The 56,798-nt window shown below is 68.8% G+C and carries 45 protein-coding genes, 4 tRNA genes, 2 pseudogenes and 1 riboswitch (2 of these 52 only partly in view); of the genes and pseudogenes, 16 read left to right on the top strand and 35 right to left on the bottom strand.

The features are described from left to right. The 3 genes and pseudogenes from QWY76_RS05980 to QWY76_RS05970 form a co-directional block, all read right to left on the bottom strand. Positions 1-355: the 5' portion of a hypothetical protein gene (locus QWY76_RS05980; RefSeq protein WP_290310195.1), read on the bottom strand. The gene continues 56 nt to the left of window position 1, outside the view; the window shows 355 of its 411 coding nt (coding positions 1-355); the start codon lies at positions 353-355; the stop codon falls past the left edge of the window. Between the two features lie 583 nt (positions 356-938). Then, the gene (locus tag QWY76_RS05975; RefSeq protein ID WP_290310194.1) at positions 939-2,432 is read right to left on the bottom strand and encodes a glycoside hydrolase family 32 protein; all 1,494 of its coding nucleotides are present in this window, start codon (positions 2,430-2,432) and stop codon (positions 939-941) included. A gap of 155 nt (positions 2,433-2,587) precedes the next feature. Continuing rightward, positions 2,588-2,813 (bottom strand): annotated as a pseudogene (locus QWY76_RS05970) (IS1380 family transposase); the annotation flags it as partial. Positions 2,814-3,031: 218 nt separating this feature from the next. On the opposite strand from QWY76_RS05970, the gene QWY76_RS05965 reads away from it, so the two are divergent. After that, positions 3,032-3,952 (top strand): GGDEF domain-containing protein, encoded by a 921-nt coding sequence (locus tag QWY76_RS05965; RefSeq protein ID WP_290310193.1) that lies wholly within the window; start codon positions 3,032-3,034, stop codon positions 3,950-3,952. Positions 3,953-4,061: 109 nt separating this feature from the next. Here QWY76_RS05965 and QWY76_RS05960 read toward each other — a convergent pair. The 6 genes and pseudogenes from QWY76_RS05960 to QWY76_RS05935 all read right to left on the bottom strand — a co-directional run. Continuing rightward, positions 4,062-4,400: pseudogene (locus QWY76_RS05960) on the bottom strand (transposase); the annotation flags it as partial. Between the two features lie 575 nt (positions 4,401-4,975). After that, positions 4,976-5,051 (bottom strand) — tRNA-Asn (locus QWY76_RS05955). A gap of 46 nt (positions 5,052-5,097) precedes the next feature. Continuing rightward, positions 5,098-5,173 (bottom strand) — tRNA-Asn (locus QWY76_RS05950). A 41-nt stretch (positions 5,174-5,214) separates the two neighbouring features. Continuing rightward, a tRNA-Asn gene (locus tag QWY76_RS05945) sits at positions 5,215-5,290 on the bottom strand. Positions 5,291-5,421: 131 nt separating this feature from the next. Further along, positions 5,422-5,498 (bottom strand) — tRNA-Met (locus QWY76_RS05940). A gap of 121 nt (positions 5,499-5,619) precedes the next feature. After that, on the bottom strand, positions 5,620-6,570 hold the full coding sequence (locus tag QWY76_RS05935; protein ID WP_290310192.1) for a choline ABC transporter substrate-binding protein: 951 nt from the start codon (positions 6,568-6,570) through the stop codon (positions 5,620-5,622). Positions 6,571-6,740: 170 nt separating this feature from the next. Here QWY76_RS05935 and betI point away from each other — a divergent pair, with 170 nt between their 5' ends. The 6 genes from betI to QWY76_RS05905 all read left to right on the top strand — a co-directional run bounded on the left by betI (position 6,741) and on the right by QWY76_RS05905 (position 14,800). Next, complete coding sequence (gene betI, locus QWY76_RS05930) at positions 6,741-7,376, top strand: transcriptional regulator BetI (protein ID WP_290310191.1); 636 nt, start codon at positions 6,741-6,743, stop codon at positions 7,374-7,376. 11 nt (positions 7,377-7,387) lie between these two features. Continuing rightward, positions 7,388-8,872 carry a betaine-aldehyde dehydrogenase gene (gene betB / locus QWY76_RS05925; RefSeq protein WP_290310190.1) on the top strand — a complete coding sequence of 495 codons (1,485 nt, stop codon included), beginning with the start codon at positions 7,388-7,390 and terminating at the stop codon, positions 8,870-8,872. 90 nt (positions 8,873-8,962) lie between these two features. Beyond that, a complete protein-coding gene (betA, locus tag QWY76_RS05920; RefSeq protein ID WP_290310189.1) occupies positions 8,963-10,654 on the top strand; it encodes a choline dehydrogenase in 1,692 nt (563 codons plus the stop codon). Positions 10,655-10,796: 142 nt separating this feature from the next. Next, positions 10,797-13,244: an acyl-CoA dehydrogenase gene (locus QWY76_RS05915; protein ID WP_290310188.1), complete on the top strand. Its 2,448-nt coding sequence runs from the start codon at positions 10,797-10,799 to the stop codon at positions 13,242-13,244. A 148-nt stretch (positions 13,245-13,392) separates the two neighbouring features. After that, on the top strand, positions 13,393-14,559 hold the full coding sequence (locus QWY76_RS05910; protein WP_290310187.1) for a Na/Pi symporter: 1,167 nt from the start codon (positions 13,393-13,395) through the stop codon (positions 14,557-14,559). A 13-nt stretch (positions 14,560-14,572) separates the two neighbouring features. Then, positions 14,573-14,800, top strand: a complete 228-nt coding sequence (locus QWY76_RS05905; protein ID WP_290310186.1) for a hypothetical protein — start codon at positions 14,573-14,575, stop codon at positions 14,798-14,800. Positions 14,801-14,899: 99 nt separating this feature from the next. Here the strand turns inward: QWY76_RS05905 and QWY76_RS05900 are convergent, their stop codons facing one another. The 4 genes from QWY76_RS05900 to QWY76_RS05885 form a co-directional block, all read right to left on the bottom strand. After that, positions 14,900-16,753: an SLC13 family permease gene (locus QWY76_RS05900; protein ID WP_290310185.1), complete on the bottom strand. Its 1,854-nt coding sequence runs from the start codon at positions 16,751-16,753 to the stop codon at positions 14,900-14,902. 137 nt (positions 16,754-16,890) lie between these two features. After that, positions 16,891-17,697 carry an enoyl-CoA hydratase-related protein gene (locus QWY76_RS05895; RefSeq protein ID WP_290310184.1) on the bottom strand — a complete coding sequence of 269 codons (807 nt, stop codon included), beginning with the start codon at positions 17,695-17,697 and terminating at the stop codon, positions 16,891-16,893. Further along, positions 17,694-19,886 carry an acetate--CoA ligase family protein gene (locus tag QWY76_RS05890; RefSeq protein ID WP_290310183.1) on the bottom strand — a complete coding sequence of 731 codons (2,193 nt, stop codon included), beginning with the start codon at positions 19,884-19,886 and terminating at the stop codon, positions 17,694-17,696. The genes QWY76_RS05895 and QWY76_RS05890 overlap by 4 nt, the downstream gene beginning before the upstream one ends. Before the next feature lie 56 nt (positions 19,887-19,942). Beyond that, positions 19,943-20,749: an enoyl-CoA hydratase/isomerase family protein gene (locus tag QWY76_RS05885; protein ID WP_290310182.1), complete on the bottom strand. Its 807-nt coding sequence runs from the start codon at positions 20,747-20,749 to the stop codon at positions 19,943-19,945. A gap of 232 nt (positions 20,750-20,981) precedes the next feature. Between QWY76_RS05885 and QWY76_RS05880 the strand changes: the two genes are divergently transcribed. Further along, positions 20,982-21,899, top strand: a complete 918-nt coding sequence (locus QWY76_RS05880) for a MurR/RpiR family transcriptional regulator (protein ID WP_290310181.1) — start codon at positions 20,982-20,984, stop codon at positions 21,897-21,899. 165 nt (positions 21,900-22,064) lie between these two features. Here QWY76_RS05880 and QWY76_RS05875 read toward each other — a convergent pair whose 3' ends face one another. After that, complete coding sequence (locus QWY76_RS05875; RefSeq protein WP_290310180.1) at positions 22,065-23,042, bottom strand: NADPH:quinone reductase; 978 nt, start codon at positions 23,040-23,042, stop codon at positions 22,065-22,067. A 180-nt stretch (positions 23,043-23,222) separates the two neighbouring features. Between QWY76_RS05875 and azu the strand changes: the two genes are divergently transcribed. Next, entirely contained in the window at positions 23,223-23,687 is a 465-nt protein-coding gene (azu, locus tag QWY76_RS05870; protein ID WP_290310179.1) for an azurin, read from the top strand. Positions 23,688-23,713: 26 nt separating this feature from the next. Here the strand turns inward: azu and QWY76_RS05865 are convergent, their stop codons facing one another. Then, positions 23,714-24,286 (bottom strand): hypothetical protein, encoded by a 573-nt coding sequence (locus QWY76_RS05865; protein WP_290310178.1) that lies wholly within the window; start codon positions 24,284-24,286, stop codon positions 23,714-23,716. Between the two features lie 338 nt (positions 24,287-24,624). Between QWY76_RS05865 and QWY76_RS05860 the strand changes: the two genes are divergently transcribed. Continuing rightward, positions 24,625-25,380 carry a glycerophosphoryl diester phosphodiesterase gene (locus QWY76_RS05860; RefSeq protein WP_290310177.1) on the top strand — a complete coding sequence of 252 codons (756 nt, stop codon included), beginning with the start codon at positions 24,625-24,627 and terminating at the stop codon, positions 25,378-25,380. 150 nt (positions 25,381-25,530) lie between these two features. Here QWY76_RS05860 and panP read toward each other — a convergent pair whose 3' ends face one another. Together panP and QWY76_RS05850 are read right to left on the bottom strand one after the other, a co-directional pair. Continuing rightward, the gene (gene panP / locus QWY76_RS05855; protein ID WP_290310176.1) at positions 25,531-27,204 is read right to left on the bottom strand and encodes a pyridoxal-dependent aspartate 1-decarboxylase PanP; all 1,674 of its coding nucleotides are present in this window, start codon (positions 27,202-27,204) and stop codon (positions 25,531-25,533) included. Positions 27,205-27,643: 439 nt separating this feature from the next. Then, complete coding sequence (locus QWY76_RS05850) at positions 27,644-29,095, bottom strand: cobyric acid synthase (RefSeq protein ID WP_290310175.1); 1,452 nt, start codon at positions 29,093-29,095, stop codon at positions 27,644-27,646. A 152-nt stretch (positions 29,096-29,247) separates the two neighbouring features. Between QWY76_RS05850 and QWY76_RS05845 the strand changes: the two genes are divergently transcribed. Together QWY76_RS05845 and QWY76_RS05840 are read left to right on the top strand one after the other, a co-directional pair. Further along, positions 29,248-29,658 (top strand): hypothetical protein, encoded by a 411-nt coding sequence (locus QWY76_RS05845; protein WP_290310174.1) that lies wholly within the window; start codon positions 29,248-29,250, stop codon positions 29,656-29,658. A 19-nt stretch (positions 29,659-29,677) separates the two neighbouring features. After that, positions 29,678-30,016: a VOC family protein gene (locus QWY76_RS05840; RefSeq protein ID WP_290310173.1), complete on the top strand. Its 339-nt coding sequence runs from the start codon at positions 29,678-29,680 to the stop codon at positions 30,014-30,016. A 495-nt stretch (positions 30,017-30,511) separates the two neighbouring features. Here QWY76_RS05840 and QWY76_RS05835 read toward each other — a convergent pair whose 3' ends face one another. The 7 genes from QWY76_RS05835 to cbiE all read right to left on the bottom strand — a co-directional run bounded on the left by QWY76_RS05835 (position 30,512) and on the right by cbiE (position 38,077). Next, positions 30,512-32,638: a putative bifunctional diguanylate cyclase/phosphodiesterase gene (locus QWY76_RS05835; protein ID WP_290310172.1), complete on the bottom strand. Its 2,127-nt coding sequence runs from the start codon at positions 32,636-32,638 to the stop codon at positions 30,512-30,514. Between the two features lie 524 nt (positions 32,639-33,162). Then, complete coding sequence (gene bluB, locus QWY76_RS05830) at positions 33,163-33,876, bottom strand: 5,6-dimethylbenzimidazole synthase (RefSeq protein WP_290310171.1); 714 nt, start codon at positions 33,874-33,876, stop codon at positions 33,163-33,165. Positions 33,877-34,145: 269 nt separating this feature from the next. After that, a complete protein-coding gene (gene cobO, locus QWY76_RS05825) occupies positions 34,146-34,751 on the bottom strand; it encodes a cob(I)yrinic acid a,c-diamide adenosyltransferase (RefSeq protein WP_290310170.1) in 606 nt (201 codons plus the stop codon). Then, positions 34,748-35,584 carry a precorrin-6A synthase (deacetylating) gene (cobF, locus tag QWY76_RS05820; protein ID WP_290310169.1) on the bottom strand — a complete coding sequence of 279 codons (837 nt, stop codon included), beginning with the start codon at positions 35,582-35,584 and terminating at the stop codon, positions 34,748-34,750. Before cobF ends, cobO begins: the two co-directional genes overlap by 4 nt. Beyond that, entirely contained in the window at positions 35,581-36,393 is an 813-nt protein-coding gene (gene cobM, locus QWY76_RS05815; RefSeq protein WP_290310168.1) for a precorrin-4 C(11)-methyltransferase, read from the bottom strand. The genes cobF and cobM overlap by 4 nt, the downstream gene beginning before the upstream one ends. Next, positions 36,390-36,782, bottom strand: coding sequence for a cobalamin biosynthesis protein (locus QWY76_RS05810; RefSeq protein WP_290310167.1), 393 nt, complete (start codon positions 36,780-36,782; stop codon positions 36,390-36,392). The genes cobM and QWY76_RS05810 overlap by 4 nt, the downstream gene beginning before the upstream one ends. 47 nt (positions 36,783-36,829) lie before the next feature. Continuing rightward, positions 36,830-38,077, bottom strand: coding sequence for a precorrin-6y C5,15-methyltransferase (decarboxylating) subunit CbiE (gene cbiE, locus QWY76_RS05805; protein ID WP_435388955.1), 1,248 nt, complete (start codon positions 38,075-38,077; stop codon positions 36,830-36,832). Between the two features lie 254 nt (positions 38,078-38,331). Between cbiE and QWY76_RS05800 the strand changes: the two genes are divergently transcribed. Further along, positions 38,332-39,075 (top strand): cobalt-precorrin-6A reductase, encoded by a 744-nt coding sequence (locus QWY76_RS05800; RefSeq protein ID WP_290310165.1) that lies wholly within the window; start codon positions 38,332-38,334, stop codon positions 39,073-39,075. Positions 39,076-39,284: 209 nt separating this feature from the next. Here the strand turns inward: QWY76_RS05800 and cobJ are convergent, their stop codons facing one another. From cobJ to QWY76_RS05750, 10 genes are read right to left on the bottom strand one after another with little or no spacing between them, the layout of a single operon-like run. Then, positions 39,285-40,067 (bottom strand): precorrin-3B C(17)-methyltransferase, encoded by a 783-nt coding sequence (cobJ, locus tag QWY76_RS05795; protein WP_290310164.1) that lies wholly within the window; start codon positions 40,065-40,067, stop codon positions 39,285-39,287. Then, positions 40,064-40,816 (bottom strand): precorrin-2 C(20)-methyltransferase, encoded by a 753-nt coding sequence (cobI, locus tag QWY76_RS05790; RefSeq protein WP_290310163.1) that lies wholly within the window; start codon positions 40,814-40,816, stop codon positions 40,064-40,066. Before cobI ends, cobJ begins: the two co-directional genes overlap by 4 nt. Then, positions 40,813-41,442, bottom strand: a complete 630-nt coding sequence (locus tag QWY76_RS05785; protein WP_290310162.1) for a precorrin-8X methylmutase — start codon at positions 41,440-41,442, stop codon at positions 40,813-40,815. Before QWY76_RS05785 ends, cobI begins: the two co-directional genes overlap by 4 nt. A 2-nt stretch (positions 41,443-41,444) precedes the next feature. Next, positions 41,445-42,677, bottom strand: coding sequence for a ferredoxin-like domain-containing protein (locus QWY76_RS05780; protein ID WP_353960394.1), 1,233 nt, complete (start codon positions 42,675-42,677; stop codon positions 41,445-41,447). After that, on the bottom strand, positions 42,674-46,621 hold the full coding sequence (cobN, locus tag QWY76_RS05775) for a cobaltochelatase subunit CobN (RefSeq protein ID WP_290310161.1): 3,948 nt from the start codon (positions 46,619-46,621) through the stop codon (positions 42,674-42,676). The genes QWY76_RS05780 and cobN overlap by 4 nt, the downstream gene beginning before the upstream one ends. Beyond that, entirely contained in the window at positions 46,621-47,721 is a 1,101-nt protein-coding gene (gene cobW / locus QWY76_RS05770; RefSeq protein WP_290310160.1) for a cobalamin biosynthesis protein CobW, read from the bottom strand. Before cobW ends, cobN begins: the two co-directional genes overlap by 1 nt. Beyond that, positions 47,718-49,121 (bottom strand): cobyrinic acid a,c-diamide synthase CobB, encoded by a 1,404-nt coding sequence (locus QWY76_RS05765; protein ID WP_290310159.1) that lies wholly within the window; start codon positions 49,119-49,121, stop codon positions 47,718-47,720. The genes cobW and QWY76_RS05765 overlap by 4 nt, the downstream gene beginning before the upstream one ends. Further along, positions 49,118-50,923 carry an AAA family ATPase gene (locus QWY76_RS05760; protein WP_290310158.1) on the bottom strand — a complete coding sequence of 602 codons (1,806 nt, stop codon included), beginning with the start codon at positions 50,921-50,923 and terminating at the stop codon, positions 49,118-49,120. Before QWY76_RS05760 ends, QWY76_RS05765 begins: the two co-directional genes overlap by 4 nt. Positions 50,924-50,930: 7 nt before the next feature. Further along, positions 50,931-51,692 carry a CbtA family protein gene (locus tag QWY76_RS05755; RefSeq protein ID WP_290310157.1) on the bottom strand — a complete coding sequence of 254 codons (762 nt, stop codon included), beginning with the start codon at positions 51,690-51,692 and terminating at the stop codon, positions 50,931-50,933. Between the two features lie 20 nt (positions 51,693-51,712). Beyond that, complete coding sequence (locus QWY76_RS05750; RefSeq protein ID WP_290310156.1) at positions 51,713-51,904, bottom strand: CbtB domain-containing protein; 192 nt, start codon at positions 51,902-51,904, stop codon at positions 51,713-51,715. Between the two features lie 35 nt (positions 51,905-51,939). Continuing rightward, positions 51,940-52,152: riboswitch (cobalamin riboswitch) on the bottom strand. A gap of 218 nt (positions 52,153-52,370) precedes the next feature. Here QWY76_RS05750 and QWY76_RS05745 point away from each other — a divergent pair. Genes QWY76_RS05745 through QWY76_RS05735 form a run of 3 tightly spaced genes read left to right on the top strand, consistent with a single transcriptional unit; the run spans position 52,371 to position 55,251 of the window. Next, positions 52,371-53,387, top strand: coding sequence for an ABC transporter substrate-binding protein (locus QWY76_RS05745; protein ID WP_290310155.1), 1,017 nt, complete (start codon positions 52,371-52,373; stop codon positions 53,385-53,387). Positions 53,388-53,404: 17 nt separating this feature from the next. Further along, the gene (locus tag QWY76_RS05740; protein ID WP_290310154.1) at positions 53,405-54,487 is read left to right on the top strand and encodes a FecCD family ABC transporter permease; all 1,083 of its coding nucleotides are present in this window, start codon (positions 53,405-53,407) and stop codon (positions 54,485-54,487) included. Then, entirely contained in the window at positions 54,487-55,251 is a 765-nt protein-coding gene (locus tag QWY76_RS05735) for an ABC transporter ATP-binding protein (protein WP_290310153.1), read from the top strand. The genes QWY76_RS05740 and QWY76_RS05735 overlap by 1 nt, the downstream gene beginning before the upstream one ends. 19 nt (positions 55,252-55,270) lie before the next feature. On the opposite strand, the gene QWY76_RS05730 is transcribed toward QWY76_RS05735, so the two are convergent. Beyond that, a protein-coding gene (locus tag QWY76_RS05730; protein WP_290310152.1) for a PTS fructose transporter subunit IIABC crosses the window boundary here: on the bottom strand, positions 55,271-56,798 show its 3' portion. Its footprint extends 377 nt past the window's final position; only the last 1,528 of its 1,905 coding nucleotides appear in the window; its start codon lies off the right edge, out of view; it ends in the stop codon at positions 55,271-55,273.

Genomic DNA, 56,798 nt, shown 5'->3' with positions numbered 1-56,798 from the left:
GAAGAGCAGCCTGTATTGCCCGCTCATCAGCCACCAGAGGATTTTCCGCAGAATCATGCGGAAAGTCCTGCGGCTGTGGCAAGTAGTTCTTGATGTTTTCCTGCTGGTTGTCCCAGTCATCAAGCAGAGCCTGTGCGTGCTCGCCCACCACTTCAAGTGCACCGTTCAAGCCAGCCCAGGGATCAACGGAGTCCGTGTCGCCGGACAGGTCAGTATCGTCAGCGGTATACGGGATCTTCGGTGCGCCAGGTAGCCGAACTGCGTTGGCGACGGTCTTGAGGCCGTTGACGATGTCACCGAACGAGATGTTCTCGACACTACCCATTTCGTCGGTGATTGAGGAATCGTTGCTCATGAATTCTTCCTCCTTTAAAAAAACCTTATATAAAGATCGCCAAGTTATTGAAAAAACAACCTAAAATGCGACGAAATGCTAATCTAAATGAGAAGTAGCAGTATTCTCACCAGACATGGATCATGCTGCACGTCACACCTCTACCCTAACTGCTGCGCTTCCCACCTGGTATGCGACATCGCGGCGTCCCGCTGTAGGAAATCGCCTACCCTAGGCGTCGGCCGGCTCGATCAGAGCGGGGTCGACAAGGGTAGGTCGCTTGACACGCGGGCTCACCGTCCCGTGCCTCAACACCTCGGCATCCCAGTGCCGCACCACCTGGCACCGCCTCGCGATCGGTCAGGTGCGAATCGAGCCAGGACCCCAGGCTATCGGCATTCGGGGTCAGCGGCATGCGTGGGTGGATCTCCTTCGCCACCCCTCGCGCCGGCTCGATAAGGTTCGCACAGCCCGGCTTCCCATCCACTCGCTCGGCCCAGATCCCGCTCACCACAACGGCTCGCCACCGGTGCGGGTGATGAGAAGCGGCGGGACATCCCCGCAGCTGAGTCAACGATCCGCTCGCGAACCGGGACTCGGATCCTCAAAGACGGTGGTAGCGAGCGTCGATAACGCGGCAGGCGCCGGCCTCCACGCGCAGCACCACCGGCCGCTGGTCCGGGTCGGCGAAGCTGAGGTGCGTCAGCGACAGGCGCCCGCCGTCGAGGAACAGCTCGAGGGAGCCGTGATCGATCAACCACTCCAGCGTGACGGCACCGCCGGTCGGCAGCTCGCGGCCGAGGCGATGGGGATAATGCCGATCGAAGGCCGCGTCGCCGTTCCGGCCATCACGCCGGTGTTCGAGATGCAGGCGGGCACCGTCGTGGCTCAGTCGCAGCGAAAACTGTCGGCCCTGTTGCAGGTCCAGTGCGATGACAGTGTCCGGCCGCAGCTCGAGGGCGAGTCGCCCGTGAGCCGTGGCACTGCCCGCCTCGACCAACCGATGTTCCCCGGGACCGAACTCGCTCGGGACGGTCGCTACCGGCACCGACCGGCGCTCGCTCGAACCCAGGAGTTCGACGGCGAAGGTCTGGCGCATTCGGATACCCTCCGGTGTCCCCACCAGCGACAGCTCCCGGGGGAAGCTCATGGCCCCCCGCCAGCCGGACTCCGGAATCTGGTTGGCGTAGAGCCAGTTGTTCAGCCAGGCGATGGCCAGCCGCCGGCCATCCTCGGCGGGCAGGTCCGACCAGCTCTGCACGGCATAGAAGTCGCGCCCTTCGTCCATCAGCAGCACGCGCTCGGCGGGATTCTCGTTGTGGAAGCGTTCGCCGTCGAAGTCACCGACGAAGTACTGGGTGAAGGAGCCAAAATCGTCCTGTTCGCCGGCGCAGACGCCCACCACCAGCACCCAGCGCGTTGCCGGCGCATCTTCCGCCGCGCCCTCCACGGGCAGTTCGAAGAGATCGGGGCACTCCCAGGGGCCGTCGGTATGCGCCCCCTGCCCCTCGCCGAAGGTGCTGGCCAGCCGCCAGCTCAGCAGGTCGTCGGAAACATGCAACTGGATCGCCTGACCACAGGCCAGCGCCATCACCCAGCGCCGGCTGGGGGCATGCCAGATCACCTTGGGGTCGCGGAAGTCCTTGAACCCGGGCGAAGCGATGACGGGGTTGCCGGCATACTTCTGCCAGCTGCGTCCACGATCTTGGCTGTAGGCCAGGCACTGCTCCTGAACATAGTCCGCGGGATCGTCCTCCGCCTGGCGATGCACGGTATAGAAGGCCAGCAGGCCCGGCCGGCCGCCGAACAGGCCGCTGGTATCGTGCCAGTCGACGATGGCGCTGCCCGAGAAGCACATGCCGGCCTCGTCCGGGATCAGCGCCAGCGGCAGGTGTTCCCAGTGCACCAGGTCGCGGCTCACCGCATGCCCCCAGTGCATGGGTCCCCAGACCCGGTCATGCGGGTAGTACTGGTAGAAGAGGTGATACTCGCCGGCGAAGCAGACGAGACCGTTGGGGTCGTTCATCCAGCCCTCGGGCGGGGTGAAGTGCAGAACCGGTCGCTGGGCCCGCAAGGGCTCGGCATTCGTGGCGGTCATAATCCGTCCTTTTGTCACTAAGCTAGATGAGCCCCCTGGCCATGCGGACCGGGAGGCGTGGGGCGACGCAGGCGGAAGCGATAGACAACGTTTCATTCGTCTGCGGGCCCTGCCCCAGGGTCTTGAGCCGTGATCAGATGCCGGCGGCCAGGCCCTGCCCGCTGCATCACCACGGTGCGGAGCTGACTGGCCAGCGAGTGGCGCACGCGAAGCGAATTGCGTGAATCGACCAGGTGTGCCTCGAGGGCGGGCATGACGCCGCTGTTGTCGAGGGCTTCACGCAGCAGCAGCACCGCTGTCATTGGAGCTGCGATGGCCGCTCAGCTCGACCCGGACAGATCCGTTGCAGGACGGAATCCAGGGAGATACGCTTTCATCCATGGCGGATGGTCCTCTGGAATCAGGTTCTTGGCGGGACTCACTGATTTCTCAAGAGAACATCATCCGCTATCTTCGTTTCAGACAGGCCTCATTAATGTGCAGGGTTTTCCAGTAATTGTCGTCAATGAGCTCGGCCGATATGTCGCATCGATCAACTTGAGAAACAGCTCTTCCGGCGATTAAAATTTTCTCGAAGGTGAGACACTCTACATTTAATCATGAACGACATCCACCATAGTCTGTTTCAGTTGTTCGAGTCTTCGCCCGTTCTTGTCGCGGCCTATGATGACTTTGACAGACTTCGATACGCCAATAAGGCGTTTCGATCAGCCTACTTCATCGAGCCGTGCGAGACACCTTTTTGGCCTGATCTGATGAGGCGAAACCACCACGCCAAACGAGGCACCGTCATTCGCGCTGCGGACTTCGAAGAGTGGCTGATCTCCACACAGTCGCGCAGAGGAAAGATCGGCTTCAAAGCCTTCGAAACCGATCTTTTCGACGGCCGATGGCTCTGGATGACAGAGACGGTTAGAGAAGACGGCTGGATGCTTTGCATTGCCACCGACGTTACGGACCTGAAGGCCAGTGCACGTGAGATTCGGCAGGACCGGGACCTGGCGATCAAGGCTTCATACACCGATGTACTGACCGGGGTTGCCAACCGCCGGTTTGTGACTGCCCGAATCGAGGACATGCTGCAGCGGCAAGTATCCGATGAATTGTCATCACTCGGGTGCCTGTGCGTACTCGATATCGACCATTTCAAGAGCATCAACGACCAGTTTGGCCATCACAACGGCGATCTCGTCCTGAAAGACTTGGCAAAGCGCATTCACCGGCTCGTGAGGCGCACCGACTGCTTTGGTCGCGTCGGGGGGGAGGAGTTCGTCCTGACTCTTCCAGCCACTTCCATTGAGCAGGCTAGGCGCATCGTCGAGAGAATGCTCGTCAGTGTGCGACAATCGCGACCTCTAAAGGATAGGCCTGACTTCAAATATACCTTCTCAGTGGGCGTTGCGGCTGCGAAGCCTGGAGACACTTCGATCAGCCTTTTCTCTCGCGCAGATCGAGCCCTTTACGTGGCCAAGCTTGCGGGTAGAGATCAGATACACATAGACGATTCCTCGTCCGATTGATCGGCTACCTGCTCCCCGTTCTGGAACTTGACGTTGCTGACGACCAGCTCCGACTTCTGGAAGTGCTTGATCCGCTCCAGCGTTTCTGGGCGGACTGGAGCAGTTTGAAGACCATCGCCAGAGTCGTGCGAGCCCGCTTCAGATAGGGCGGCAACAGGGGGCTGTTGAAGCAGGCCTTGCCGCCACTCCGATCCCGCACCTTGGGAACCTTGACGGTGACGTCACCGATGCCGGTCTGCACGGTGCGCTCCTGCAAATAGCCATTGCGCACCACCGACTGTCGACCGTCCGCCAGGGGCGTGCCGGCATACTGGGCCAGGAACCTTGCCAGCTCGGCCTCCACCGCCTCGGCGATCAGGTCTCGAGCCCCTTGGCGCAGCAACTCGTGCAACGGGTCGGTGACCCCGGGATCTGGCTGTGACAGGGTTCGGGGGGTAGAGTCGGTCATGGTGTATCCGCTCGTGTTGATTGAGATCTTGGTCGTGATCAATCAACAGGATACGCCACCCTTCCTACCTCCTCCCGTACACCAGAAATCACCATAGCTATTGGCCGAGACGGCGAGGTTCATGCTTCGTGGGTACGGAATGGCGAGGCGGCTGTCGCTGCCAGCGGCCGGCTTTTCCGGTATTAGTCGTCCCCTGCATCAGGCCAGGGGTAAGATGAATCCAGCGGCTTCACTAGCCAAGCGTGCTGGCGGTATGCCGCAGCCGGCCGTTTCCGGAAAATTGGCGCAAGGCGGATGCACGTGGTGGGGCTTGGCCGTTAGCAGGCTTGCGTCGCAGACAGCATCCGTCAGGCGATGGCCGCCAGACATCGTCTAACCCATTGCTCGGGGAACCATGCCCCACAGACCCAGTCGACAGACCAGTTCAGACGTCAAACTGTCTTGCCAACGCCCCCCTTGGTGGAGAGCACCGCTAGGAGACGCATGCCAGATCCCCGTTCCTGGTGGATGGAACAGGTGATGACTCATGGCACTATGCCATTGAAAGCGTTAGCAAAAAAGCCTAAGGTGCGGCTTGGCTCCCCGAGCAGGACTCGAACCTGCGACCCAGTGATTAACAGTCACTTGCTCTACCAACTGAGCTATCGGGGAATGGCGTGCTGGCCCGTAACAGGCGAGGAATATCCGGCAGGAAAGGTGGCTCCCCGAGCAGGACTCGAACCTGCGACCCAATGATTAACAGTCATTTGCTCTACCAACTGAGCTATCGGGGAATGACCTGATTACCTCTGTGCTCGACGCTCTGGGACGAAGCTGGCTCCCCGAGCAGGACTCGAACCTGCGACCCAATGATTAACAGTCATTTGCTCTACCAACTGAGCTATCGGGGAATGGCCTCGAGCACGGGGCGTAGTATACGGATCGGCTTGTAAACGTCAAGTGCCTCCGCCTTCCGCCTGGCCCGCGCCACAACGCAAGACGCCCGCTCGACCAGGGGCCAAGCGGGCGTCTCGTGGTGTCCTGGTGGCTACGCCCTGATTCGAACAGGGGACCCCATCATTATGAGTGATGTGCTCTAACCAGCTGAGCTACGTAGCCATTTTTGCCTCGCGGACCTTGGCCCGAGCGACGGGTGGGGATTATGCACGGCGGCCCGCCCCTTGGCAAGCCCGACATGGCCCCCACCCCGGGACGCGCAACGGCCTGTCGCCGGCAACCCTTATCCCTCGATGGACAGCGCCTCCTTGACCGCCGGCAGGCCCGGCTCGCCGTCGCGGGTGGTGACGCCCTCGAGCCAGCCCTCGAGCACCTGCGGATGGGCCTGGAGATACTCCCGGGCGGCATCGCGGGGATCGGCGCCCTGCTCCATGATCTCGCCCATCAGCTGGTTTTCCATTTCCAGGGTGAAGGAGAGGTTGCCCAGCAGCTCACCGACATTGGGACACTCCTCGGCGAAGCCGGCGCGGGTATTGGTGTAGACGGTGGCCCCGCCGAGGTCGGGGCCGAAGTAGTCGTCGGCGCCCTCGAGGTAGGCGATGTCGAAGTTGGTGTTCATGGGGTGCGGCTCCCAGCCGAGGAACACCATCCATGTCTCGTCCGGGGTGCGGGCACGCAGCTCGGCGAGCATGCCGGCCTCGCTGGAATCGACCAGCTGCCAGTCGCCCAGGCCGAAGGCGTCGTCGTCGATCATGTCCTCGATCAGCTGGTTGCCGTCGTTGCCGGCCTCGATGCCATGCAACGTGGCATCGAACTTCTCGGCATGCTCGTCGAGGTCGGCCACCGAGGTCACCCCGGCGTCATGCACGTACTGCGGCACCGCCAGGGTGTACTTGGCCCCCTCCAGGTTGGCCCCCAACCGATCCACCTGACCCTGCTCCACATAGGGATCGCTGATCGAGGCCATGGACGGCATCCAGTTGCCGAGGAAGACATCGAAGTCGCCGTTCTTCATGCCCGAGTAGGCGATCGGTACCGAGACGGTATCGATCCGGGTCTCGTAGCCCAGCGCCTCGAGCACCTCGGTGGTCAGGGCGGTGGTCGCGGTGATGTCCGTCCAGCCGACCTCGGCGAAGTGCACGCTCTGGCAGCTCGAGTCCTCGGCGGCCATCAGCAGTGGCGAAGCGGTCAGCGAAAGCGCGGCGGTGGCCAGGCCCATGGTCTTCTTGTTCATTGGCATGTCTCCCTTGGGTTGGACGTTGAGTATAGGCAGGGCTCGCCTCCCTGCCGGCTGCCGATTACTTTTATTGATTGAACGTTCAATAAAAAAATGGCAAGCTGTGGCCAGATAACCATGCCCCCGGGCATGGAAGCAAGACGCACGCCGAGAGAGGAGTCCGCGAGGTGCCCAAGGTCGGAATGGAACCCATCCGTCGCCAGCAGCTGATCAAGGCCACCATGGCGGCGATCGACGAGGTCGGCCTGGCCGATGCCACCGTGATGCGCATCGCCCGTCATGCCGGCGTCTCCGCCGGCATCATCAGCCACTACTTCGGCGGCAAGGACGGCCTGCTGGAGGCCACGATGCGCCAGATCCTCAGCGACCTGGGCGAGGCCGTCACCGCCCGACGCCGGGCCCTGGCGACGAACGCCCCCGAGGCGCACCTGGCGGCGATCATCGATGGCAACTTCGATCGCTCCCAGGTCACCGGCCCGGTGGCCAAGACCTGGCTGGCCTTCTGGGCCAGCAGCATGCACCAGCCGCAGCTGCAGCGCCTGCAGCAGGTCAACGACCGGCGCCTGTATGCCAATCTCTGCCACCAGCTGCGTCGCCTGCTGCCCCGCGAGGAGGCCCGCGATGCCGCCCGGGCGCTGGCCGCGATGATCGACGGCCTGTGGCTGCGCGGCGCCCTGACCCCCGAGGGGCTGGACACCGATCGTGCCCGGCGCCTGGCCCGGGAATACCTCGACCAGCTGCTCCACGCCCACGGCGTGGTCACGACACCGACCGCCCCCCACCCCGTTTCTACCGAGTCCTGACTGGAGGTCCCATGACCCACCACGCTATCGAAACCCTCTACATCGACGGCCGCCGGGTCGACGCCACCTCCGGCGAGAGCTTCCCGGTCGTCAATCCCTTCGACGGCAGCACCCTGGCCGAGGTCCAGCAGGCCAGCGAGGCGGACGTGGACGCCGCCGTCGCCGCGGCGCGCCGTGGCCAGCAGGCCTGGGCGGCCATGAGCGGCATGGAGCGCGGGCGCATCCTGCAGCGCGCCGTGGCGCTGCTCCGCGAGCGCAACGACGCCATCGCCGAACTCGAGAGCCGCAACACCGGCAAGCCGATCAGCGAGACCGCTGCAGTGGACATCGTCACCGGCGCCGACGTGCTGGAGTATTACGCCGGCCTGGCCGCGGCGATCGAGGGCAGCCAGATCCCGCTGCGCGAGTCCTCCTTCGTCTATACCCGTCGCGAGCCGCTGGGGGTGATCGGCGCCATCGGCGCCTGGAACTACCCGATCCAGATCGCCTGCTGGAAGTCGGCTCCGGCGCTGGCCGCCGGCAACGCCGTGGTCTTCAAGCCCAGCGAGGTCACCCCGCTGACCGTGATGGCGCTGGCCGAGATCTTCACCGAGGCCGGGCTGCCCGACGGCGTCTTCAACGTGGTGCATGGCGACGGCCGCGTCGGCCAGCTGATCACCGGCCACGCCGGCATCGACAAGGTGTCCTTCACCGGCGAGGTAGGCACCGGCAAGAAGGTGATGTCCGCCTCCGCGGCCTCCTCCCTCAAGGACGTGACCATGGAGCTCGGCGGCAAGTCGCCGCTGATCGTCTTCGACGACGCCGACCTGGACCGTGCCGCGGACGCCGCCATGATGGCCAACTTCTACTCCAGCGGGCAGATCTGCACCAACGGCACCCGCGTCTTCGTCGCTCGCGGCATCAAGGACGCCTTCGAGGGCAAGATCGCCGAGCGCGTGGCGCGCATCAAGGCCGGCGACCCGCTCGACCCGGCGGTCAACTTCGGCCCGCTGGTCAGCTTCGAGCACCAGGAGAAGGTGCTGTCCTACATCGCCGTGGGCAAGCAGGAAGGCGCCCGCGTGCTGGCCGGCGGCGAGGCCTGGGACCAGGGCGACGACTCCGGTATCGACTGGGCCGCCGGGGCCTGGGCCGCGCCCACGGTGTTCACCGACTGCCGCGACGAGATGCGTATCGTGCGCGAGGAGATCTTCGGCCCGGTGATGGCGATCCTCGCCTTCGACGACGAGGACGAGGTGATCCGCCGCGCCAACGACACCGTCTACGGCCTGGCCGCCGGCGTCTTCACCGAGGGCCTGAACCGCGCCCACCGGGTCATCCAGCGCCTGGAGGCCGGCATCTGCTGGATCAACACCTGGGGCGAGTCCCCGGCCGAGATGCCGGTGGGCGGCTACAAGCAGTCCGGGGTGGGCCGCGAGAACGGCGTCGAGACCCTCGCCCACTACACCCAGACCAAGTCGGTACAGGTCGAGATGGGGCCCTTCGAGTCGGTGTTCTAGGCCGACGCCCCGCCCACGGTCACGGGGGCTCCCCCGTGACCGGCCGTCTTCTGTCCCCGTTCCATCTTGCTGCTTGAGGAGGGCTTGTCGATGTCACAGGCTCGCGAGTTCGATTACATCATCATCGGCGCCGGTTCCGCCGGCAACGTCCTGGCCACCCGCCTCACCGAGGATCCGGATGTCAGCGTGCTGCTGCTCGAGGCCGGCGGCCCCGACCATCGCTTCGATTTCCGCACCCAGATGCCGGCGGCCCTGGCCTACCCGCTGCAGGGCAAGCGCTACAACTGGGCCTTCGAGACCGACCCGGAGCCGCACATGGACGGCCGGCGCATGGAGTGCGGCCGCGGCAAGGGCCTGGGCGGCTCCTCGCTGATCAACGGCATGTGCTACATCCGCGGCAATGCCCTGGACTACGACGGCTGGGCCAAGCGAGCCGGCCTCGAGGACTGGACCTACGCCGACTGCCTGCCCTACTTCCGCAAGGCCGAGACCCGCGACATCGGGCCCGATGACTACCACGGCGGTGACGGCCCGGTCAGCGTGACCACGCCGAAGGCGGGCAACAACCCGCTCTACCATGCCTTCATCGAGGCCGGACAGCAGGCCGGCTACCCGGCCACCGAGGACGTCAACGGCTACCAGCAGGAAGGCTTCGGCCCCATGGACCGCTTCGTCACCCCGAAAGGGCGGCGCGCCTCCACGGCCCGCGGCTACCTGGACCAGGCCAAGCCGCGCCCCAACCTGACCATCGAGACCCGCGCCACCACCGACGTCATCACCTTCGAGGGCAAGCGGGCCACCGGCGTGCGCTACGAGCGTGGCGGCCAGCGCCAGGAGGTCCACGCCCGTCGCGAGGTGCTGCTGTGCGCCGGCGCCATCGCCTCGCCGCAGATCCTGCAGCGCTCCGGCATCGGCCCCAGGGACGTGCTGCACGAGTTCGGCATCGCCCCGGTGCAGATCAACGAGAACGTCGGCCAACATCTCCAGGATCACCTGGAGATGTACATCCAGTACGAGTGCAAGCAGCCGATCTCGCTGTACCCGGCGCTGAAGTGGTACAACCAGCCGAAGATCGGCGCCGAATGGATGCTGTTCGGCACCGGCGTGGGCGCCAGCAACCAGTTCGAGGCGGCCGGCTTCATCCGCAGCCGCGACGAGGAGGAGTGGCCGAACCTGCAGTACCACTTCCTGCCCATCGCCATCAGCTACAACGGCAAGAGCGCGGTGCAGGCCCATGGCTTCCAGGCCCACGTCGGCTCGATGCGCTCCGAGAGCGAGGGCCGGGTGCGCCTGACCTCCCTCGACCCCAAGGCCGCGCCCTCGATCCTGTTCAACTACATGTCCACCGAGAAGGACTGGCAGGAATTCCGCGACGCCATCCGCCTGACCCGCGAGATCATCGCCCAGCCGGCCTTCGACGCCTACCGCGGCCGGGAGATCTCGCCGGGGCCGGACATCCAGACCGACGCCGAGCTCGACGCCTTCGTCCGCGAGCACGCCGAGACCGCCTATCACCCCTGCGGCAGCTGCCGCATGGGCGAGGGAGACGACGCCGTGGTCGACGGCGCCGGGCGGGTCCACGGCGTGGAGGCCCTGCGGGTGGTCGACGCCTCGCTGTTCCCGGTGATTCCCACCGGCAACCTCAACGCGCCGACCATCATGCTGGCCGAGAAGATGGCCGACAAGATCCGTGGCCGCGAGCCGCTGCCGAGAAGCGACGCCCCCTACTATGTGGCCGGCGACGTCCCCGCCCAGCGCGAGCCGATGCGCCGCCTGGGCTGACCCGCCCGGTCTTCTCCCTACGCCCCGCCTCGCGCGGGGCGTTTTCGTTGGTGGTCGCGCAGGATTCGATGGTGGTCAGGCGGCGTGTCTTGCGCTAGGCTGAAGGGATTCAAACAAGTGTTCGAATACCACGGAGCCCTCCATGCTGACCCTGATCCTGCTCGTGCTGGCCGTCACCGGCCTGCTCATCGTGATGCGCCGGGAGGCGGGCGCCCTGCCCGCGCTGGCCGTGACCGCGGGGCTCGGCCTCGTCGGCCTGGTCGCCGGCGCGGCGCTTTTCGGCACGCTGCTGCTGATCGCCGCGGCGGCCATCGCCGCCTGTGGCCTGCCCGCCCTGCGTCGACGCTGGCTGAGCCCCCGGCTGTTCGCGCTGTTCAAGCGCGTCGCGCCGAGGGTCTCGGACACCGAGCGCACCGCGCTGGAGGCCGGCAGCGTGGCCTGGGACCGCGAGCTGTTCAGCGGCCGGCCCGACTGGGATCGCCTGCTGGCGTTCGGCGACGACGGCCTCACCGACGAGGAGCGCGCCTTCGTCGACCACCAGTGCGGCGTGGCCGCCGGCATGTGCAACGCCTGGGACATCGCCCGGGAGCGCGCCGACCTGCCCCAGGAGCTGTGGGACTACCTCAAGCGGGAACGCTTCTTCGGCATGATCATCCCCAGGGAATACGGCGGCCTGGGCTTCTCGGCCAAGGCCCAGTCCACGGTGCTGCAGAAGCTGTCGATCAGCGAGATGCTGATGGTCACCGTGGGCGTGCCCAATTCCCTGGGACCGGGGGAGCTGCTGCTCAAGTACGGCACCCAGGCGCAGAAGGACCACTACCTGCCGCGCCTGGCCGATGGCCGCGAGATCCCCTGCTTCGGCCTGACCGGGCCCCGGGCGGGGTCAGACGCCACCGCCCTGCCGGACACCGGCGTGGTGTGCAAGCAGCTCATCGACGGCGAGGAGGTCCTCGGGCTCAGGCTGAACTTCGAGAAGCGCTGGATCACCCTGGCGCCCATCGCCACCGTGGTGGGCCTGGCCTTCCGGCTGTTCGACCCGGATCGGCTGCTCGGCGACGAGGCCGACCGCGGCATCACCCTGGCGCTGATCCCCCGGGACACCGCGGGCATGGAGATCGGCCGTCGTCACCATCCCATCGGCAGCCCCTTCCTCAATGGCCCGATCAAGGGTCGGGACGTCTTCGTGCCGCTGTCCACCATCATCGGCGGCGAGGAGATGATCGGCCAGGGCTGGCGGATGCTGGTGGAGTGCCTGTCCATCGGCCGCTGCATCACCCTGCCCTCCGGCGCCACCGGCACCGCCCGCTACGCCCTGGGCTGGACCGGCGGCTTCGCCCGGATCCGCCGCCAGTTCAACGTGCCGGTGGCCGAGATGGAGGGCGTCCAGGAACCGCTGGCCCGGATGACCGCGCTGACCTATATCGCCCAGGCCGCCGTCTACCAGACCGCCAACACCATCGACCATGGCGAAAAGCCGGCGGTGCCCTCGGCGATCCTCAAGAGCCAGCTCACCGAGTTCCAGCGGGTGATCCTGGCCGACGCCATGGACATCCACGGCGGCAAGGCGGTCACCCTGGGGCCGCGCAACTACCTCGGCATCGGCTACAGCGCCAACCCGGTGGCCATCACCGTCGAGGGCGCCAACATCATGACCCGCAACCTGATGATCTTCGGTCAGGGAGCCATCCGCTGCCATCCCTACGTGCTCGAGGAGCTGGCCGCCAAGGACGCCGATGACCCGGCGGCCTTCGACCGCGCCTTCTTCGCTCATGCCGGGCTGATCTTCGGCAATGCCGCCCGCGCCCTGACCCGTGGCCTGGGGCTCGGCCCGGCCGCGGTGCCCTTCGACTCGGTGGCCGCCCCCTATGCCCGCGAGATCGCCCGGCTTTCCGCCGGCTTCGGCCTCGCCGCCGACGCCGCCATGGCGAGCCTGGGCTCGCAGCTCAAGCTGCGCGAGATGCTCTCGGCGCGCCTCGGCGACGTGCTCTCCAACCTGTACCTGGCCAGCATGCTGCTCAAGCAGTGGCAGGAGGGCGACCAGGTGGAGGACGAGGACGCCGTGCTGGACTATGCCGCCCGCTTCCTGCTGCAGCGCACCGAGCAGGCCTTCGACGAGCTCTTCGACAACCTGCCGAACCGCGCCCTGGGCCGGGGACTGCGCCTGCTGGTGATGCCGCGGGGCCGCCGCTGGTCGCGCCCCCACGATGACCTGACCCGCCGCATCGCCCAGGCCATCTCCCGGGACACCGCCCTGCGCCACAAGCTGCTGGCCAACACCTGGGACGTCGACGACGGGCCCCAGGACAATCCGCTGGCCCGCTACAACGCCCTGCTGGCCACCCAGGAGCGCGCCGAGGCCCTCTACCGTCGCGTCGACAAGGCCTACGCCCAGGGCACGCTGCCGCCGCAGGCCCTGCATCCCGAGCAGCGCGTGGAGGCGGCGCTGGAGGCGGGCGTGATCGAGGCGGACGACGCCGCCTTCATGCGCCAGCGCGAGGCCGAGGTGCTGGACATGCTGACCGTGGACGACTTCGAGTACGACGCCTTCGTCACCGACAAGTCCAAGGTGCTGCGCCACCACCCCGCCTGACCCCGCCCTGGAGCCGCAGCGATCGCGACGATGCCCCGGCCACCCGCCGGGGCATCGTCGTTCCGGGACCGAAAGCGACACGGCAGCGCCACACAAGGTTCACATGGCCCCCCTATCCTGCGCGCACACTCCCCGCCAGGACATGCCCATGACACCCTCCGCTCCACCCTCCGCGTCCACCCCCGGTACGCGTCCCGACTGGCTCAAGTGGCTGGCGATCGCCGGCCTCGTCTACCTGCTGCTGGTGGCCGTGACCATGATCGGCTCGGGGTTCAAGGCCGCCGCCGGCGACCAGGCCAGGACCCTCTTCGACTTCGCCTCCAACCCCTTCGCCGGCCTGGTCATCGGCACCCTGGCCACCGCCCTGATCCAGTCGTCGAGCACCGTGACCTCGATCATCGTCGGCCTGGTCGCCGGCGGCATGCCGGTGGCGATCGCCGTGCCCATGGTGATGGGCGCCAACATCGGCACCAGCATCACCAACACCCTGGTCAGCCTCGGCCACGTCAAGGACAAGGAAGAATTCCGCCGCGCCTTCTCCGCCGCCACGGTGCATGACTTCTTCAACCTGCTCAGCGTGGTGATCTTCCTGCCGCTGGAGATCATGTTCGGCTTCCTCGAGAAGATCGGTGGCTGGATGGCCGGCCTGTTCGTCGACGCCGACTCGATGAGCATGGGCGGGCTCAACTTCGTCAAGCCGCTCACCAAGCCGGTCGCCAACGCCTTCGCCGATACCTTCGCGGCCATCCAGAGCGGGCTCGGCTTGCCCGAGTGGACATCCGGCGCCCTGCTGATCCTTGCCGGCATCGGCCTGATCTTCCTCGCCGTGACCTACATCGGCCGCCTGATGAAGACGCTGATGGTCGGCAAGGCCCGCGAGATCCTCCACGGCACCATCGGCCGCGGCCCGCTCAGCGGCATCTTCTCCGGCACCCTGATCACCGTGCTGGTGCAGTCCTCCTCCACCACCACCAGCCTGATGGTGCCGCTGGCCGGCTCCGGCGTGTTCCGGGTCAAGGACATCTACCCCTTCACCCTGGGTGCCAACATCGGCACCTGCATCACCGCCCTGCTGGCCGCCACCGCCGTCAGCGGTGAAGCCGGCTATGTCGCGTTGCAGATCGCCTTCGTGCACCTGGTCTACAACGTGCTCGGCGTGGTGCTGATCTATGGCGTGCCCTTCCTGCGGCGGATTCCGCTGGTGCTCTGCGAAGGACTGGCGACGTTGTCGGCGGAGCGCAAGGTCTACGGCCTGAGCTATATCCTCGCCGTGTTCTTCGTCGTCCCCGGCGGCCTGATCGTGTTCACTCACTGAAGGAATCGCTGACATGACGGATCAACAGAAACTCGAAGCGCTCGAACGCAGGATCGACGAGACCCGGACCCTGCTCGACGAGCTGCAGCAGACCGCGCGCCAGCTGCGTGAAAAGCAGCAGCACGAGGCCATCGACCAGCTCGAGGAACTCTTCCCGGACAGCGACCTGCTGGGCCCGATCAAGGAAGAGCTGGCCACCCAGTGTCGCGAGCTGATCACCCGACTCAAGCGGCTGATCTAGTCGCGTGGGTGGCCGATGCTGCCCCTTGCCCCGCCACGCGGCGGGGCAAGGGACGTCCGGGCGCCATTGGCCTGCACGCCTCCCTGGCGGGTCCGGCGCCTACAGCGGCCAGACGATCAGGATCAACGGGATCGCCACCGCCATCACCACCAGTGACAGCGGCAGCCCCAGCTTCCAGTAGTCGCCGAAGCGATAGCCCCCCGGCCCCATCACCAGGGTGTTGGACTGGTGACCGATGGGGGTGAGGAAGGCACAGGAGGCGCTGATCGCCACCACCATCAGGAAGGGATCCAGGGAGGCCTCGAAGCCCTGGGCGAGGCTCGCCGCGATGGGCGCCATCAGCAGCGCCGCCGCGGCGTTGTTGACCACGTTGGAGAGCAGCGTGCAGATCACGAACAGCCCCACCAGGGAGGCCACCATCGGCCACTCGCTGCCCAGCGCCAGCAGCGCCTCGGCGATCAGGGTGGCCCCGCCGCTGGTCTCCAGCGCCTGGCCCACCGGGATCATGGCCCCCAGCAGCACGATCACCGGGCCGTCGATGGCCTGGTAGGCCTCGCGCAGCGACAGCACGCCGACCATCATCGACACCAGGGCGGCGCCGGTGAGCGCCACCGCCGAGGGCAGCAGGTCCAGCACCATGGCGATGACCGCCACGGCGAAGATGGCCACCGAGACCACCAGCATGCGGGGCTGGCCCAGGGTCAGGTTGCGGCTGGCCAGCGGCAGGCAGCCCAGGGTGGTGAGGCTCTCGCCGATCTCGCCCTCGCCGCCCTGCAGCAGCAGCACATCGCCGGCCCGGAAACGGATATCGCGCAGGCGCTGGTTGAGTCGACCGCCGTCCCGGGCCACCGCCACCAGGTGCAGGCCGAACTGGTTGTGCAGGCGCAGCTGGGTGACGGTGCGATGGATCATCATGGAATCGGTGCGCACCACCGCCTCCACCAGCTGCAGGCCCTCGGTATCCACGGTGGCGGGGCGCTCCGCGCCCTCGCTGGCGCCCTGCCCCGCCTCGGCCTCGCCTGGCGAGGCCGTTTCCTCGCTCGGGTCCGCCTCGTCGTCCGACGGCGGCTCGGGACCGACCACCAGCCCCGCCTTGTCCTCGATCAGCTTCATCTCCTCGGGCCCGGCCTCCACCAGCAGGATATCGTCCTCGCGCAGCGTGCCGTGGAAGGCATGGCCGGCGTGGCGCTTGTCGCCGCGCACCACCGCCAGCACCGGGATGGTCTCCTCCAGGGCCTGGTGCAGGTCGCGCAGCGACCAGCCCACCGCCTTGCCGTCCTCGGGGACACGCAGCTCCACCAGGTAGTGAGCGGTGTCGAACATCGCATCCAGGGAGGCCTTGCCGGCCCGCTGGGGCACCAGGCGCCAGCCCACCAGCACGATGAACACCAGGCCGGCCAGGGCCACGCTGGCGCCGACGGGAAAGAAGGCGAACATGCCGAAGGGCTCGCCGCCGACGCTGCCGCGATAGCTGGAGATGATGATATTGGGCGGGGTGCCGATCAGCGTCGTCAGCCCGCCTAGCAACGACCCGAAGGCCAGCGGCATCAGCAGCAGCGACGGCGGGCTGTCGTGTTCCCGGGCCATGCGGATCGCCACCGGCAACATCAGCGCCAGGGCGCCGACGTTGTTCATCACCCCGGAGAGCACCAGCACGGTACCGGTGAGCACCAGCATCTGCAGGATCAGCCGGTCGCCGACCTTGAGGGCCTGCTCGGCGATCAGGTCGACGAGCCCCGAGCGCTCGAAGCCGCGGCTGAGCACCAGCACCGCGGCGACGGTGATCACGGCGGGATGGCCGAAGCCGTGGAAGGCCTCGCCGGTGGGCACCAGACCCAGCAGCACCGCCGCCAGCAGCGCGGCCAGCGCCACCAGGTCGTAGCGGAAGCGCCCCCAGACGAAGGCCGCGAGCGTCGCTGCGAGGAGCAGGAACACCTGGGTGCTGTCGGCCATGTGGCGTACTCCCTGTACCGGCACGAGGCCTCCAGCACACCAGCCGCCGGCCGGAAAATCCAGTCTTTTCCTGCCTGCCGCAACGGCGACACCCGGCGCCTGGCCGGGTGTCGCGGGATGTCCCTACCCGGTGGGGCTCACTTCCTGGCCATCGTCTCCAGCATGGCGTTGACGGCGTCCAGGTGCTCGGGCTCGCTGTGGCACATGCCCTGGAAGGTCGCACAGAGGTCGAGGAAGTCGGGCAGCGCCATGCGGCCGCCCATCTTCATCAGCCGCTTGGTCAGGCGGGTCGCCCTGGGCGGCTGGGCGGCGATCTGCCCGGCCAGCTCGCCGACCCGCGCCATCAGGGCCTCGGGCTCGGTCACCTCGAGCACGATGCCGTACTCGCGGGCCTGCTCGGCGTCGATCACCCGCCCGGAGAGCGTCAGCTCGAAGGCGCGCTGGTAGCCGATCAGGCGCTGCAGGAACCAGGCGCCGCCGTCCCCGGGGATGATCCCCAGATTGAGGAAGGTCTCGCCGAACTTGGCCTTGCGCGAGGCGATCCGCAGGTCCGCCATGTTGGCCAGGTCGAAGCCGGCGCCGATGGCCGGCCCGTTGACCGCGGCGATGATCGGCACCTCCACGCCCTGCAGGGCCAGCGGGATGCGCTGGATGCCACGGCGGTAGCGCTCGGCCACCTCGGCGACGTCGCCGGCGAAGTCACCGCCGCGCTGGGCCATGTCCTTGACGTTGCCGCCGGCGGAGAACGCCGATCCCGCGCCGGTGATCACCAGCACCGAGACCGCATCGCAGGCATTCACCCAGTCGGCCACGGCGACGATGTCGTCGACCAGGGCGGTCCCGGTCAGGGCGTTGCGGACGTCATGGCGGTCCAGGGTCAGGGTCGCCACCCGTCCGGCCAGGGTGAGACGGGCATCGGTGAGTTGCGGTTGGGTCAGGCTCATCGGTGGGCTTCCTTGTCGGAGGGATCGCTATCGCGGTCGACGATGACACGGGCATCGACCACCGCATAGCCGTCGGCATTGACGATCACCGGGTTGAGGTCGAGCTCCTTGAGGTCGGGATAGGCCGCGACGATGCGCGAGACCCGAAGCAGCAGGTCGACCAGCGCCTCCTTGTCGATGGCCGACTCGCCGCGCGCGCCCTCGAGGACCTTCCGGGCCTTGAGCTGGTCGACCATGCTGCGGGCGTCGTGGCGGGACAGCGGGATGGCGCGAAAGACCACGTCCTCGAGGATCTCGACGAAGACGCCGCCCAGGCCGAACATCAGTACCGGGCCGAAGATCGGGTCGCGGATCACGCCGATGATCACCTCCACCCCCTTCCCGGCCATGGGCGTGACCAGCACGCCCTCGATCTCGGCGGCGGGGTCGTAGGCCCGGCAGGCGGCCAGGATCGCCTCGCGGCCCCGGTGCAGCGCCGCTTCGCCCACCAGGTCGAGCCTGACGCCCCCGGCGTCGGACTTGTGCAGGATATCCCGGGAGACGACCTTCATGGCCAGCGGCGCGTCGCCGAAGTGTTCCGCCGCCGCGGCGAGCTCGGCCTCGCTGCGCACCACCAGTTCCGGGGGCACCGCCACCCCGTGGTCGCGCAACAGCCGCTTGGCCTCGTACTCGAACAGGTCGCGCCCCTCGGCCCTGGCCTGGCGGAACATGGCGTCGAGTGCCGGCAGGGGCTCGACCGCCGCCGCCCGGGCGTGGCTGTGGTACTGGGCAAGGTGCTGGCCGCGGTCGCCCAGCGCCGCGAGCACCCGCACCGAGTGCTCGATGGAGGCATAGACCGGCAGGCCCGCCTCGTGCAGCCGCCGCAGCGCCGGCGGCTTGATCGGCGTATAGAGGCTGTAGACCACCAGCGGTTTCTCGGTGGCGTTGGCCAGGTCCACCATCGCCTCGGCGCCGCGCATCTCGTCGCCCAGCAGCGATTCGGCGAAGCGGATGCTGTAGCCCCCGAACATCCCCACCAGGAAGACGCTGTCGACGTTGTCGTCGGCGGCGACGATCTCCATGCAGGTGGCGAGCAGCGAGGGGTGGGCATCGGTGGAGCCGGCGACGTCCACCGGGTTGACGGTGGAGGCCTGGGGAAAGAGCACCTCGCGCAGCCGCGCCCGGGTGGCCTCGGAGAGCTCGGCGAGTGCCAGGCCGGCCTCGGCCAGGCGGTCGGAGGCGATGGTCGCCTGGCCCCCCCCGTCGGAGATCACCGCCACCCGCTTGCCACGCGCCTTCTGCAGCAGGCCCAGGCCCTCGGCCACCGGCAGGATCTCGTCGGAGTACTGCACCACGCTGACGCCGGACTGGCGCAGCAGGTCGACGGTCATCGCATAGCTGCCGGCCAGGGCCCCGGTGTGGGAGCTGGCCGCCTTCTGGCCAAGCTCGGTGGAGCCGGACTTGTAGACCACCACCGGCTTCATGGCGGTGACCTCCCGGGCCACCTCGAGGAACTTGCGCCCGTCGCGGAAGCCTTCCACGTAGAGGGTGGCGACCCGGGTGTGCTCGTCCTCGCCCAGGTAGCGCAGGTAGTCGTTGAAGCCGATGTCGCTCTGGTTGCCGGGCCCGACATAGGTGGAGAAGCCCACGTGGCCGTTGTGCTGGGCCTCCAGGGCCAGGGAGAGCAGCATGTTGCCCGACTGGGAGATGATGCCGACGCCCCCGGGCCTGACGTCGTCCAGGGCCAGCAGGTTGAGCCGGTGGTGCAGGTTGAACACGCCCGAGGTATTGGGGCCGATGATCCGTACCCCGTGGGCCTCGGCCTTGGCCATCATCTCACGCTCGAGATCGGCCCCCTCGCCGCCGACCTCGGCGAAGCCGCTGGCCAGGATCACCGCGCCCCTGATCCCGCGACGGCCGCACTCGGCGACCAGCCCCGGCACCGTGGCCGCCGGCGTGCAGATCAGCGCCAGCTGCGGATTGCCGGGAATCGAGGTCACCGAGGGCCAGGCCTTGACCCCGAGGATCATGTCGGCCTTGGGATTCACGGGATAGATCTCGCCGCGGTAGCCGTCCTTGATCAGGCCCACCATCGCCTTGTAGCCGCGCTTGGTGGGCTCCGAGGAGGCGCCGATCACGGCGATGCCGGTGGGCGCCAGGATGTCATGCAGCGGGCTGCGGGTGGGAAGGTGTCCTTCGATGGGATTCATGGAGCGGACCTTGACCTCTGGGTGGTCGTTGACGGGGAGAACGCCCGGTACGGGGCTCAGTGGCCCTGGAACTGCGGTGCGCGCTTCTCGGCGAAGGCATCCACGCCCTCCTGCCAGTCGGCGGTGGTGGAGCAGGTGAAGACGGCATCGAGCTCCTGCTGCAACTGGCCCTCGAGGTCGGTGTTGGCCCCCTGGTTGACCAGCCGCTTGAGCATGGCCAGCGAGACCGGGGCCTGCCCGGCCAGGGTCGCGGCCAGGCGACGGGCCTCCCCGAGCAGCGCATCCTGGGTCCAGCTGGCGGTGGCCAGGCCGATGCGGGCGGCCTCCTCGCCGTCGATGCGCTGGCCGAGGTAGAGCAGCTGGCGGGCCATCCCGAGCCCCACCAGCTGGGGCAGGAGCTTGGAGACGCCACCGCCCACGCAGGTCCCGATGCTGGTCTCGGGGAAGCCGATCTGCGCCTCCTCGGCCATCAGCATGAAGTCGCAGGCCACCGCCATCTCGGCCCCCGCCCCCAGGGCATAGCCGTTCACCGCGGCGATCACCGGCCGCGGGTGACGCAGGATCGCCTCGCAGACGTCATTGCCCAGTTGCAGGTACTGGCGGCGCTGGTAGAGGGAGCGCTTGGCACCGCCATGCTCCTTCATGTCGGCCCCGACGCAGAAGGCCCGCCCCTCGCCGGTGAGAATGACGGCCCTGACGTCCTCGTCGGCCTCGGCCTCGGCCAGGGCCTGGAGCAGCTCGGTGTAGAGCGCCTCGACCACGGCATTGAGCCGGTGGGGACGGTTGAAGCGAATCTCCAACACCTGGCCGTGGCGTTCGGTGATCAGGGTCTCGAAGCGGGGGGGCTCGGCGGCATGGCTCATGGGGTCGAGGGTTCCTGGTGGAAGGGTGGACGACGCTTTAGCAACAAACGTGTCGAACAAGGAGATGCATGACACGTCTGTGTTATGGGCGCCATGCTAGGGGACGGCCGCACCGGCGGTCAACACGTTCGTGTCGCTTTTCTGAAAGCGGGACACATTCGTTTCACCCCCGACGGCCGAGGCTGGGGTACAATGCGCCCGTCGTTCGCGGGGAACCGATAAGGAGTACAGCGTGGTGGAGCAGGACACCCTGAACCCGGTGGGCGCACGGCCGGCGCCCGAGGGCCTGGATGCCGTGAACCAGCAACTGGCGGCGATCTATCCGGAGCTGAGCCCCCAGCTCAAGGTGGCCGCCGGCTATGTGCTGGAACACGCGGTGGAGATCGCCCTGCAGTCGATCCGCAAGACCGCCGCCGCCGCCGAGGTGACGCCCTCGACACTGATGCGGCTGGCCAAGCGCCTGGGCTTCGAGAGCTACGAGCAGTTCCGCGAGGTGTTCCAGGCCGCCGTCCAGGCCGGCCCGGTGGAACTCTCCGGACGGGCCAGCCAATTGCGCACCCTGGCCAGCCAGACCGACGACCAGGTGTTCCTGGATGTCGGCGATGCCGCCTTCGACAACATCGGCCGGTTGTTCACCGCCGACAACCAGGCTCGGGTGCGCGACGCGGCCCGGCGCATCCTGGCCGCCGAGAAGGTCGCGGTGGTGGGCTTTCGCGACACCTTCGCCTGCGCCTACCACTTCGCCTACGTGGGCCGCATCGCCATGCCCAATGTCCACCTGGTGCGCGGCCTGGAGGGCGGCCTGCTCACCGAGCTGGCGCCCTTCGGCGCGGGCGACGCGGTGGTGCTGTTCGGCTTCGAGCCCTACTGCGCCGAGACCATGCGGGCCCTCGAGATCACCCGGGCCGCCGGGGTCTCGCCCATCGTCATCACCGACACCATGCGCTCGCCCCTGGTGCCCGGCGCGGACATCACCTTCACCGTGGCCAACGCCACGCCGCACTTCTTCCCCTCGATCCTCTCGGCGATCACCCTGATCGAGGCCATCCTCGCGGAATGCGTGGCCTTCGGCCCGGACGACCTGGTCGACAACGTGGCCCGCTTCGAGTCGCGGATGCGCGATATGGGCGCCTATGTGGAGTACGACTAGCTGGAAGCTGGAAGCTGGAAGCTGGAAGCTGGAAGCTGGAAGCTGGAAGCTGGAAGCTGGAAGGCAGCCTGAATTCGCCACTCTGGGCTCAAGCGCTGTCTTCCAGCTTCACGCTTAGGTCCGCGAAGCGGACGATCTTCCAGCTCCCGACCCGGCGCAGCCGGGTCAGGGCAAGAGGATGGTCGACCCCGTGGTCCGGCGGCCCTGCAGGGCGTCCTGGGCCTCGCCGGCCTCGGCGAGCGAGTAGCGCTGGGCGATATCGATGGTGACCTGGCCGCTCTCGAGCATGTCGAAGAGTTCGCCGGCCATCCACTCCAGCTGCTCGCGGGTGTCGGCATAGCCGTTCAGACTCGGGCGGGTGACGTACAGCGAGCCCTTCTGGTTGAGGATGCCGATGTTGACTCCCTCCACCGGTCCCGAGGCATTGCCGAAACTGACCATCAGGCCGCGCTTCTTCAGGCAGTCCAGCGACAGCTCCCAGGTGTCCTTGCCCACCGAGTCGTAGACCACGTCACACATCTCGCCGCCGGTCAGCTCGCGGACCCGCTCGACCACGTCCTCCCGGGTGTAGTCGATGGTCGCCCAGGCGCCGTTCTTCTCGGCCAGGGCCGCCTTCTCTGGCGAGCTCACGGTCCCGATCAGCTTGACGCCCAGCGCCCTGGCCCACTGGCAGGCGATGGAGCCGACGCCCCCGGCGGCGGCGTGCCAGAGGATGGTCTCGCCGCCCTGCAGGGGATAGGTCTGGCGCAACAAATAGTGGACCGTCAGGCCCTTGAGCAAGCAGGCCGCGGCGGTCTCGCAGTCGATGGCGTCGGGCAGGGCCACCACCTTCTCCGCCGGCAGGGTGTGCCGCTCGGCGTAGGCCCCCAGGGGGCCCTGGGCGTAGGCGACGCGGTCGCCCACCGCCAGGTGCTCGACGCCCTCGCCCACGGCCTCGACGGTCCCCGCTCCCTCGGTACCGAGCCCGGAGGGCAGCTCGGGCGCCGGGTAGAGGCCGGTGCGGAAGTAGATGTCGATGAAGTTCAGGCCCACCGCCTGGTTCTTCACCGTCACCTCGCCGGGCCCGGGCTCGGCGGGCGCGACCTCGATGAGCTCGAGGACCTCGGGCCCGCCGGTACGGGCGAACTGGATACGCTTGGCCATGCTGGACGTCCTCATGCCGCTGGCGGAAGAGACGACCAGTCAAGCGCCCCGGCTCGCCGGGGTCAAGTGTCGGGCAGGGAGAGGCGCAAGGCGGTACCTTGACAGGGCCAGTTGTTTACCAAAGAATCGAAAAGTGTATACAGAAACACATTTAAAATGACGACAACTTGGAGAGTCCTCATGAAGATGCCCTGGATGCCGATCACCGCCGCCCTGGCCGCCACCCTCGCCACCACCCCGGCCATGGCCGAGGACGATGCCTGCCGGCTGACGATCGAGAGCAACGACCAGATGCAGTTCGACACCGACGCCCTCAGCGTCCCGGCCCGTTGCGGGGAGGTCACCCTGACCCTGGAGCACAGCGGCCGGATGGCGGCGGACGCGATGGGCCACAACTGGGTACTCGCGGCGACCGAGGACTACGAGGCCGTGGCCAAGGCCGGCATGAACGAGGGCCTGGAGAACGACTATCTGCCGGCGGACGACCCCCGCGTGCTGGCCGGCACGGAGGTGATCGGTGGCGGCGAGAGCACCAGCATCACCTTCTCCACCGAGGGGCTGGCCGGCCGCGAGCTGACCTTCTTCTGCTCCTTCCCCGGGCACTATGCCGCCATGAACGGCACCTTCAGCGTCCGCGAGGACTGACTGACGGCCCCCGCCCAGGTCCCGCCTCACAGGGAGGCGGGGAAGCGCTCCAGACCGCGCACGAAGCGCTGCTTGTAGTCGTCGAACTGGGCCCGGTCCCGCTTGAAGGACTGCACGATGGAGCCCTCGTCCACCGTCAGGGTTCGCGGCAGGTCGTCGAGCCCGCTGGCCGGGTGCTTGGCCGAGAGGCCGATGCGCACGCCCTGCTTGCCCTGCAGCCAGCGCGTGATGCCCGCCTGGCGGAAACGCGCCTCCTGGGTCTCGTTAAGCGCATCGACCCGCAGCGGGGCGCGCAGGGCGAGCTCGCCGACCAGGCGCTGGGCCGGGGCCTCCACGCTGTCGCTGGCAAGCTCCGCCAGTTGCATGACGGTCATGCCGACACCCGCCTCGTCCAGCACCAGCAGTGCCAGGGCCACCGGCCGGGACTGACCATCGACCAGCGCCACCACCCTGGCCGCCTCCTGCTTGACCAGTACCCCCAGCACCCCGGCGAAGGTCGCCAGCGGTGCGATGCCGGCCTGGTGCCCATAGACCTCGGCGCACAGCCGCGCCAGGCAGGCCTCGCGCTGTGCCTCGTTGTTGATATTCACGACTCGCATCGACGGCTCCTCTCTCGCGCCTGACTCCCGGCCGCGGCGCCGGGAACGAAATCGCGCAGCCTAGCACATCCGCTCGAAGGACTCCCGGGGCTGGCCAGTGTTCGACACGCCGCCAGGGCGCCAGCAGCCTGTCGGACCTGACACTGCTCTACTGCGGAACCCGGTCTTCGGCCAATTTCATTCGATCCGATTCGTTTAAATTGCGGGCTATTCGCCTCATCAGATCGATAAACTTGACTCGAGAACCGCATTTCTCGCGACGACCGGTCAAGCCCGACAGACTGCTAGGCTATGGCGATGGCACCCAGCCTGCCCCGGCCATGACGACAAGGACGCCCATGCCCCATCCCGACCTCGCCCTGCCCCGCCTGATCGCCCATCGCGGGCTTTCCGCGCGGGCCCCGGAGAACACCCTGGCCGCGGTGCGCGCGGCCCATGACGCCGGCATCGACTGGGTGGAACTGGACGTGCAACTGCTCGGCGACGATACCCCGGTGATCTGGCACGACCGGGACCTCAAGCGCTGCAGCGACGGCCGCGGCCGGCTGGCCGACCTGACCCTCGCCCAGCTCCAGCACCTCGATGCCGGCGGCTGGTTCGACCCGGCCTTCGCCGGCGAGCCCATGGCCACCCTGGAGGAGATGCTGGTGCTGCTGGCCGCACTCGGCATGGGCGCCAACCTCGAGCTCAAGGTCAACCGCGGCCATGCCCCCGAGGCCCTGGCCGAGGCGGTGGTACCGCGGGTCCTGGAGGCCCTGCCCGCGGAGCGGCGGCTGCTGTCGTCCTTCGACGCCACGGCCCTGGCCCACAGCCGACGCCTCGCCCCGGCCGAGGCGCTGGCCCTGGGCCTGCTGTTCGACCGGGTGCCCCGGGACTGGCAACGCCGCTGCCGGGCCCTCGAGGCGTTCAGCGTGCACGCCAAGTGGAAGCGGCTGAGCGAGGGCCGCGCCCGGGCCATCAAGGCGGCCGGCCTCGCCCTGGTCTGCTACACCGCCAACGACCCGGCGCGCTTCGCGCCGCGCTGGGACTGGGGGGTGGACGCGGTGATCAGCGACGACCCCGGCGTCTTCAACGTGGCCGGCCTGGGCGGCTGACCCGCGCCTCGACGGCGGGCACGTCCAGGCTCGCCGCCAGGCCGTCGGCCGGGCGGTCGAGTCGGCGCCCTTGGAGGGCGGCGTGGGCCACGGCGGTGACGGAGGGGTGTACGGCCGCGTGGCATGCGGGCCGGGGCGCTTGGTGCCGTGCTAGCGCCCCTCGCCCGACCGCCCCCAGCCGCTCCTGGTGTCCAGCAGGTGCCTCAAGTCGGCGAAGCCGGCGCTGTCCAGCATCTCCCCGGCGATCTGCCGCTGCTCCTCGACGAGCTCCCGCAGCACCTGGTCGGTGGTCAGGGGATTGGCCAGCACGACCCGGAAGACCGTGATGGCCTGACCTTCGTAGTGCTCAGGCGTCAGTCGGGTTCGCGACACGAAGGCCTTGCCCCGCTCGCGCTGGACCTTCTGGATGGATTGCGTCATGCGGTTCAGGAACTCGTTGATCCGCTGGCGCAGCGCGCTGTCGGCCTCGCCCAGCAGCGCCTGAACCTCGGCGGGCGCCCAGCGATAGGTGAGGATATTGAGCTCCGGCTCGCTGATCAGCTCGAAGTCATCGAGCGCCATGACCCGATCGGCGAAGCGTCGCGCCAGCTGGATGCCATTGTCGATCAGCATCGCATACCCCTGACGACCGATGATCTTCAGCGCCGACTGCACCAGCATCGCCATGCCGGGACGGGAGCCTTCCAGGGTGGTGCTGCCCAGATCCTTGGATCCCTGGCGAATGATGTACTGGGCATGATGCTCGATGCTGCCGAGCGCTGACGGCTCGCGGAACAGCACCATTCCCGCTCCCATCGGCACATAGAGCTGCTTGTGCGCGTCGATGGTGACGGAGTCGGCCCGCTCGATGCCGGCGAGACGCGGGCGGTAGCGCTCGGAGAACAGCGTCGGACCGCCCCAGGCGGCATCCACGTGGAAATGAATCCCCCGCTCCGCGGCGATGTCGGCCAGGCTGTCCAGCGGGTCGATGTTGCCGGTCTCGGTCGTGCCGGCGATGCCGACCAGCGCGAAGGGGCGAATCCTCTGCCGCTCGAGCCGCTTCAACGTGGCGACCAGGGCATCGGGCCGGATGCGGTTGTAGCCGTCCGTCTCGACGGCGACCATCTGATCGCGTCCGATACCCAGCACATCGGCCGCCTTGGATAGCGAGTAGTGGCCGCGTTGTGAGACCAACACCGCGGCGCCGTCACAGTCATAGTGACGCATGGCGCCGAAGATGCCGCTGTGGCCGATGCCCGGAAACTCGCCGTCGGGACCGAAGGCCCGGTTGCGGGCGGCCCAGAGCGCGGTGATATTGGCGACGGTGCCGCCGGAGCAGAAGGCGCCGAGACGGCTCTCGCTGTGGTGCAACCAACTGTCGTAGAAATCACCGGGCTGGCCATAGATCAGGCGATGCAGCATGCCCAGCACCTGACGCTCCAGCGGCGTGAAGGCCTTGGACGTTTCGGTCTTCACCAGGTTCTGGTTCAGCGCGATCATGATCTTCGACAGCGGGATCATGAAGTAGGGCAGCGCCGACGTCATGTGGCCGACGAAGCTGGGCGACGCGGTATGCACCGATTGCGCGACCACCTTGTCGAGCAGGAACTGGGTCTGATCCGAGACGAAAGCGGGCGCATCAGGGATCCTGGTATCGTTGAAGTCCCGCTCGATCCTGACCAGATCGTGATCTTCCGCGACGATGTGCTCCTGAAGGAAGCCGGTGAGATTCGCCGAAATATCCCTGTCCAGACGGTTCAGCGTCGACCCCGGTGCTTCAGGGACGGTGAAGATCCTCAGCAGATTTTCCCAGCTGCTTTCGGCGACCTTTGATTGCTTAGCCATGGGACCCTGTTGCCTTTGGAAGACGAAAGCGCGGAGGAACTGAAGCGCTGCGAGAACGGCCGGTGCATCACCGAGCGGGTGATGTTACCCAACGACCCTGCCCATCTCCAGCGCGTGGCGCCCTCGGGAGGCGCCCCGCTTGGGGCCACCACGGGTCAGGGGGAGGATCGAGGTCACGCCATTGGCTGCCTCGTGACGCCCGACATGGCGCCACCGCACCTTCCGGGTTCAGGAGGACATGATCGGCCCCGTCGGCCGCTACGCAGCCACCGGACCACGGGGTCGATCATGCATGAGGGGCAGGGGTAGCCACAATCCCGTCGCTCCTTCAACGCCCCCGGAAGGGCCGCCACCCGGCACCTCGTTACCCCTGGCAGCGATACCCCGGCGCCATGCCCTGTGCCCGATCCCTTCGCCCAGGACCGCCCGGACGTCGGTGTCAGCCCCCCAGCAGTGGCCGGACGGCGGCCGGGTCCAGGCTCGCCTCCAGGGCATCCGCCAGCCGGTCGAGCTGACGCTCGCGATGGGCGGCCAGGTCCACGGCGGCACCCTCGCCTTCCAGCCCCAGGCGCGCCAGCAGCGCCGCGGCGGCCGGTGCCTCGTCGAACAGTCCGTGCAGGTAGGTACCGATCACCTGGCCATCCTCGCTGACCGCGCCGTCCGGCCGGCCGCCGAGGTCGAGCAGCGGCCGAGCCAGCGCCGGACCGTCGCTGACGCCGGTGTGGATCTCGTAGCCGCTCACCGCCACGTCTTCGCCGGCAAGCCGACCGCGCACGTTGCGCAGCTGCTTGCCGGCCACCATGCGGGTACGCATCGCCAGCAGCCCCAGCCCCGGCACGCTGCCCGGCTCGCCCTCGAGGCCCTCCGGGTCGTCGATCGCCTCGCCGAGCATCTGGAAGCCGCCGCAGATCCCGAGCACTCGGCCGCCGTAGCGCAGGTGGCGCCGAATCGCCGCTTCCCAGCCCTCGCGACGCAGCCAGGCCAGGTCGCTGGCCGTGCTCTTGCTGCCGGGCAGCAGGATGACGTCGGCGGGCGGGATGGCACGGCCCGGCCCCACCAGGGTCAGCGCGACCCGCGGATGCAGGCGCAGCGCGTCCAGGTCGGTGTGGTTGCTGATCCGCGGCAGCGCCGGCACCACCACGCGGAGTCCCGGCGCCTCGGCGGCGCTCTGGGTGAGTCCCAGGCCGTCCTCGGCGTCCAGCAGCAGCCCGTTCAGATGGGGCAGCACACCCAGCACCGGCTTGCCGGTGTGGCCGGTAAGCCAGTCGAGGCCCGGTTCGAGCAGCGCAAGATCGCCACGGAAGCGGTTGATCACGAGTCCGGTGGTGCGCGCGCGCTCGCTGTCGCTGAGCAGCGCGAGGGTGCCCACCAGCTGCGCGAAGACCCCGCCGCGGTCGATGTCGGCGACCAGCCACACCGGGCAGTCCACCGCCTCGGCGAAGCCCATATTGGCGATGTCGTTGTGGCGCAGGTTGATCTCGGCGGGGCTGCCGGCGCCTTCGGCGATGATGAGATCGTGGCGTGACGACAGCCGATCCCAGGCCGAAAGCACGGTCTCCCTCGCCTGGCGCTTGAAGGCGTGATAATCGAGGGCGTCCATGTGGCCATAGACCCGGCCGTCGAGGATCACTTGGGCGCCGCGGTCGGTCTCGGGCTTGAGCAGCACCGGGTTCATATCGCAGTGAGGCGCCACGCCTGCCGCCAGCGCCTGCAAGGCCGTGGAGCGGCCGATCTCGCCACCCTCCGGCGTCACGGCGCTGTTGAGCGCCATGTTCTGGGGCTTGAAGGGCGCCACCGACACGCCGCGCCGGGCCAACAGCCGGCACAGCCCCGCCACCAGCGTGCTCTTGCCGGCATCCGAGGTGGTGCCCTGGATCATCAGTGTCGCCATGCCCTATGCCTCGCCCTGACCGGTTCGCCCTTCGAGATGGCGAGACTCTACCTAGCCGCCCCACGAGCCGCAATCGGTCGCCGTCGAGTTTCCCTATGGATCGTCGGTCAGGCCATGTCATCATTCGTCAGTCGCTATGCATTGGAATTGACATGGAACCGGTCATCCAGGAAGAACTGTCGGGTTGCGGCATTGCCGCGAGTGCTGCCCTCGCCGGCGTGTCCTACCCAGACGCCAAGCGAGTGGCCAACGGCTTGGGGATTCATGCCGAGGACAAGACGTTGTGGTCCGATACCCGGCATGTGCGAACCCTGCTCTCGGCCTTCCACATGGCCACATCGCCAGCGGAGACGCCATTCACGTCCTGGGACGCCCTGCCTGACAAGGCCTTGCTTTCCATCAAGTGGCATCGGCAAGGCGGCCGGGCGTTCTGGCACTGGGTCGTGTTCGTCAGGCAAGGGGGATGCGCCTTGGTGCTGGATTCCAGGAAGAATCTGAGATCCCACGTCCGGCGGGACTTCGGGCGAATGAAACCCAAGTGGTTTATCGAGGTGTATGACTGAGTCATCACAAGACAGGGACATGCCTGCCCTGCAGATCACCCTGCTCGTCCTGCGCTGCAAGGAGCTGGAGGCCAGCAAGCGATTCTACGAGCTCCTGGGCTTTCGCTTCGTGAAGGAGCAGCATGGCGACGGCCCGATCCACTACGCCTCGCAGGATGCGGGCATGGTGTTCGAGCTATATCCGTTGCGCGAAGGTGAGTCGGTGGACAATGCGCGACTCGGCTTTCGCGTACCGAACCTCGAGCAGATCGTGCCGCACCTCGAGACGCTGAAGCGGCATACCATCGCCGAGGGGGTGGTCCACATCGTCCAGGATCCCGACGGCAGAAAAATCGAGCTCATGGAGCAGACAACATGACGTCGCGTCGCGGCGAGCGGCTGCAGTGGATTCGCACCGGGTCAGGTTTTGATGTTGAGAGCTCACTTCAAAGCTCCCAGCGATGGTGGGCACCGGGGAAAGGCTAAGCTTTGTCTGAAAAGTCGACGAGCGATGGCCAAGGCTAGGCCCGCTCCCGGCGGACCAACGCATTTGCCACTTCCATGTGGGTCACAAGGAAAACATCGGTGACAAATCGGCAAGGACTGCCGATTTGGGCAGCTTCGCTGCTCGCAGAGCGAGCGACATGGAGGTCGCGAGTCAAAAGAAGGAGTTTACGCGGTGTAAATGAGTACTTTGACCGGGCTCGTGCACGAGCCGATTTTTAACGCCGGACGGGCGAGCGCAGGCAGTTATCAGACAAAGCGTAAGCGAGGACCCTTTGCCATGGATGGCAAAGGTAGCGCCCAAGAACAGGTTTACAACCCACTGGCGATGTGTCCGGAACTTCTCGGCCATCCACCACCAAATCCCATCCTATATGCCTGATTGTGAAGGAAATCCTTGGCATTCCCTCAGACTCAATTCCTTCGTGATTGCCTCGACACTTGAAGGCTTGGCAAAGAAGAAGCCCTGCCCCAGAAGACAGCCGAGCTGCAATACCAACTGCCCTTGCTGCTCAGTCTCGACCCCCTCAGCGAGCACAGTAAATCCCAGCGCTGAGCCTATATCAGCTACTGCCCGGATAATAGCTTGATCTCGAGGATCATTGAGGGCCCCTTTCACAAAGCCAGGATCGAGTTTCAGCGCATTGACCGGCAGTGTCTTGAGATAGCTTAGAGACGAGTAGCCAGTACCAAAATCATCAATGACCAGAGTCACGCCCATATCACGAAGCTCGCCTAGGCTCTCGATGGTTGCCTGTTCCGGCTCCATCAGGCTTGACTCCGTGATCTCCAGTGCCAAGCAGTTTGGAGGCATTCCGGTCACATCCAGTATATGCGTTAGCTCCGACGCGAAGTCCGGCCGGGCAAGCTGGAATGCCGACACATTGACCGCTATTCGGCCAAACTCCAGACCCGCGTCCAGCCAGATACGACCTTGGCGACAGGCCTGCATCAGGGCCAATTCACCAAGTTGCATGATTAATCCCGTGCGCTCCGCCAGCGGCAAAAACATGCTCGGCGATACCTCTCCTTCCTCAGGATGTCGCCATCGCGACAAGGCTTCAATCCCCACCCACTCATAGGTATTCAGGTCGACAACGGGCTGATACTGAAGAAAGAGCTGTTCTTGGTTCAATGCATCACGCAAGTCGTTTTCGAGCCGAACACGCAGCATGGCTCCCTCGGTCTGCGCCTTGTCGTACAAGTGATATCCAAGTGCATTGGATTTGGCTTGATACATGGCGTCATCGGCATGCTTGATGAGTGTTTCAGCATGGTCACCATCATCAGGATAGAAGCTGATACCAATGCTGGGTTGAGCATGCAGCTTCCAGTTATCGAACTCGATTGGCCGATCCATGATGTGCAGGATTCTCTGTGCAATCCTGATGGCATCCTCAGGCACGATCAGGTCATGGGCCAGAATAACGAATTCATCACCTCCGAAGCGTGCCACGAGATCGTTGCTGCGAAGAGGAGCGGTGATTCGTGCTGCAAATTCCTGCAGGACCCTATCACCAGTGGCATGACCGAGGCTGTCATTGATGGACTTGAAATCATTCAGATCGATGAAGAATACAGCCAGGGAGTCACCATGCCGCCTGCTATGAGACAGAGCACTCTCCAGCCGTTGCCGGAAGTAAGTCCGATTAGGTAGTCCCGTCAGCGTATCTGTATTGGCGAGGTGTTTCAGCATCCGTTGAATCGATCTCTGCCGATCTACCCACGTTACCAACAGGCTCAAGCCAAGTATCAGGCCGGCGAAGCTGCCGATGGCCGCCGCCATGACACCATCAGACAGCAGTCGTCTATGTGCGACCGCGCCTGTTGCGGATGAAGGCGTTTCATAGAACAGCGCCGCCTCCATCGCTGTATAGTGCATACCGGCGACGGCACATCCCATGAAACCCGCTGCTGCCACCCTAAGTCCGCTCTCCGATAACGTCGGTAGACTTCGCACCCGGAAGTGCAGAGACAACGCCGCCAGAGCGAGCAGGAAAGCGACCACGATGGAGAGGACGAACAGCGGGAAGCTGTAGCGCAGTCCCTCCATGCGCATCGCTTCCATGCCGGTGTAGTGCATGCTGCCGATCCCGATGGCCATCAACAATGAGCCCAAAAGCAGATCTCGCACCTCGACACGTGGTTGCGCCATCAAGTGCAGAGCCGCCGCACTCCCTAGCACAGCCGGTACTAGCGACACGGCCGTCAAGCCTAGGGTGTACTGCATGCGGGGATGACCTTCCACGGAAAAGGCCAGCATGGCAGTGAAATGCATGGCCCATATGCCGCAACCCATAGCCGTCGCTCCACCAGCATGCCACCAAGCCTTGATGGTCGCCGACGGGGCGGCCACCATGCGGTCAGTCAGCATCAAGGCCGTGAGGCCAGCAAAGCATGCAATCGCAAGGGATAAGCTAACAAGGAGGGGGTCGTAGGTACTGTGCAACAATTGACCCAGAGCGGGGGCAGTTTGATCGAAACGCCAAAATTGCATCTATCCTCCCGAAAGGGCCGTTTCATCAGGGATGATCACAAGCATTCTTGATGCCGGGCAATACTCATATACCATTCAGCATGCTCATCCTTTGTGCAAGCCATCTGAATATGGAGAAGCTGTTCTACATCCTGATTCGTCCCCCTGACACCCCCAGCCCTCAGGAAGGGGGTGGCTCCGGCGTCACCCACTGGCGTCGCCTCCGAGACTGACATGAGGCCGTTGTCGGGCAAAGGCTGCAGCATGAGGCGGCCCAATGGGAGCGGACGGAACAGTCCCACGTCATCCCTCGGGTTCCGACACTGGACGACGCTCCCGGGATGTGCCCAACCGTTCATCTCTGGCGATCACATGACGTGCCCTGGCTGGCGCATGAGGACGAGCTTCCGCCCCATGACGAGTGGCCACCGGGACGGTAGGGCTCCGGCCGGACATGACGCCGGCTTCGGACCCGACACCGACCTAGGTGGCCATCTGCTCCCCTTCCGTATGGCTCCCTGGACCCGGCGCGCTCATCGCTCGCCCTACCTGGCCGCGAGGGCGTCGAACAGCGCCGGCGCGTCCGGCGCCTCGCCCCAACCATTGCCATGTACCCGCTCGGCCAGCGGCAGGCGCTGGCGCCAGCCGGCCCGGGCCAGCTCCGGGCGGTCGAGGAAGTCGTCGACGTAGCCCAGGCACAGGTAGGCGAGCGGGTAGACATGCTCCGGCAGGCCCAGCACCTCGGCCAGATCAAACTGGTCGAGGATGCTGACCCAGCCCACGCCGATGCCCTCGGCGCGGGCCGCCAGCCACAGGTTCTGGACCGCCAGGCAGGTGCTGAACAGGTCCGTGTCGACGATGCTCTGGCGGCCCAGCACGTGCTCGCCGCCGCGGCTTCGGTCGCAGGTGATGCACAGGTTGAGCGGGCTCTCGAGGATGCCCTCCAGCTTGAGGCGGCGATACAGCGCCCCGCGCTCGCCGGTATGGGCCTCGGCCGCCCTGGCGTTCTCGCGCTCGAAGATGGCGTGTACGCGCTCGCGCAGCTCGCGGCTGTCGATCAACAGGAAGTCCCAGGGCTGCATGAAGCCCACCGAGGGCGCATGGTGGGCGGCCTCGAGCAGGCGTGCCAGCACCTCGGACGGGATCGGGTCCGGGCGGAACTGGGCACGTACGTCGCGGCGCTCGAAGATGGCCCGGTAGAGGCCGTCGCGCTGCGCCTCGGGGAAGGCGTGGTCGGGTCGCCCGTTCGGGTCTGCCATGCGGCGGTCTCCTGAAAATACTGTTTGTGGCATAGCACTGAACTGCAGGATGATGAGCTTACCCGGCGCCAAGCAGTCGCGAGGGCGCTGTGAACCCATCCATGGGCGCTACCGACGCCCTGCTTCGCTCTCGCGTCCCGCTCCGCTCGCAGGGCCGGGGTTGGCCATCCATGGCCAACCCGTTCGGCGGAGTCCGCCTCACCCCTGGCGCAGGACCCTCGCGCCTTCTTGTCCCCGGCGCTCATCCGGTAACTTCAGAGCCGGGGCTGCTACAGTTCTATTCCCTTCTGCGCCTTTACCCCTTGGTCTTTAAAGGCATGCTTGACCACCTTCATCTCGGTCACGGTATCGGCCAGCTCGATCAGCGCCTCGGGGGCGTGGCGGCCGGTGACCACCGCGTGCTGCATGGCCGGGCGGCCCTGGAGGTCGTCGAGCACCCGGTCGAGTTCCAGGTAGCCGTGGCGCAGGGCGATGTTGAGCTCGTCGAACAGCACCAGCGCATAGGCCGGGTCGGCCAGCATGCGCCGGGCCTCGGCCCAGGCCGCCTCGGCCGCGCGCACGTCGCGCTCGCGGTCCTGGGTATCCCAGGTGTAGCCCTCGCCCATGACGTGGTAGTCCACGCCCGGCAGCTGGCGATAGAAGGCCTCTTCGCCGGTCTGGAACTTGCCCTTGATGAACTGCACCACGCCGACCTGCATGCCGTGGCCCAGGGCGCGGGCGACCATGCCGAAGCCGGAGCTGCTCTTGCCCTTGCCGGGGCCGGTGAGCACCAGCAGCACGCCCCGCTCCTTGTCGGCGGCGGCGATCCGCTCGTTCATGATCCGCTGCTTGTGGGCCATGCGCTCAGCGTGGCGCTCGGGGTCGACGTGCTTCATCGGGGTCTCCTTGAATCGGGGGATGATAACGGTGACGGCCTTCCGCCCGGCGTTCGTGACAGCAGCGGCGTCCGCGCCAGCAGATAGACGTCCATGATCCAGCCGTGGCGCTCGCGCAGCGCGGCGCGGCGCTCGACGATGGCCGGACCCACCGCGTCCAGCGGGCCGTCGATCAGGCACTGCTTGTCCATGCCCAGGTAGGCGCCCCACCAGATGTGCAGCCCCTCCGGCGCCAGCGCCTGGAAGGCGCCGCCGCCGTCGAGCATCACGGCGACGCTGGCGGCGTCCTCGGGCCAGCCGCGCTCGCGCAGGCGCCGCCCGGTGGTGATCTGCACCGGCTCGGCCAGGGCGTTGAGGGGAATCCGGTGCTCGGCGGTCAACACCTGCAGGCTGGTGATGCCCGGCACGACCTCGACCGCCAGCGCCATGCCGTCGTCCTGCCCCGCCCCCTTCAGACGCTCGGCGATGCGCAGGCTGCTGTCGTAGAGCGAGGGGTCGCCCCAGATCAGCATGGCGACCCGCCCGCCCTGTGGCAGGTGATGCGACATCTGCGCGCGCCACACCTCGGCGATCGCCGCGTGCCAGTCGTCCACCGCGCCCAGGTAGTCGTCGCGGCCGTCGCGGCGCGGCAGGTCGAACTCCACGACCCGGGAGTGCGCGGCCTCATCGAGCAGATTGCGGCACAGCAGCCGGCGCAGATCGACCAGGTCCGCGCGGGCCTCGCCCTTGCGCGGCAGCAGGATCAGCTCCGCCGCCCGCAGCGCGCGCACGCCGGCCAGGGTGACGTGCTCGGGATTGCCGGTGCCGATGCCGATCAGCGAGAGCCGGATCATGATGCGCCTCGCTCGTCGCTCGGCACCTCGCCTGTATCGGCGAAGGGCGAGTCCGCCGACTGCGGCCGGAAGCGGCGATCGTAGCCGATGGCATAGAGGCGGCTGTCGTCGAAGTCCTCGCTTGCCAGCGCCGGGCCGACCAGGATCAGCGCGGTGCGGTTGATGGCCGGGTCGAGCCGCGCGGCGATGGTGTCGAGCCGTCCGCGGATCACCGTCTGGTCGGGCCAGCTGGCCCGCCAGACGATGGCCACCGGGCAGTCGTCGCCGTAGCGAGGCGCGAGCTCCGCCACCACGTGCTCCAGGTTATGGATGGACAGGTGGATCGCCAGGGTCGCGCCGGTGCGCGCGAAGTTGCCAAGTGTCTCGCCGTCCGGCATGGCGCTGGCCCGGCCCGGCGTGCGGGTCAGCACCACCGACTGCGCCACCCCCGGCAGCGTCAGCTCCTGGCCGAGGGTGGCGGCCGCCGCGGCGAAGGCCGGCACCCCGGGGGTGATGGCGTAGGGAATGCCCAGCGCGCGCAGCCGGCGCAGCTGCTCGCCCATGGCCGACCACACCGACGGGTCCCCGGAGTGCAGCCGGGCCACGTCCTGGCCCGCCGCGTGGGCTGCCGCCATCTCGTCGATGATCTCGTCGAGCGACAGCGGCGCGGTGTTGATGACGCGGGCGTCCGCCGGGCAATGCGCGAGGATCGCACCGGGCACCAGCGAGCCGGCGTAGAGGCACACCGGGCTGGCGGCGATCAGGTCGCGCCCGCGCAGCGTCAAGAGGTCCGGCGCGCCGGGGCCGGCGCCGATGAAGTGAACGGTCATGGGGTCTCTCCTGCCGGGGTGTCTCTTGTCGGAACGGCGCTCGCCATCGCGGCGGTCGCGCGCCGATCCATGGACGTCAGCCGCGGGCCGAGCAGCGCCGCCCCCGGGCCCGCCGCCAGCAGCGCCACGGCCTCGGCGACGCTGCCGGTGCCGCGGGCCTGCCGGCTGTGCCGGGACCGGGTGAGGGTCTCGGCCGAGGGCAGCGCGGCGTCGGGCACACCCAGGGTCGCGAGTCCCCGCGCCTCGCCCAGCGCCTCGACCCGCGGGCGCATGCTCTCGGCCGCCGCCAGCCGGTCGACCGGGCCGTGGCGCGCCTCGAGCCGCTCCAGCGCCTCGGCGAGCGAGGCGAGCGTCGCCGAGCGGCGAAAGCCGAAGCCCGCGATCCTCATCGCTTTCCCCTTCATCGCGCCGTTCATCGCACCGCTCATTTCGCCGTTCATTTCACGACCCGCCACTGCACGATGGGATAGGCAGCCTTCCAGCCGCGCCGGGTGCCGAGGGCGGCCGCCGACGACAGCTCCAGGCGCACCAGCTCGCCGCCGGCCCGGCATTGCCAGTGGGCCAGCAGCGCCTCGGACTCCAGGGTGACCGCGTTGGCCACCAGCCGCGCGCCCGCCGGTAGGCGCGCCCACAGCGCCTCCAGCAGCGCCTCGCAGAGCCCGCCGCCGATAAACACCGCATCGGGCGACGGCGCCTCTCTCAGTTCCTTCCCCGAGGCGAGCGACTCCGCCAGCAGCGCCGCGGCGTCGCCCTCGATCACCTCGAGCCAGTCGACGCCGAGCTCCCGGGCGTTGCACCGGGCCCGCTCGGCCCGCTCGGCGTCGCGCTCGATGCCCAGGGCGCGGTTGTCCGGGTGGGCCAGCAGCCATTCGATGGCCACCGAGCCCGAGCCGGTGCCGATGTCCCACAGCCGCTCGCCCGGCGCCGGCGCCAGGGCGGCAAGTGTGGCGGCGCGCACCGCCTGCTTGGTGATCTGGCCGTCGTGAGAAAACCAGGCGTCCGGCCGTCCGGGCGTCAGCGGCAGCGCCGGCCCGTCGCCGTCGACCTCGAGCCCCACCGCCACCGGATGGGCGATGTCGTCTGGCAGGTCGGCGTCGGCGCGCAGCATGCGCACGCGCTCTCGCTCTTTATTGCCGCCCAGCGCCTCCAATACGTGGAGCCGGCTGGCGCCGAAGCCGACGCGTCCGAGCCACTCGGCGAGCGCCATCACGGCCGCGCCGTCGCGCAGCAGCACCAGCAGGCGGCGCCCGCGATGCAGGTGCGGGCGCAGGCGCGTCAGCGGCCGGGCATGCAGCCCATGGCAGCTCACGCCCTCCAGTGACCAGCCGAGGCGTGAGGCCGCCAGGCTGAAGGTCGACGGCGACGGCAGCGAGCGCCACTCGTCGGGGGCGAGATGCCGCGCCAGCGTCGCGCCGGCGCCGAACCAGAAGGGATCGCCGGAGGCCAGCATCACCGTCCGGCGGCCGCGCTCGGCCAAAAGCTCAGGGATGCCGTCGGCGAAGGGCACCGGCCACTCGCGCACCTCGGCGGATAGCGACGGCAGCAGGCGCAGGTGGCGCCGGGCGCCGAACACCACTTCGGCGGCCTCCAGCGCCTCGCGGCTTGCCGGCGTGAGCCCGGCCATGCCACTCTCGCCCCAGCCCACCACCGTCAGCCAGGGAGCGTCGTCCGCGTCAGTCATCATCCGAGTCCCGCTAAAAGAGCTGGGCTTTTCCGGCGCCAAGCCGCCGCGAGGGCGCTGTGAACCCATCCTTGGGCGCTACTTTTGCCCTGCTGCGCTCTCGCATCCTGCTTCGCTTGCAGGGCCGGTGTTGGCCATCCATGGCCAACCCGTTCGGCGAGAATCGCCTCACCCATGGCAAAAACCCCTCGCTTCGGCTTGTCACCGGCGCTCCTTCTGCCAAGTGTTTGAAAGTGAAAAGAGCTCAAGAAGCTTCCATGAAAGTCCTGATTCTCGGCGGTACCACCGAAGCCAGCGCCCTGGCCCGCGCCCTGGCCGAGCGCGAGATTCCCGCGCTGTTCAGCTATGCCGGTCGCGTCACCGCGCCCAAGCCGCAGCCGCTGCCCACCCGCGTCGGCGGCTTCGGAGGCGTGGACGGGCTGGCCGCCTTCCTTACGGCGGAGCGCATCACCCACCTGGTCGACGCCACCCATCCCTTCGCCGAGCGGATGAGCCGTAATGCCGTGGCCGCGGCCGCGCGGACGGGCACCCGACTGCTCGCCCTGACCCGGCCGCCCTGGGCGCCTCAGCAGGGCGATCGTGGACAGCAGGGCGATGACTGGCAGCGGGTCGATAGCATCGAGTCGGCGGTGGCGGCGCTTTCCGGCCCGCCGCAGCGAGTGCTGCTGGCGATCGGCCGCATGCATCTGGCCGCCTTCGCCGTCCGCCCCGAGCACCACTACGTGCTGCGGCTGGTCGACCGGCCCGACACCCCGCCGCCGCTGGCGCGCCATACCCTGACCGTCGACCGCGGCCCCTTCACCCGCGAGGGCGACCTGGCCCTGCTGCGCGAACACGGTGTCGAGCGCCTGGTGTGCAAGAACGCCGGCGGCACGGGGGCCGCGGCCAAGCTGGCCGCCGCCCGCGAACTGGGGCTGCCGGTGGTGATGATCGACCGACCGGCGCTGCCGCCCCGCCGCGAGGCGCACAGGGTCGACGACGTACTCCACTGGCTGGGGTAGAGGGTGTCTACAAATTACTGCGCTCGGCCATGCGACGTTGAAATCAGCCTTAAAATGCTCATTTACAACCTCGTAAACTCGCACGCGAGCCCGGTCCGTTTTGCGGCAGATTTCGCCTTGTGACCCACAAGGACGTGGGAAATGCGTTGGCCCGTAGGGAACGGGCCTAGCCCCGACCGTCGCTCGTGACAATTGTAAACACCCTCTCATCATTGCGCCGCTTCCGAAGACGGCACCGAACGCGGCGTATAGACCCACTCGCCCTCTTCTCCCGCCCTGCCCGGGATCCGTCGCGTCAGGCTCGAGCCCACCATCACCAGGGTGCGCATGTCGGCCATCTCCGGCGTCGCCTCGCCCAGGGTGGTGACGCGCAGGCGCTCCTCCGGCGTGGAGACCGCGCGGGCGAACATGATCGGGCGTTCGTCGCCGCAGGCCTCGCGCAGCACCGTCAGGGCCCGGGCGAAGCCCTCCGGCCGCGAGCGGGAGCGCGGGTTGTAGAAGGCCATGGCGAAGTCGGCCTCGGCGGCCAGCCGCAGGCGCTTCTCGATCAGCGCCCAGGGCTTGAGGTTGTCGGAGAGGTTGAGGCAGCAGAAGTCGTGGCCCAGCGGCGCGCCGAGCCGCGCGCTGGCGGCCAGCATCGCCGAGACCCCCGGCAGCACCTGGATGTCCAGCGCCCGCCAGGCCGGCTCGCCCGCCTCCAGCGCCTCGAACACCGCCGCGCCCATGGCGAACACGCCGGGGTCGCCCGAGGAAACGACCACCACCCGACGGCCCTCGGCGGCCATCTCGAGCGCCTGCTCGGCACGGCGGATCTCCTCGCGGTTGTCCGAGCCGTGGCGGGTCAGCCCCGTCCGCGGCGCGACCCGCTCGACGTAGGGCACGTAGCCCACAACGTCGGTGGCCTGTGCCAGCGCGCTCGAGGCCTCCGGAGTGATCAGCGCCTCGCTGCCCGGCCCCAAACCGACAATCCTCAGCCATCCTTGATCGCTCATGGCCGCCTCCCGTCGCCATGGATCACCAGGATCGAGAAGTAGGGCACGCGCTCGCCGGCATCGCGCAGCGGCACCACCCGCTGCTGGGCCATGGAGGCGTACTCGATCAGCCAGGCCTCGTCCGCGCGGCCGGCGCTTTCCAGCGCGCGGCGCAGCTTGTCGAGGTGGCGGCCGATCTTCATCACCACCAGGGCGTCGGTGCGCGCGATGCGCTCGGCCAGCCTCTCCTCCGGCTGGGTCGCGGTCAGCACGGTCAGCACGTCGTCGCCCCAGGTGATGGGCCGGCCCGTTGCCGTCCAGGCGGCGGACATGCCGGTGATGCCGGGCACCACTTCCACGGCCACCCTTCCCTGCAAGCGGGTATAGAGGTGCATAAAGGAGCCGTAGAAGAAGGGATCGCCCTCGCAGAGCACCGCCACGTCGTGGCCGGCCCCGGCGATCTCACTCAGTTGCGCGACCTGGCGTGCGTAGAAGGCCGCCAGCCATTCGTTATAGCGCGGGTCATCGAAGGGAATCTCGGTGGTGACCGGATACTCCATCGGCAGCTCGACGGCATCACGCGCCAGCATGCCCTCGACGATGGTGCGGGCGTGCCCGGTGCGCCCCTTCTTGCGGAAGAAGGCAACGTGGGTGGCGCCGCGGATCAGCCGGTCGGCGCGCACGCTCATCAGGTCCTGGCTGCCGGGGCCGAGGCCCACCCCATAAATCGTGCCGGGTGTAGTGCAGGAAAGAGTCTCGGGCGTCGTCATTCGCGGCGATCCGCCATGGCGTTGATGGCGGCCACCGTCACCGCGCTGCCGCCGAGCCGGCCGTCGACGATGGCGCAGGGCGCCGCACCGCTCTGCCACAGCGCCTGCTTGGACTCCGCCGCGCCGACGAAGCCCACCGGGCAGCCGACGATCGCCGCCGGGCGCGGGCAGTCCGGGTCCTCGAGCATGTTGAGCAGGTGGAACAGCGCGGTCGGCGCGTTGCCGATCGCCACCACCGCGCCGTCCAGATGGGGCCGCCACAGCTCCAGTGCCGCCGCCGAGCGGGTGTTGGCCATCTCGCGGGCCAGGCCCGGCACCCGCTCGTCGTGCAGGGTACAGATCACGGCGTTGTCCGCCGGCAGGCGCTGGCGAGTGATGCCCTCGGCGACCATGCGCGCGTCGCAGAGGATCGGCGCCCCACCCTCCAGCGCCGCCCGCGCGCGGCTCACCGCGTCGTCGCGGAAATGGACGTGCGGCGCCAGCGCCACCAGGCCGGCGGCGTGGATCATGCGCACGGCCACCGGCTCCTCCTCGGGCGAGAAGCGAGAAAGCTCGGCTTCGCGCCGTATGATGGCGAAGGACTCCCGGTAGATCGCCGGTCCGTCAGTTTCATAGACGTAAGGCATCCCTATTTGTTCTCCTTCAGAGCAGCCAATACCTCGGCTTCGCTTAGGCCGGTCGCGACCGGCGTGTCGTCGGCGCGTCCGCCCAGAATCAGGTCAAAGCGGCCATCGCGCCCCGTCAGGCAGAGCTCGGCCGGGCGGCTTCGGGCGCAGCCCTTGGCGCAGCCGGAAATATGCACTCGGCCGATATCTCGCTGGCCAGTGCGCTCATCCCGCCGCTCGGCCAGGCGCTCTCTCCACTTCTCGGCCATCGAAAGCGCCAGGCCCAGGGTCGCCACGCTGGCCTGGGCGCAGTAGGGCGCGCCCGGGCAGGCGTCCATGGCCAGCCGCGGGTCGCGCGCGTCATGGATCAGGCCCGCGGGCGGCTCGCCGCCGCCGTCGTTCATGTTCATGCGCCTGCCTTCCAGCAGCAGGCGTCGCCAGGGCGTCACCCGAATCCCGGTGATCGCCTCGGACGCGAGCGCGGCACGCAGCGTCGAAGCCGGCGCCCGGCCGAAGGGCAGCCCGACCACCCGGCCGGCGGGATGCGCGCCCAGCGCCAGGCTCGGCGCATCATCGAACGCTGCCGCCGGCACGGCGACGGCCGCCGCCCACTCCGGCAGCGGCGCGGTGAAGCGCCGCATGCGCCCGGCCTCGAGGCCGCCGGCGTCGACGAACCACCGCGCCAGGCGCGTCATCAGCGCGACGGCGGCCTCGACATCGTCGACCGGGGTGCCCAGGGCGCGCCCGTCGGCCCGCACCAGCAGGCCGCCCTCGCGCGAGCGTTCGAGGCGCAGGTCGGCGGAGGCCTCGGTCAGCGCCGGCAATGGGCCGGCGTCGAGGGCCAGGCCCCACTTGCCCGGCAGCGTCGGCCAGGCGTCGAGGCGCTCCTGCAGCAGACGCGCCGCCCGATGGGTGGCATCGCCGTCGCGCCAGTCCGGGGCGAGCAGCAACGCCGGGCGGCGCTCGGCCTCGGCGTCCGGGGCCACCAGGCGGTGTTCGACGAGATGGGCCATCAGCGCGGGCCAGCCGGCCTCGCTCACCCCGCGCAGCTGCAGATTGGCGCGGCGGGTGAGCTCGATCAGCCCACTGCCCCAGGTCTCGGCGGCGTCGCACAGCGCCAGTCCCTGCGCCCGGGTGAGCCGGCCCATCTCGGGACGCACCCGCACCAGCAGGCCGTCGCCAGTGGCCATGGGCCGCCAGGCGCCGGGGCACCAGCCGCGAACGCGGGGTGACGTGGTCGAGACGCGCCCTTTCAAGACGCCGTCTCCCGCCGCTCATCGAACTCGAGCAGCAGGTCCTGCAGAGCGGTGCCGCGTTCGCCGGCGTCCTCCCACAGGCCGCGCTGGACCGCCTCCAGCAGCCGCTCGGCCATCTCCTCCAGCGCCGCGGCGTTGTGCTCGCGCAGGAAGCGCTGGTTGGCCTCGTCGAGCACCAGGGCATCGGTCACCTGGGCGTACTGGTAGTCGGCCACCAGCTCGGTGGTGGCGTCGTAGGCGAACAGGGTGTCCACGGTGGCGGCCATCTCGAAGGCGCCCTTGTAGCCGTGCTCGCGCATGGCCTCGATCCACTTGGGATTGAGCACCCGGGAGCGGATCACCCGGGCCAGCTCCTCCTTCAGGGTGCGGATCCGCGGCCGCGCCGGGTTGGCGTGGTCGGCGTGATAGACGGCCGGCGCCTCGCCGCCCAGGGCGCGGCCGGCGTTGGCCATGCCGCCCTGGAAGGCGTAGTAGGTGCTGGAATCGAGGATGTCGTGCTCGCGGTTGTCCTGGTTGTGCATCACCGCCTGCAGGCCCCCGAGCTGGCGCTCGAAGGCGCGCCGTGCCCCGGCGCCGGATTCGGGGAACTGGCCGTAGGCGTAGGCGCCGGCCGCGAGATAGGCCTCGGCCAGCTCACTGGCGTCGTCCCAGCCCCGGCCATCGATCAGCCGGTTCAGGCCGGTGCCATATTCGCCTGGCCGGCTGCCGAACACCCGGTAGCCGGCCTCCCGCTCGGCCGCCTCGGGCGACAGCCCGGCGGCCTCGAGCTCGTCGCGGCGCGCCTCGACCGCCGCGCGGATGGTGTTGCCATTGCCCGGCTCGTGGTAGTCGGCCACCGCCCGCACCGCGGCGTCGAACAGCCGGATGACGTGGGGGAAGGCGTCGCGGAAGAAGCCGGAGACCCGCAGGGTGACGTCCACCCGGGGGCGGCCCAGCAGCATGCTGGGGATCACCTCCACGTCGACCACCCGCTGGGAGCCCAGCGACCAGATCGGCCGCACGCCCATCAGTGCCAGGGCCTGGGCGATGTCGTCGCCGCCGGTACGCATGGTGGCGGTGCCCCAGATCGACAGCCCCAGCCGGCGCGGGTAGTCGCCGTGGTCCTGCAGGTAGCGCTCGACGAACGCCTGGGCCGAGGCCTCGCCCAGCGACCAGGCGGCGGGCGACGGCACGGCGCGGTTGTCGACGCTGAAGAAGTTGCGCCCGGTGGGCAGCACGTCGAGCCGGCCGCGGCTGGGCGCGCCGCTCGGGCCGGGCGGCACGCAGCGCCCGTCGAGCCCGTCGAGCAGCGCGCCGATCTCCCGCTCGGCGCCGTGGCGCATGGCGGCCCAGAGGCCGTCGCGGGCGTGGCGACACAGCGCCGCGGTGGCCGGATAGTCGCGGGCCAGCGCCTCGAGGTCGCCGGATGCCGGGACGACGCCGGATGCCAGCACATGGTCTTCGACCAGCCGCTCGGCGAGCTTTTCCAAGCGCTCGCGGGTGTCGGCGGCGCTGCGCCAGGGCGCATCGCTCAGATCCATCAGCGCCGCCGGCCGCGGCCCCGGCCAGGGTTCGGCGCCGGCGGCCAGCGGATCGAAACGGATGCCCTTTCCATCCGGCTCGCGCAGCCCCAGATCGTCGGCCAGGGCATGCAGCAGGCCCTGGCGCTCGGGGCCCTCGCCCCGCGGCAGGCGCAGGATGGCGACCAGGGTCGCCGCCCGCTTGTCCGCCGGCGGCAGGGTGCCCAGTACGTGCAGGCCGTGGCGGATCTGGGCCTCCTTGATGTCGCACAGGTAGGTGTCGAGCTCGTTGAGCAGGCGCTCATCGTCGCCCTGGCAGGCGTCATCCGCGTTAGCCGCCGACTGGCTGAGCTCGGCGTCGATGCCGGTGCGCTTCAGGTGGTCGAGGATGCGCTCGCGCAGCAGGGCCTCGCGGCGCGGGTCCATGCCCAGCGCCTGGTAGTACTCGTCGGTCAGCGACTCGAGCTCGGCCAGATCGCCGTAGAGCTCGGCCCGGGCCAGCGGCGGCATCAGGTGGTCGATGATCACCGCCTGGCTGCGGCGCTTGGCCTGGGCGCCCTCGCCCGGGTCGTTGACGATGAAGGGATAGAAGTGCGGCAGCGGCCCCAGGGCGACGTCCGGCCAGCACTCGGCCGAGAGCGCGGTGCTCTTGCCGGGCAGCCACTCCAGGTTGCCGTGCTTGCCGACGTGGATCACCGCGTCCACCCGGTAGTGCTCGCGCAGCCACAGGTAGAAGGCCAGGTAGCTATGGGGCGGCACCAGCTCGGTGTCGTGGTAGCTCCTGGTCGGATCGGCGTCCGGGGCGTCGTCCAGACCTGTGTCGATGTCCCGTGCCGGCTGGATGCCGACGAAGGTCTCGCCGAGGCGAATGCCGGCGATCAAGAGCCGGCCCTGGCGATGCTTGGGGTCGTCCTCGGGGGCGCCCCAGCGCCGCCAGACCGCCTCCTGCAGCGAATCCGGCAGGGTGCGGAACCAGGCCAGGTAGTCGTCGACGGCGAGGCTCTGCCAGCTGCCGCGCCAGGCAAGCGACTGCGGGTCGTTGGTCACGCTGCCCTGCAGCCGGCGGATCAGCTCGTCGCCGTCCACGGGCCGGTCCGCCAGCGGATAGCCGGCGTCTTCCAGCGCGCGCAGCAGCTGGACCGTCGAGGCCGGGGTATCCAGGCCGACGCCGTTGCCGATGCGGCCGTCCCGGGCGGGATAGTTGGCCAGCACCAGCGCCAGGCGCTTGTCGGCGTTCGGCGTGTGGCGCAGCCGCGCATAGCGCCGGGCCAGCGCGGCGACGAAGGCGGCGCGCTCGGGGTGCAGGCGATGGCGGGTCACCGACAGCTGGCAGCGCTCGCTGTAGTGGGACTCGGCCTTGAAGCCCACCGCCCGGGTGATGACGCGCCCGTCCATCTCCGGCAGCACCACCTGCATGGCGACGTCGCGGCTGTGCAGGCCGGCGGCCTTGTCGCGCCAGTCCTCCTCGGGGCTGCTGGCGAGTATCGCCTGCAGCACCACCGGCCGACCGACGAACAGGCTGTCCAGCTCCTCATACCGTTCTTCGCCGAGCGCGCCGCCGGCGACCTCGCCCTCGTCGGGCTCGCGGTTGACCGAGAAGCCGGTGGTGTTGACCACCAGGCCGGCACCGGTCTGCTCGATCAGGTGATCGACGAAGGCCACGCAGGCCTCTTCCTTCAGCGAGGACACCGCCACCGCCAGGGGCGCCAGGCCCTCGGCCTCGAGCGCCGCGATCAGGCCGTCCAGCACCGCGGTGTTGGCGCCCTGCAGGTGGCTGCGATAGAACAGCAGCAGGCAGACCGGGCGCGAGGGGTCACTCGCCTTTCGCCACTCGGCGAGCGTGGCATTCCGGCCGTCGCCTGCCGCATCCGGCAGATAGAGCAGCGCCGAGGGAATCGCCCGGGGCTCGCGCCACGCGAGCGGCGTTCCCGGGCCCTGTTGCAGACCTTCGGCGTCCAGACATTCCGCGGCGACGAAGCGCAGCAGCTGCTCGGCGTTGTCGGCGCCGCCCTCGCGCAGGTAGCGCCACACCCGATAGGCGGCATCGAACGACACGCTGGAGGCCTCCAGCAGGGCGTCGTCCGGGGCGTCGCAGCCCGGCACCAGGATCAGCCGCCGTGTCGAGTCCGCCGCCGCCCAGGCCAGCAGTCGCTCATGGCCGTACCGCCAGTAGGCGCTGCCGCCGAGCAGCGAGACGATCACCAGGCGCGCGTGCTCCAGCACCCGGTCCTCGTAGAGGTCATAGGCGGCCGGCTTGACCAGGTTCATCCAGTTGGCGAGGCGCACCGAGGGATAGTCGTCTCCCAGCCGCTCGACCGCCTGGGCCAGCGCCGACAGGCTGCTGTCGGCGGCCGACAGGATCACGACCTCGGCGGGCGCCTGCTGCAGGTCGACGATGCCCTCGTCGTCGACGAAGCCCCCGGGCTTGGCCGCGAACAGGTGCATCAGGCGGGCGTCGCGCTCTCGGCGCCCGCCAGGGCGGTCTGCAGCGTCTCGCGGTCGAGCCCCCGGCCGATGACGACCAGCTCGGTATGGCGCGGCTCGTCCTGGGCCCACAGCCGATCGTAGTAGCCGTCCAGCCTCTCGCCGACGGCCTGGATCACCCGGCGCATGGGCTTGCCGGGAATCGCCGCGAAGCCCTTGGCGCGATAGATCTGGTGGGCCGTGAGCAGCGCGGCCAGGCGCGCCTCCAGCGCCTCGGCGTCGACCTCGCCCAGGCGAATCACCACGCCGTCGAAGTGGTCGTGGGCGTGGTCGTGATGGGCGCCCTCGGCGTGGTGGCGATCGTGGTGGTTGTCGATGCGGTCGATGCCCTGCTCGCTCGCCGCGCCGATGCCCATCAGGGCCTCCAGGCGGCTCGCGTCGGCGGCCAGGCTCGGATCGATAAACAGCGTCTTCACCGAGACGGGGACTTTCTGGGCCACCAGCGCCTCGACCCGCCGCCGCTCGTCCGCCGAGAGCAGGTCGCTCTTGCTGACCAGCACCAGGTCGGCGGCGCTCAGCTGGTCGTCGAGCAGCTCGCGCAGGCTGGGGTCGTGATCCAGGCTGTCGTCGGCGAGGCGCTGGGCCTCCACCCGGTCGACGTCGCTGGCGTAGCGGCCGGCGGCCACCGCGGGGCCGTCGACCACGGTGATGATGGCGTCGACGGTGCAGTGCTGGCGCACCTCCGGCCAGTTGAAGGCCTGCACCAGCGGCTTGGGCAGCGCCAGGCCGCTGGTCTCGATCAGGATATGGTCGATGTCGTCGCGGCGGGCCACCAGCTTCTTCATCACCGGCAGGAATTCTTCTTCTACCGTGCAGCAGATGCAGCCGTTGGCCAACTCATAGATGCCGCCGTCCTCGTCGAGCGCCACCGCGCCTTCTTCCTCGCAGCCGATGGCGCAGCCGCGCAGCAGGCTGGAGTCGATGTCCTGCTCGCCGAACTCGTTGACGATGACGGCGATGCGCTTGCCGGTGATCTGACGCAGGATGCCGGCCAGCAGCGTGGTCTTGCCGCTGCCCAGGAAGCCGGTGACCACCGTGGCGGGAATCTTGTCGAGTTTCATGCTTGGCATTCCTTTGTCGAGTCGGTCAGCGAGGCTTGGGGGGACAAACAGCCGTCGGCCTCGACCGCGTCCGCGCCGAACAGGCGGGCCACGGCGGCGGGGTTGTCGGGGAAGAACAGGTGCAGGTAGGACGCCGTCAGGCGCCGCGAGCGGTAGATCGCCTCACCCGGCGCAGGATGGCGCTGGCGCCGGCCATGGGCGATGGGCGCCGGCGTGCCGCTGGCCTGGGAGCGGTGATGGGCGTGGCCGCGAACCGGCCCCTCGGGCAGCTCGGCGGTCTGCATGCCCTGGCAGCCGCGCCGCCCGCGCATGGCGCCCGCGCCGGGCAAGAGCCCCAGCATGGCGTGGGTCTCGTCCTGCTGATCGGTGAGCGTCTCCAGGCAATAGAGCAGCCCGCCGCACTCGGCGAGTATCGGCAGGTCCGCGGCGAAGGCCCGGCGGATGTCGTCGCGCAGCGCGGCGTTGGCGGCCAGGCCGGCGGCGTGCAGCTCCGGGTAGCCTCCCGGCAGCCACAGCGCGTCGCAGGCCGGCAGGGCGCGATCGGTGAGCGGCGAGAAGAAACACAGCCTCGCCCCCATGCGCTCGAGCAGGTCCAGGTTGGCCTGATAGACGAAGCTGAAGGCGGCGTCCCGCGCCACGGCGATGGTGCGACCGGCCAGCCAGGCCGGCGGCGCGGCCGCCTCGCTGGGCGCGGGGGTGAAGGCCACCGGCGGCAGCCCCAGCAGGGCCTCGGCCAGGCCCTCGGCGGCGAGCGCCTCGGCGCCGGCGTCGAAGCGCGCCTCCAGGTCGTCGCGGATCTCCTCGGCCTGGACCAGCCCCAGGTGCCGCTCGGGCAGCGCCAGGGCCGGATCGCGGGGCATCGCCGCCAGCAGCGGCACGCTCGCCGGCAGCGCCGCCTCGATCAGCTCGCGATGGCGCTGTGATCCGCAGGCGTTGGCGATCAGCCCGGCGATCCGGACGTCATCGCGGAAGCCGGCCAGGCCGGCCACCAGCGCCGCCGCGGTCTGGGCCATGCCCTTGACGTCCATGACGATGACCATCGGCAGGCCGAACAGCGCGGCGAGATCGGCGCTGGAGGGCTCGCCGTCGAACAGCCCCATGGCGCCCTCGACCAGGATCAGGTCGGCCTCGCGGGCGGCCTCGAACAGGCGCTGGCGGCAGTAGGCCTCGCCGGCCATCCACAGGTCGAGCTGATCGACCGGCTCGCCCGAGGCCTGGGCCAGCACCCGCGGGTCCAGGTAGTCGGGGCCGGTCTTGAAGACCCGCACCACCCGGCCCCGGCGGCGCAGCATCCGCGCCAGCGCCGCGGTCACCGTGGTCTTGCCCTGGCCCGAGGCCGGCGCGGCGACGAACACCGCCGGGCAGCTGACGGCGTTCTCGTGCGTGCTCGTGTCTTTCACGGGGAAGCCTCCAGGCCGGCCAGCGGCCGGTAATCGGCGCCCAGCGCACGGGCGATGTCGCGTCCCCGCCCGCGCTTCACGGCGGCGCTCTCGGTATCCACGACCACGCAGTCGCCGAGCGGCGGCAGGCCGCTCAGCGGCTGGCGGGTGCGGCCGTCGGTGATCAGGTAGGTACGCACGTGCAGGCCGGCGTCCTGGCGACGCCACTGGCGGACCAGCCGCGCCGCGTGCCGCACGGCCTCGCGCAGCGGCGTGCCGCCGCCGCCGGGCGCGGCGTCGAGCCGCTCGAGCAGGTCCTTGGGCGCGCGACGCCTGGGCTGAAGGGTGGCCACACCCTGGTTGCCAAAGCCCAGCACCGCGATCTGCTCGCGGGCGGCGTAGGCCTGGCGCGCCAGGCAGTCGACCACGCCCTTGGCGCGGCCCAGCAGGTGCCGGCCGAGGGTCGAGGCGGAGGTGTCCAGCAGCACGAGGTGCAGCATCGGCTGGCCCGTGCGGGGGCGCCGATAGCGCAGACGCCGCCAGGGCCACTGCCCGCGGTTCTCGACCAGGGTCGCGAACCAGTCCGGGCGCGCCGTCTCACGGCGGTCTTGTTGAGAGCCTCGAGTGCGACGCTGCCCCGCCTGACGGCCGGGTCGCCGGCTCGACGAGGCGGACGAACGCGAGGCCACGCCGCTCTTCGACTCGGCGCTGGTGGCGTCGGGCAGCGACGGCATCCGCGCGCTCACGCTCGGCTGCGCCACCGGCGGCATGGCGCCCCACTGGCCCTGGGGTTGTGAATCGGCACCCGGCTCATGTGAGCCGCCGAAGGCCGGCGCCTGCGAGGCGCCGCCCTGGTGCTGGTGGCCCGAGCGATCGCGGCCCGGATCGTGCGGGTTCGGCCCGCCCCGGTCGGGGCCATGGCCGCCCGCGCCGTCGTCGGGCGGCGCCTCGGGCGCGACGGTGCGGCGGTGGGCCAGCACCCAGGGCTCGACGGCGTCCAGATCCGCCCGGCTGACCCGCGCCTCGCCGTGCCAGGCCGCGTGGGCCCGGGCGGCACGGTGCCAGGTCACGTCCGCGCGCATGCCCTCGACGCCGGCGGGCTCGCTGCGCTCGGCGATATGCGCGTAGACCCAGGGCTCGGCCGTGATCGCGCCCAGCCGCTCGCGGGCCTCGGCCAGGCGCCGGGTCAGCGCCGCCTGCTCGGCCTCGTGGGCGTCGACGAAGGCCCGGGGGTCGCGGTCGAAGGCCTCGCGCTGGCGCAGGATCGCCACGCGCTCGGCCACGCCGGGGCTCGCCGCCTGCTCGACGCACAGGCCGAAGCGGTCGAGCAGCTGGGGGCGCAGCTCGCCCTCGTCGGGGTTCATGGTGCCGATCAGGCTGAAGCGCGCCGGGTGGGCGTGGCTCAGGCCATCGCGCTCGACGCGGTTGACCCCGCTGGCCGCCACGTCGAGCAGCAGGTCGACCAGCGAGTCCGCCAGCAGGTTGACCTCGTCGACGTACAGCAGGCCACCGTCGGCGCGGGCCAGCAGGCCCTCCTGGAAGCGCGCCTCGCCCTCGGCGAGCACCCGCTGCAGGTCCAGGCTGCCGGTCAGGCGCTCCTCGCTGGCGCCCAGCGGCAGGCTGACCAGCGACGGGCGCCGGCCCTCGGCGTCGTCCGGCAGGATCGCCGCCAGCGCCCGGGCCAGGGTCGACTTGGCGCTGCCCTTGGGGCCGCTGATCAGCACGCCGCCGAGGCGCGGATCGATGACGTTGAGCAGCAGCGCGGTCTTGAGCGCCGGCTGGCCGACGACGGCGACGAAGGGAAACTCGGGCACGGCGGTCATGGCATCCTCACGTCGCCGGACCGGGCATCGTCGCCGTCTCCTGGAGACGCCGCAGGGCGATGGCACACAGCAGGCCGGCCAGCAGCCAGAAGGCCAGGTTGGTCAGGCCGGAGGCCCAGAGGAAGGCGTGGTGCAGCTCGCCCAAGGCCTGCACGGCCTGCGGATCCGGGTGCGTGAACAGCGGGCCGTCGTGGCCGGGCACCCAGGCATGGGGCACCAGCAGCAGCGCCGGCCCGATGCCGCGGACCCAGCCTCGCGCCAGGATCAGCAGCCCCAGGCCGGCCGCAGCCGAGGCGACCGTGGCGAGCCACCACCACTGGCGTGCCTCGAGCGGCGCCGCCGCCGCGCCGGGAATTTCGGGCGGCAGGCCGAGGGAGGGCGCCACGAACACCGCGAGAAAGCCGAGCCCGCCCATCACCAGGCCGTGCCATGGCGTCATCCTCAACCGGCCACGCTCGCCGAGCAGGCTCATCAGCACCAGCAGCACGGCGGCGAAGCCGATCCCGGCGAAGATGTTGGAGACGGCCGTGTAGAACAGCCGCTCCCCCCCGTCGTCGGGGGCCCAGGTCGCCTCGTCATGGTGATGGCCCGCCTGGCCATCGTGCCGGTGGGCATGCTCGGCGGGCTCGTGCCCCCCGGCGGTCTCGTACTGTTCGGCAGCCAGCAGGATCGGGGTGACGCCCAGGGACTGCATGGCCGTCGTGGCCAGTCCCAGGACGGTGCCGATCAGGCAGGCGAAGAACACCAGCGAACGCAGCGGACGTAACATCGGCATGTCTCCTGGTCGCGTCAGTGGCAGGGGAACACGAAGGAGTGCCGGCTATCGTGCGCCGCGTTGTGCGCCGCACTCATCGGCAGGAACCCCACGGCGTAGAGCACGAGAGCACCGAAGAGCACGACGGCCGCACGCTGGCAGGCCATCGAGACCGGGGAGACGGAACGGGAAACCCGCCCGGAGGAAGACACGGAAGTCATGGACATGAGGGATCCTTTCGGTGCCCACCGCACCGTTATGGGATGACACGGAACGACAGGCCGGTCTCCGGGCTCGAAGGCGACATCTGCCGAGGCAGCATGTCGTGATCTGCACCTTCCCGGCGGGACGCCAGTGGTCGTCGCAGATCGCGCTTCATTACCGTTGCGGGGGCAGCGATGGAATCGGCCGAGGCCTTACCATACTTCCCGATTATCCCCTGACCATCAGGGGCACCTGTCTTCGAACGGGTATCCTAAGGTACCGGCCGTGCCCCGCGCAATCGACACGGCAAGCGCCCCGCCGACCTTGCCAGTCAAAAATGATATGTTATAACATAATATCAAGATCACTCGATCAGCCTCGCGCGCATGCCGCAGAGAGCGAGTCGAAGGGAGTGGAAAAGGCATCGAAACTCGTGGCAATCTCCTGGCGCCGGTCGGCCACCTCATCCCCCCACCTGGACACAGCCGCATGACTCTCGCTCGCAAGGTACTGGCAATGCTCTCGCTCGTCCCTGCCTCATCCGCCGTGGCAGAGGCGACCCATTTTCCACTGACGGTGATGAATTGCGGCCGGGAAATTCACGTCGCTTCCGCACCGGATCGCACCGTCACCGTCGGCCAGTCGGCTACCGAAATCCTCTATGCATTGGGCGTCGCCGATCGCGTCGTTGGCACCTCGGTCTGGTTCAATCCGGTGCTGCCGCAGTTCCGCGAACGCAATGCCGATATCGAGCGCATCGCCGACAATGACCCGAGCTTCGAGGGCGTGGTGAAGCGCAAGCCGGAACTGGTCGCCGTCCAGTACGAGTGGCACGTCGGCCCCACCGGCAGCGTGGCGACCCGCGACCAGTTCCATGACCTGGGCATCAATACCTATATCATGCCCGCCGACTGCGATACCAAGGACAATGCCACCGGCGGCGACGGCACCCGCACCGCCGCCTTCTCGACCGGTTCGATCTACAAGGGCATCCACGAGCTGGCCACCATTTTCGACGTTCAACAGGCGGGCGACACCCTGGTAGACGACCTGGAGGCTCGCGAAAAAGACGCCATTTCCAGGGCCAAGGACCTGGCCCTTCCCGATGACCTGTCGGCGGTCTTCTGGTTCTCTTCACCCGACGGCTCGGCGGATCCCTACGTCGCCGGAAGGCTCGGCGCGCCTGGCTACATGATGGATAAGCTCGGCATCCGCAATGTCATCCAGTCAGACGAGGAATGGCCGACCGTCGGCTGGGAATCGATCGCCCGGGCCGACCCGGACATCATCGTGGTGGCCCGCATGGATCGCCGCCGCTACGCGGCGGACAGCGTCGAAGCCAAGCTCGATTTCCTGCACAACGATCCCGTGGCGCGCGAGATGTCGGCGGTGAAGAACGGCCACATCATCGAGATGGATGCCCACGCCATGAGTGCCACGATGCGCACGATCTTCGGCCTCGAGGCGCTGGTCGATGCCCTGGCGACCCAGCCTTTCGATCGATGACCGGCGCTCTTCGATCCATGACGTCGGCCACGGCAGCCGCCGCCCCGACACGTTCGGCTAGGTCAGCGCCCTCGGCGTGGCACTGGTGCTGGCTGACGCCGCTGCTGCTGCTGCTCGCGGTGATGGCGGGCACCGCGATCGGCGAGACCTCGATCCCACTGGATTCCATCCTCGAGGTGCTGGCCAACCGGCTGTGGGGAGCGGAGTTCCCGGTGGATCGGATCGATGCCGGCATCATCTGGAGCTACCGCCTGAGCCGAGCCCTGCTCGCGGCCTGCTGCGGCGCCGGGCTGGCGCTGGCCGGGGTCGTGCTCCAGGCGCTGCTGCGCAATCCGCTGGCCGATCCCTTCCTGATGGGGATCTCCGCCGGCGCCTCGACCGGTGCCGTGTCGGTCGCCATCCTCGGGCTCGGCGCCGGCACCCTGACGCTATCGCTCGGCGCCTTCGCCGGGGCGGGCCTGGCCTTCGGCCTGGTGGTGCTGCTCGCCCACGCCGCCGGCAGCGGCACCGGGGGCGGCCGCGCGACCCAGGCCGCGGGGGCCATCATCCTCGCCGGTATCGCCGGCTCACAGCTGTTCAACGCCGTCACCGCGCTGATCATCGCCAAGTCGGCGAGCGCCGAGCAGGCCCGCGGCATCATGTTCTGGCTGATGGGCAACCTGTCCGGGGTGCGCTGGGACGATGTCGCCCTGGGGCTGCCCGCCGCCCTGGCCGGCCTGGCGATCTGCCTGTGGTATCGACGCGCCCTGGATGCCTTCACCTTCGGCGCCGACAGCGCCGCCTCGCTGGGCATTCCCGTGCGCCGGGTGCGGGGTGTGCTGATCGCCGCCATGGCGCTGGTGACCGCCGCCATGGTCTCCATGGTCGGCGCCATCGGCTTCGTCGGGCTGGTGATCCCCCATGCCATGCGCTTTCTCGTCGGCAGCCGCCACACCCGTCTGGTGCCGGCATCGGCGCTGGCCGGCGCCGTCTTCCTGATCGGCGCGGACGTGCTCTCGCGCATCCTGGTGCCCGGCCAGGTGCTGCCGATCGGGGTGGTCACGGCGCTGATCGGGGCGCCGGCCTTCGCCCTGATCCTGATCCGCGGCGCGAGGTCATGATGAGACTGAGCGCCGAACACCTCGGCTGGCGGGTCCACGGCCAGCGGCTGCTGGACGACGTCAGCCTGACGGTGGAATCCGGCGAGACCCTCGGCCTGGTCGGCCCCAACGGCTCGGGCAAGACCACCCTGCTGCGCGTGCTGGCCGGGCTGCGCCGGCCGAAGGTCGGGCGCGTGCTGGCGGACGGACGGCCGATGCGTGACATGCGCCGACACGAGATCGCCCGCGCCATCGCCTTCGTCGAGCAGCAGGCGGACACCCTCGACCGCCTCGAGGCACGCCAGGCGGTGGCCCTGGGGCGGACCCCCTTCCTCTCCCCGCTGCGCCCGTGGTCCGAGCGCGACGACGCCATCGTCACCCGGGCCCTGGCGGACGTCGACATGCTGCCTCTGGCGGACCGCCTCTGGCACACGCTCTCCGGCGGCGAGCGCCAGCGCGTGCATATCGCCCGCGCCCTGGCCCAGCAGCCGAGCGCCCTGCTGCTCGACGAGCCCACCAACCACTTGGACATTCGTCACCAGCTGTCGATCCTGCGGCTGGTCAGGCGGCTGCCGGTGACGGTGGTCATCGCCCTGCACGACCTCGACCAGGCCATGGACTGCGACCGCATCGGCGTGATGGAGGGCGGACGCCTGGTCGACATCGGCCCGCCCCGGCAGGTACTGACCCTAGAGCGGCTGCGGCGCACCTTCGGCGTGCACGCCGACCTCCTCGACGACCCCGAGCAGGGCCGCCCCGTCCTGCGTTTTCGCCACGCCCTGTAAACCCAGGGACACGCCCATCTCACGGCCCCGATGAACAAGGCGGGTCCAGGCGGACGTCGACGGGGAGGGCCGGTTTCAGGCTGCCGACCAGCAGGGCGCTGGCCAGCGAGCCGAGGGCGATCGCCAACAGGTAGTGAAACGGGTGCTCGACCAGCGGGATGACGAAGACGCCGCCATGGGGGGCCGGCAGTTGGCAGCCGAAATACATCGACAGACCGCCCGCCAGCGCCGCGCCGACGATGCAGGCGGGCAGCACCCGGAGCGGGTCGGCGGCGGCGAACGGGATGGCGCCTTCGGTGATGAAGGAGGCGCCGAGCACGAAGCAACTCTTGCCGGCGCGCCGCTCGTTGGCGCCGAAGCGACTGCGAAACAGCAGCGTCGCCAGCCCCATCGCCAGCGGCGGCACCATGCCGCCGGCCATGACCGCCGCCTGGGGTAGATGGTTGCCCGCCGCGATGGCGGCGATGCCGAAGGTGTAGGCCGCCTTGTTGACCGGCCCGCCGAGGTCCACCGCCATCAGTCCGCCCAGCAAGGTGCCCAGCAGGATCAGGTTGCCGATGCCGAGCGCCCCCAGCCAGTTCACCAGCGCGCTGTTGATATCGGCCAGTGGCATGAGCAGGAGGTACATCAGACCGCCGGTCAGCAGCAGGCCGATCACCGGGTAGATCAGCACCGTCTCCACCCCCTGCAGGCTGCGTGGCAGATGGCGGCAGAGATGGCCGACGGCCAGCATCAGATAGCCCCCCAGCAGGCCGGCGATCATGCCGCCGAGAAAGCCGCCGCCGGAATGCACCGCCATGAAGCCGCCGACCATCGCCGGCATGAAGCCGGGCCGGTCGGCGATGCTCATGCCGATGAAGGCGGCCAGCACCGGTATCATCAGGCCGAAGGCGCCTTCGTTGCCGCCCAGGGTCATCAGCGCGGCCGCCAGTGGGTGGTAGTTGGGGCTGTCCGGGTCGAACGCCTCGACGCCGAACATGAAGGAGAGCGCGATCAGTATGCCGCCGCCGACGACGAACGGCAGCATGTTCGAGACGCCGTTCATCAGGTGCTGATAGATGCCGGGCCGGGTCGCGGCCGGCCGCGGCCCGGCATCGTTCCCCTCGCCGGCGTAGGCCGTCGCCTCCCCGCTCAGGGCCCGTTCCAGCAGTCCCTTCGGGTCGCGGATCGCGTCCCGTACCGGCACCCTGATCAGCTTCTTGCCGGCGAAGCGATCCATATCGACCCGCGTATCGGAGGCGATGACGATCGCGTCGGCGGCGGCGATCTCCTGCTCGGTCAACCTGTCCCGCTCGCCGATGGCGCCGCGGGTCTCGACCCGGATCGGCAGCTCCATCCGTTCGGCGCAGACTTTCAGCGCATCGGCTGCCATATAGGTGTGCGCGATGCCGGTCGGGCAACCGGTCACCGCCGCCACCCGAGGCAGCGCCGGACCGGCGGCATCGGCGGATGCCTCGACGGCGTTGGCATCCTGGGTGTCACTGGCCATCAGGCCGAGCACCTCGTTGGCGCTGCCCGCCTGCAGCAGGCCCTGAATAAAGTGCGAA

This window comes from Halomonas maura (assembly GCF_030409305.1).
In the GTDB taxonomy this organism is placed as follows: Bacteria; Pseudomonadota; Gammaproteobacteria; order Pseudomonadales; family Halomonadaceae; genus Halomonas; species Halomonas maura.
The sequence above is the reverse complement of the archived record's forward strand: the minus strand, read 5'-3'. Positions and strand labels throughout refer to the sequence as shown.

Bases quoted from the DNA above. Each gene is read 5' to 3' on its own strand.
- QWY76_RS05735 (WP_290310153.1), top strand. From the start codon at position 54,487: ATGAGACTGAGCGCCGAACACCTCGGCTGGCGGGTCCACGGCCAGCGG.
- cobM (WP_290310168.1), bottom strand. From the start codon at position 36,393: ATGACCGTTCACTTCATCGGCGCCGGCCCCGGCGCGCCGGACCTCTTG.
- QWY76_RS05905 (WP_290310186.1), top strand. From the start codon at position 14,573: ATGACGGATCAACAGAAACTCGAAGCGCTCGAACGCAGGATCGACGAG.
- cobO (WP_290310170.1), bottom strand. From the start codon at position 34,751: ATGAAGCACGTCGACCCCGAGCGCCACGCTGAGCGCATGGCCCACAAG.
- QWY76_RS05915 (WP_290310188.1), top strand. From the start codon at position 10,797: ATGCTGACCCTGATCCTGCTCGTGCTGGCCGTCACCGGCCTGCTCATC.
- cbiE (WP_435388955.1), bottom strand. From the start codon at position 38,077: ATGATGACTGACGCGGACGACGCTCCCTGGCTGACGGTGGTGGGCTGG.
- azu (WP_290310179.1), top strand. From the start codon at position 23,223: ATGAAGATGCCCTGGATGCCGATCACCGCCGCCCTGGCCGCCACCCTC.
- QWY76_RS05755 (WP_290310157.1), bottom strand. From the start codon at position 51,692: ATGTTACGTCCGCTGCGTTCGCTGGTGTTCTTCGCCTGCCTGATCGGC.
- QWY76_RS05835 (WP_290310172.1), bottom strand. From the start codon at position 32,638: ATGCAATTTTGGCGTTTCGATCAAACTGCCCCCGCTCTGGGTCAATTG.
- QWY76_RS05875 (WP_290310180.1), bottom strand. From the start codon at position 23,042: ATGGCCAAGCGTATCCAGTTCGCCCGTACCGGCGGGCCCGAGGTCCTC.
- QWY76_RS05785 (WP_290310162.1), bottom strand. From the start codon at position 41,442: ATGCCTTACGTCTATGAAACTGACGGACCGGCGATCTACCGGGAGTCC.
- QWY76_RS05965 (WP_290310193.1), top strand. From the start codon at position 3,032: ATGAACGACATCCACCATAGTCTGTTTCAGTTGTTCGAGTCTTCGCCC.
- QWY76_RS05885 (WP_290310182.1), bottom strand. From the start codon at position 20,749: ATGAGCCATGCCGCCGAGCCCCCCCGCTTCGAGACCCTGATCACCGAA.
- QWY76_RS05935 (WP_290310192.1), bottom strand. From the start codon at position 6,570: ATGAACAAGAAGACCATGGGCCTGGCCACCGCCGCGCTTTCGCTGACC.
- cobN (WP_290310161.1), bottom strand. From the start codon at position 46,621: ATGCACCTGTTCGCGGCCAAGCCCGGGGGCTTCGTCGACGACGAGGGC.
- betB (WP_290310190.1), top strand. From the start codon at position 7,388: ATGACCCACCACGCTATCGAAACCCTCTACATCGACGGCCGCCGGGTC.
- panP (WP_290310176.1), bottom strand. From the start codon at position 27,204: ATGGCTAAGCAATCAAAGGTCGCCGAAAGCAGCTGGGAAAATCTGCTG.
- QWY76_RS05865 (WP_290310178.1), bottom strand. From the start codon at position 24,286: ATGCGAGTCGTGAATATCAACAACGAGGCACAGCGCGAGGCCTGCCTG.
- cobJ (WP_290310164.1), bottom strand. From the start codon at position 40,067: ATGAGCGATCAAGGATGGCTGAGGATTGTCGGTTTGGGGCCGGGCAGC.
- QWY76_RS05910 (WP_290310187.1), top strand. From the start codon at position 13,393: ATGACACCCTCCGCTCCACCCTCCGCGTCCACCCCCGGTACGCGTCCC.
- QWY76_RS05895 (WP_290310184.1), bottom strand. From the start codon at position 17,697: ATGAGCCTGACCCAACCGCAACTCACCGATGCCCGTCTCACCCTGGCC.
- cobF (WP_290310169.1), bottom strand. From the start codon at position 35,584: ATGATCCGGCTCTCGCTGATCGGCATCGGCACCGGCAATCCCGAGCAC.
- QWY76_RS05800 (WP_290310165.1), top strand. From the start codon at position 38,332: ATGAAAGTCCTGATTCTCGGCGGTACCACCGAAGCCAGCGCCCTGGCC.
- cobW (WP_290310160.1), bottom strand. From the start codon at position 47,721: ATGAAACTCGACAAGATTCCCGCCACGGTGGTCACCGGCTTCCTGGGC.
- QWY76_RS05845 (WP_290310174.1), top strand. From the start codon at position 29,248: ATGGAACCGGTCATCCAGGAAGAACTGTCGGGTTGCGGCATTGCCGCG.
- QWY76_RS05810 (WP_290310167.1), bottom strand. From the start codon at position 36,782: ATGAGGATCGCGGGCTTCGGCTTTCGCCGCTCGGCGACGCTCGCCTCG.
- QWY76_RS05745 (WP_290310155.1), top strand. From the start codon at position 52,371: ATGACTCTCGCTCGCAAGGTACTGGCAATGCTCTCGCTCGTCCCTGCC.
- QWY76_RS05860 (WP_290310177.1), top strand. From the start codon at position 24,625: ATGCCCCATCCCGACCTCGCCCTGCCCCGCCTGATCGCCCATCGCGGG.
- QWY76_RS05975 (WP_290310194.1), bottom strand. From the start codon at position 2,432: ATGACCGCCACGAATGCCGAGCCCTTGCGGGCCCAGCGACCGGTTCTG.
- cobI (WP_290310163.1), bottom strand. From the start codon at position 40,816: ATGACGACGCCCGAGACTCTTTCCTGCACTACACCCGGCACGATTTAT.
- QWY76_RS05740 (WP_290310154.1), top strand. From the start codon at position 53,405: ATGACGTCGGCCACGGCAGCCGCCGCCCCGACACGTTCGGCTAGGTCA.
- QWY76_RS05890 (WP_290310183.1), bottom strand. From the start codon at position 19,886: ATGAATCCCATCGAAGGACACCTTCCCACCCGCAGCCCGCTGCATGAC.
- QWY76_RS05850 (WP_290310175.1), bottom strand. From the start codon at position 29,095: ATGGCGACACTGATGATCCAGGGCACCACCTCGGATGCCGGCAAGAGC.
- QWY76_RS05840 (WP_290310173.1), top strand. From the start codon at position 29,678: ATGCCTGCCCTGCAGATCACCCTGCTCGTCCTGCGCTGCAAGGAGCTG.
- bluB (WP_290310171.1), bottom strand. From the start codon at position 33,876: ATGGCAGACCCGAACGGGCGACCCGACCACGCCTTCCCCGAGGCGCAG.
- QWY76_RS05750 (WP_290310156.1), bottom strand. From the start codon at position 51,904: ATGTCCATGACTTCCGTGTCTTCCTCCGGGCGGGTTTCCCGTTCCGTC.
- QWY76_RS05760 (WP_290310158.1), bottom strand. From the start codon at position 50,923: ATGACCGCCGTGCCCGAGTTTCCCTTCGTCGCCGTCGTCGGCCAGCCG.
- betA (WP_290310189.1), top strand. From the start codon at position 8,963: ATGTCACAGGCTCGCGAGTTCGATTACATCATCATCGGCGCCGGTTCC.
- QWY76_RS05900 (WP_290310185.1), bottom strand. From the start codon at position 16,753: ATGGCCGACAGCACCCAGGTGTTCCTGCTCCTCGCAGCGACGCTCGCG.